This is a genomic window from Achromobacter sp. ACM04 (assembly GCF_014851465.1).
GTDB classification, from domain to species: Bacteria; Pseudomonadota; Gammaproteobacteria; order Burkholderiales; family Burkholderiaceae_B; genus Achromobacter; species Achromobacter aegrifaciens.
Window position 1 is genome coordinate 54565 of sequence record NZ_JACUZS010000004.1, and the last position, 55316, is coordinate 109880.

53 protein-coding genes, 2 tRNA genes and 1 pseudogene (1 of these 56 running past the window's edge) are annotated in these 55316 nt (G+C 65.8%); 23 read left to right on the plus strand and 33 right to left on the minus strand.

What is annotated here, in order from left to right; all coding sequences use genetic code 11:
• Positions 1-96 precede the first annotated feature (96 nt).
• From IB259_RS22165 to IB259_RS22185, 5 genes are all read left to right on the plus strand, one after another.
• Positions 97-594 (plus strand): GNAT family N-acetyltransferase, encoded by a 498-nt coding sequence (locus IB259_RS22165; RefSeq protein WP_175213178.1) that lies wholly within the window; start codon positions 97-99, stop codon positions 592-594.
• A 185-nt stretch (positions 595-779) separates the two neighbouring features.
• Positions 780-1988, plus strand: coding sequence for a sodium/glutamate symporter (gene gltS, locus IB259_RS22170; protein WP_054458457.1), 1209 nt, complete (start codon positions 780-782; stop codon positions 1986-1988).
• Positions 1985-3490 carry a TAXI family TRAP transporter solute-binding subunit gene (locus IB259_RS22175; RefSeq protein ID WP_192330122.1) on the plus strand — a complete coding sequence of 502 codons (1506 nt, stop codon included), beginning with the start codon at positions 1985-1987 and terminating at the stop codon, positions 3488-3490. Before gltS ends, IB259_RS22175 begins: the two co-directional genes overlap by 4 nt.
• Before the next feature lie 42 nt (positions 3491-3532).
• Entirely contained in the window at positions 3533-3799 is a 267-nt protein-coding gene (locus IB259_RS22180; RefSeq protein ID WP_054458453.1) for a hypothetical protein, read from the plus strand.
• Between the two features lie 4 nt (positions 3800-3803).
• Positions 3804-4268: a YaiI/YqxD family protein gene (locus IB259_RS22185; protein WP_054458451.1), complete on the plus strand. Its 465-nt coding sequence runs from the start codon at positions 3804-3806 to the stop codon at positions 4266-4268.
• 24 nt (positions 4269-4292) lie between these two features.
• Here IB259_RS22185 and IB259_RS22190 read toward each other — a convergent pair whose 3' ends face one another.
• Positions 4293-4460 (minus strand): hypothetical protein, encoded by a 168-nt coding sequence (locus IB259_RS22190; protein WP_042796365.1) that lies wholly within the window; start codon positions 4458-4460, stop codon positions 4293-4295.
• Positions 4461-4562: 102 nt separating this feature from the next.
• Between IB259_RS22190 and IB259_RS22195 the strand changes: the two genes are divergently transcribed.
• On the plus strand, positions 4563-4724 hold the full coding sequence (locus IB259_RS22195; RefSeq protein WP_156337472.1) for a hypothetical protein: 162 nt from the start codon (positions 4563-4565) through the stop codon (positions 4722-4724).
• 55 nt (positions 4725-4779) lie between these two features.
• On the opposite strand, the gene IB259_RS22200 is transcribed toward IB259_RS22195, so the two are convergent.
• From IB259_RS22200 to IB259_RS22225, 6 genes are all read right to left on the minus strand, one after another.
• Positions 4780-4854, minus strand: a tRNA-Val gene (locus IB259_RS22200).
• A gap of 60 nt (positions 4855-4914) precedes the next feature.
• Positions 4915-5637 carry a DNA polymerase III subunit epsilon gene (gene dnaQ, locus IB259_RS22205; protein WP_054458449.1) on the minus strand — a complete coding sequence of 241 codons (723 nt, stop codon included), beginning with the start codon at positions 5635-5637 and terminating at the stop codon, positions 4915-4917.
• 3 nt (positions 5638-5640) lie between these two features.
• Positions 5641-8757, minus strand: coding sequence for an efflux RND transporter permease subunit (locus tag IB259_RS22210; RefSeq protein ID WP_119450688.1), 3117 nt, complete (start codon positions 8755-8757; stop codon positions 5641-5643).
• A 33-nt stretch (positions 8758-8790) separates the two neighbouring features.
• A complete protein-coding gene (locus IB259_RS22215; protein WP_054458445.1) occupies positions 8791-9879 on the minus strand; it encodes an efflux RND transporter periplasmic adaptor subunit in 1089 nt (362 codons plus the stop codon).
• Positions 9880-10059: 180 nt separating this feature from the next.
• Positions 10060-10521 (minus strand): ribonuclease HI, encoded by a 462-nt coding sequence (gene rnhA / locus IB259_RS22220; RefSeq protein WP_054458443.1) that lies wholly within the window; start codon positions 10519-10521, stop codon positions 10060-10062.
• A 67-nt stretch (positions 10522-10588) separates the two neighbouring features.
• Positions 10589-11362 (minus strand): methyltransferase domain-containing protein, encoded by a 774-nt coding sequence (locus tag IB259_RS22225; RefSeq protein ID WP_192330124.1) that lies wholly within the window; start codon positions 11360-11362, stop codon positions 10589-10591.
• A gap of 20 nt (positions 11363-11382) precedes the next feature.
• Between IB259_RS22225 and gloB the strand changes: the two genes are divergently transcribed.
• A complete protein-coding gene (gene gloB, locus IB259_RS22230) occupies positions 11383-12204 on the plus strand; it encodes a hydroxyacylglutathione hydrolase (protein ID WP_192330126.1) in 822 nt (273 codons plus the stop codon).
• A gap of 7 nt (positions 12205-12211) precedes the next feature.
• The gene (locus tag IB259_RS22235) at positions 12212-13630 is read left to right on the plus strand and encodes a transglycosylase SLT domain-containing protein (RefSeq protein ID WP_054458438.1); all 1419 of its coding nucleotides are present in this window, start codon (positions 12212-12214) and stop codon (positions 13628-13630) included.
• Between the two features lie 65 nt (positions 13631-13695).
• Here IB259_RS22235 and IB259_RS22240 read toward each other — a convergent pair whose 3' ends face one another.
• Together IB259_RS22240 and IB259_RS22245 are read right to left on the minus strand one after the other, a co-directional pair.
• Complete coding sequence (locus IB259_RS22240; RefSeq protein WP_175181739.1) at positions 13696-14628, minus strand: pyridoxal-phosphate dependent enzyme; 933 nt, start codon at positions 14626-14628, stop codon at positions 13696-13698.
• A gap of 25 nt (positions 14629-14653) precedes the next feature.
• Positions 14654-15727, minus strand: a complete 1074-nt coding sequence (locus IB259_RS22245; RefSeq protein WP_192330128.1) for a succinylglutamate desuccinylase/aspartoacylase family protein — start codon at positions 15725-15727, stop codon at positions 14654-14656.
• A gap of 106 nt (positions 15728-15833) precedes the next feature.
• Between IB259_RS22245 and IB259_RS22250 the strand changes: the two genes are divergently transcribed.
• Both IB259_RS22250 and fabI read left to right on the plus strand, forming a co-directional pair.
• Positions 15834-16718 carry a LysR family transcriptional regulator gene (locus IB259_RS22250; RefSeq protein ID WP_175181741.1) on the plus strand — a complete coding sequence of 295 codons (885 nt, stop codon included), beginning with the start codon at positions 15834-15836 and terminating at the stop codon, positions 16716-16718.
• A 117-nt stretch (positions 16719-16835) separates the two neighbouring features.
• Positions 16836-17621, plus strand: coding sequence for an enoyl-ACP reductase FabI (gene fabI, locus IB259_RS22255; protein ID WP_013391441.1), 786 nt, complete (start codon positions 16836-16838; stop codon positions 17619-17621).
• A gap of 48 nt (positions 17622-17669) precedes the next feature.
• Here fabI and IB259_RS22260 read toward each other — a convergent pair whose 3' ends face one another.
• Positions 17670-18068 carry an OsmC family protein gene (locus IB259_RS22260; RefSeq protein ID WP_054458431.1) on the minus strand — a complete coding sequence of 133 codons (399 nt, stop codon included), beginning with the start codon at positions 18066-18068 and terminating at the stop codon, positions 17670-17672.
• Positions 18069-18258: 190 nt separating this feature from the next.
• Between IB259_RS22260 and IB259_RS22265 the strand changes: the two genes are divergently transcribed.
• Positions 18259-18942: a tellurite resistance TerB family protein gene (locus IB259_RS22265; RefSeq protein ID WP_054458430.1), complete on the plus strand. Its 684-nt coding sequence runs from the start codon at positions 18259-18261 to the stop codon at positions 18940-18942.
• A 22-nt stretch (positions 18943-18964) separates the two neighbouring features.
• On the opposite strand, the gene IB259_RS22270 is transcribed toward IB259_RS22265, so the two are convergent.
• A complete protein-coding gene (locus tag IB259_RS22270) occupies positions 18965-19951 on the minus strand; it encodes a tripartite tricarboxylate transporter substrate binding protein (protein WP_054458428.1) in 987 nt (328 codons plus the stop codon).
• A gap of 76 nt (positions 19952-20027) precedes the next feature.
• Entirely contained in the window at positions 20028-20912 is an 885-nt protein-coding gene (nadC, locus tag IB259_RS22275) for a carboxylating nicotinate-nucleotide diphosphorylase (protein WP_119450693.1), read from the minus strand.
• A gap of 236 nt (positions 20913-21148) precedes the next feature.
• On the opposite strand from nadC, the pseudogene IB259_RS22280 reads away from it, so the two are divergent.
• Positions 21149-21295: pseudogene (locus tag IB259_RS22280) on the plus strand (type II toxin-antitoxin system RelE/ParE family toxin); the annotation flags it as partial.
• Between the two features lie 44 nt (positions 21296-21339).
• Here IB259_RS22280 and IB259_RS22285 read toward each other — a convergent pair.
• On the minus strand, positions 21340-22269 hold the full coding sequence (locus IB259_RS22285) for a hypothetical protein (RefSeq protein ID WP_054458550.1): 930 nt from the start codon (positions 22267-22269) through the stop codon (positions 21340-21342).
• Between the two features lie 199 nt (positions 22270-22468).
• Between IB259_RS22285 and IB259_RS22290 the strand changes: the two genes are divergently transcribed.
• A complete protein-coding gene (locus IB259_RS22290; RefSeq protein ID WP_054458424.1) occupies positions 22469-22696 on the plus strand; it encodes a hypothetical protein in 228 nt (75 codons plus the stop codon).
• Between the two features lie 52 nt (positions 22697-22748).
• On the opposite strand, the gene IB259_RS22295 is transcribed toward IB259_RS22290, so the two are convergent.
• Entirely contained in the window at positions 22749-23654 is a 906-nt protein-coding gene (locus tag IB259_RS22295) for a LysR substrate-binding domain-containing protein (protein ID WP_175161259.1), read from the minus strand.
• Between the two features lie 140 nt (positions 23655-23794).
• Here IB259_RS22295 and IB259_RS22300 point away from each other — a divergent pair, with 140 nt between their 5' ends.
• From IB259_RS22300 to IB259_RS22310, 3 genes are all read left to right on the plus strand, one after another.
• On the plus strand, positions 23795-24784 hold the full coding sequence (locus IB259_RS22300) for a tripartite tricarboxylate transporter substrate binding protein (RefSeq protein ID WP_175181744.1): 990 nt from the start codon (positions 23795-23797) through the stop codon (positions 24782-24784).
• Between the two features lie 63 nt (positions 24785-24847).
• Entirely contained in the window at positions 24848-26128 is a 1281-nt protein-coding gene (locus IB259_RS22305; protein ID WP_192330130.1) for a hypothetical protein, read from the plus strand.
• Between the two features lie 182 nt (positions 26129-26310).
• Complete coding sequence (locus IB259_RS22310; RefSeq protein WP_192330132.1) at positions 26311-28182, plus strand: PhoX family phosphatase; 1872 nt, start codon at positions 26311-26313, stop codon at positions 28180-28182.
• Between the two features lie 130 nt (positions 28183-28312).
• Here the strand turns inward: IB259_RS22310 and IB259_RS22315 are convergent.
• The 5 genes from IB259_RS22315 to IB259_RS22335 form a co-directional block, all read right to left on the minus strand.
• Positions 28313-28403: transfer RNA gene (locus IB259_RS22315), tRNA-Ser, on the minus strand.
• Positions 28404-28534: 131 nt separating this feature from the next.
• On the minus strand, positions 28535-30091 hold the full coding sequence (locus IB259_RS22320; protein WP_082401331.1) for a SpoVR family protein: 1557 nt from the start codon (positions 30089-30091) through the stop codon (positions 28535-28537).
• Positions 30088-31347, minus strand: coding sequence for a YeaH/YhbH family protein (locus tag IB259_RS22325; protein ID WP_054458415.1), 1260 nt, complete (start codon positions 31345-31347; stop codon positions 30088-30090). The genes IB259_RS22320 and IB259_RS22325 overlap by 4 nt, the downstream gene beginning before the upstream one ends.
• A 12-nt stretch (positions 31348-31359) precedes the next feature.
• Positions 31360-33276, minus strand: coding sequence for a PrkA family serine protein kinase (locus IB259_RS22330; RefSeq protein WP_370127010.1), 1917 nt, complete (start codon positions 33274-33276; stop codon positions 31360-31362).
• A gap of 533 nt (positions 33277-33809) precedes the next feature.
• On the minus strand, positions 33810-33962 hold the full coding sequence (locus IB259_RS22335; protein ID WP_156337471.1) for a hypothetical protein: 153 nt from the start codon (positions 33960-33962) through the stop codon (positions 33810-33812).
• A gap of 232 nt (positions 33963-34194) precedes the next feature.
• Between IB259_RS22335 and IB259_RS22340 the strand changes: the two genes are divergently transcribed.
• Both IB259_RS22340 and IB259_RS22345 read left to right on the plus strand, forming a co-directional pair.
• Positions 34195-35355, plus strand: a complete 1161-nt coding sequence (locus IB259_RS22340) for a DUF3142 domain-containing protein (RefSeq protein ID WP_225596919.1) — start codon at positions 34195-34197, stop codon at positions 35353-35355.
• A complete protein-coding gene (locus tag IB259_RS22345) occupies positions 35342-37822 on the plus strand; it encodes a hypothetical protein (RefSeq protein ID WP_192330136.1) in 2481 nt (826 codons plus the stop codon). The genes IB259_RS22340 and IB259_RS22345 overlap by 14 nt, the downstream gene beginning before the upstream one ends.
• Here IB259_RS22345 and ribD read toward each other — a convergent pair.
• Positions 37819-38970: a bifunctional diaminohydroxyphosphoribosylaminopyrimidine deaminase/5-amino-6-(5-phosphoribosylamino)uracil reductase RibD gene (ribD, locus tag IB259_RS22350; RefSeq protein WP_370528712.1), complete on the minus strand. Its 1152-nt coding sequence runs from the start codon at positions 38968-38970 to the stop codon at positions 37819-37821. The two genes, IB259_RS22345 and ribD, sit on opposite strands and share 4 nt — an antisense overlap.
• 179 nt (positions 38971-39149) lie before the next feature.
• On the opposite strand from ribD, the gene IB259_RS22355 reads away from it, so the two are divergent.
• Both IB259_RS22355 and IB259_RS22360 read left to right on the plus strand, forming a co-directional pair.
• Positions 39150-39713 (plus strand): cysteine hydrolase family protein, encoded by a 564-nt coding sequence (locus IB259_RS22355; protein WP_054458405.1) that lies wholly within the window; start codon positions 39150-39152, stop codon positions 39711-39713.
• Between the two features lie 17 nt (positions 39714-39730).
• The gene (locus IB259_RS22360; protein WP_119450702.1) at positions 39731-40696 is read left to right on the plus strand and encodes a GlxA family transcriptional regulator; all 966 of its coding nucleotides are present in this window, start codon (positions 39731-39733) and stop codon (positions 40694-40696) included.
• Positions 40697-40769: 73 nt separating this feature from the next.
• On the opposite strand, the gene nrdR is transcribed toward IB259_RS22360, so the two are convergent.
• Entirely contained in the window at positions 40770-41249 is a 480-nt protein-coding gene (gene nrdR / locus IB259_RS22365) for a transcriptional regulator NrdR (protein WP_013391422.1), read from the minus strand.
• 205 nt (positions 41250-41454) lie between these two features.
• Positions 41455-42705 (minus strand): serine hydroxymethyltransferase, encoded by a 1251-nt coding sequence (glyA, locus tag IB259_RS22370; protein WP_054458401.1) that lies wholly within the window; start codon positions 42703-42705, stop codon positions 41455-41457.
• 205 nt (positions 42706-42910) lie between these two features.
• Here glyA and IB259_RS22375 point away from each other — a divergent pair, with 205 nt between their 5' ends.
• A complete protein-coding gene (locus tag IB259_RS22375) occupies positions 42911-43546 on the plus strand; it encodes a LysE family translocator (protein WP_054458399.1) in 636 nt (211 codons plus the stop codon).
• A gap of 63 nt (positions 43547-43609) precedes the next feature.
• On the opposite strand, the gene IB259_RS22380 is transcribed toward IB259_RS22375, so the two are convergent.
• Together IB259_RS22380 and tyrS are read right to left on the minus strand one after the other, a co-directional pair.
• Positions 43610-44263 carry a YbhB/YbcL family Raf kinase inhibitor-like protein gene (locus IB259_RS22380; RefSeq protein WP_054458397.1) on the minus strand — a complete coding sequence of 218 codons (654 nt, stop codon included), beginning with the start codon at positions 44261-44263 and terminating at the stop codon, positions 43610-43612.
• Positions 44264-44335: 72 nt separating this feature from the next.
• Positions 44336-45565, minus strand: coding sequence for a tyrosine--tRNA ligase (tyrS, locus tag IB259_RS22385; protein ID WP_192330138.1), 1230 nt, complete (start codon positions 45563-45565; stop codon positions 44336-44338).
• 255 nt (positions 45566-45820) lie between these two features.
• Here tyrS and IB259_RS22390 point away from each other — a divergent pair, with 255 nt between their 5' ends.
• The gene (locus IB259_RS22390) at positions 45821-47230 is read left to right on the plus strand and encodes a M23 family metallopeptidase (RefSeq protein ID WP_054458392.1); all 1410 of its coding nucleotides are present in this window, start codon (positions 45821-45823) and stop codon (positions 47228-47230) included.
• 76 nt (positions 47231-47306) lie between these two features.
• Complete coding sequence (locus IB259_RS22395; protein ID WP_302478837.1) at positions 47307-48428, plus strand: anhydro-N-acetylmuramic acid kinase; 1122 nt, start codon at positions 47307-47309, stop codon at positions 48426-48428.
• 67 nt (positions 48429-48495) lie between these two features.
• Here IB259_RS22395 and erpA read toward each other — a convergent pair whose 3' ends face one another.
• From erpA to IB259_RS22440, 9 genes are all read right to left on the minus strand, one after another.
• Positions 48496-48867 carry an iron-sulfur cluster insertion protein ErpA gene (gene erpA, locus IB259_RS22400; protein ID WP_013391415.1) on the minus strand — a complete coding sequence of 124 codons (372 nt, stop codon included), beginning with the start codon at positions 48865-48867 and terminating at the stop codon, positions 48496-48498.
• A gap of 86 nt (positions 48868-48953) precedes the next feature.
• Positions 48954-49700, minus strand: coding sequence for a DUF6776 family protein (locus IB259_RS22405; protein WP_054458387.1), 747 nt, complete (start codon positions 49698-49700; stop codon positions 48954-48956).
• A gap of 44 nt (positions 49701-49744) precedes the next feature.
• Entirely contained in the window at positions 49745-50809 is a 1065-nt protein-coding gene (gene argC, locus IB259_RS22410; RefSeq protein WP_054458385.1) for an N-acetyl-gamma-glutamyl-phosphate reductase, read from the minus strand.
• Positions 50810-51023: 214 nt separating this feature from the next.
• Complete coding sequence (gene rpsI, locus IB259_RS22415) at positions 51024-51416, minus strand: 30S ribosomal protein S9 (RefSeq protein WP_006217310.1); 393 nt, start codon at positions 51414-51416, stop codon at positions 51024-51026.
• A 9-nt stretch (positions 51417-51425) separates the two neighbouring features.
• The gene (gene rplM, locus IB259_RS22420) at positions 51426-51854 is read right to left on the minus strand and encodes a 50S ribosomal protein L13 (RefSeq protein WP_013391412.1); all 429 of its coding nucleotides are present in this window, start codon (positions 51852-51854) and stop codon (positions 51426-51428) included.
• Between the two features lie 298 nt (positions 51855-52152).
• Positions 52153-52863, minus strand: coding sequence for an ABC transporter ATP-binding protein (locus IB259_RS22425; protein WP_054458384.1), 711 nt, complete (start codon positions 52861-52863; stop codon positions 52153-52155).
• Entirely contained in the window at positions 52860-53648 is a 789-nt protein-coding gene (locus IB259_RS22430) for an ABC transporter ATP-binding protein (RefSeq protein WP_054458382.1), read from the minus strand. The genes IB259_RS22425 and IB259_RS22430 overlap by 4 nt, the downstream gene beginning before the upstream one ends.
• Positions 53641-54516, minus strand: a complete 876-nt coding sequence (locus tag IB259_RS22435; protein WP_054458380.1) for a branched-chain amino acid ABC transporter permease — start codon at positions 54514-54516, stop codon at positions 53641-53643. Before IB259_RS22435 ends, IB259_RS22430 begins: the two co-directional genes overlap by 8 nt.
• Before the next feature lie 3 nt (positions 54517-54519).
• A protein-coding gene (locus IB259_RS22440; protein ID WP_054458379.1) for a branched-chain amino acid ABC transporter permease crosses the window boundary here: on the minus strand, positions 54520-55316 show its 3' portion. The gene runs 85 nt beyond the window's last position; the window shows 797 of its 882 coding nt (coding positions 86-882); its start codon lies off the right edge, out of view — the gene reads right to left on this strand; its stop codon occupies positions 54520-54522.

The following is a 55316-nucleotide window of genomic DNA, read 5'->3' on the forward strand; positions in this document are numbered from 1 at the left end:
GTGAAGCCCTGTAAAGCCTGAGGCCGTCCGTGCATCGGTAAAATGCGCCCGAGTTTTTTGTTTTCGCAGGTTGTCATGCAATATCAAGTCCGGCTCATGCGGGCCAGCGACGTGGACGCCATCCTGGCTCTCCAGACCCTGGCCTACCCCGGTTTCCTGCTGGAAAGCGCGGATTTCTTCCAGAATCGCCTGGCGCTCGCCCCCGCGCACTGCTGGGTGGCGCAGCCCGCGGCCAGCTCCGATGCGCTGCTGGGCTACCTGATCTCCTATCCCTGGGATGCGGGACTGCCGCCCGCCCTGGACGTCGCGCTCGCGACGCTGCCGGCCGCGGCCGACCACTGGTTCCTGCACGACTGCGCCGTGGCGCCCTCGGCGCAAGGGCTGGGCGTGGGCCAGGCGCTACTGCGCGCCGCCGCCCGCAGCGCGCATGAGGGCGGCTTGCACCGCGCGAGCCTGGTGTCACTGGAATCCGCCGTGGGTTATTGGCAGCGCCACGGCTACCTGCCGGTCAGCGCAGACAGCGCCGACCTGACCGAAAAACTGGCTGGCTACGGGCCGCGCGCGCAATACATGTCGCGCGCATTTCCGCTCTAGCCGCCCCGGCCGCGGCTGCCTGCGCCGCGGCTTTCCGCCCGCCCGGCTTCGCGCCGCGCGCCGCCTCCCTGCCCCCATGTACACCGCCCGCGCGGCGGACGTAACATAAGCCTCAGTCCGTGAGAGGCGGCAGGGTTCAAACAGCCAGAAAGTTCACCGTGCCCTGACAGGGCGCAAAGGTACCTATGATCTCGCTTACGCCCGTTCAATCACTGCTGGCATGCTGCCTCGTCCTGGTCATCGGACGCGTGCTCACCACCAGGATCGGCTTCCTCGCCCGCTACAGCATTCCGGACCCCATCGTCGGCGGCCTCCTGTTCGCCGTACTGGCCTACCTGCTGGCGACCTGGGGCGGCGTGTCCGTCTCGCTGGAAACCAGCATCAAGCCGACCTTGCTGCTGCTGTTCTTCGGCAGCATCGGCCTGACCGCCAACCTCAAGCTGCTGGCCAAGGGCGGCCCCAGGCTGATTGCCTTCCTGCTGGCCCTGATCCCGTTCCTGGTGCTGCAGAACGCCGTCGGGCTGGGCATGGCCTGGCTGCTGGACATGCATCCGCTGATGGGCCTTTTGGGCGGCACGATCACGCTGGTGGGCGGGCATGGCACGGGCGCGGCCTATGCCACGCGCTTCGCCGACTTCAACAACATCCAGGACGTGATGGCGCTGGCGATGACCGCCGCCACCCTGGGGCTGGTGCTGGGCGGCGTGGTGGGCGGGCCGGTGGCCGAATGGCTGATGCGGCGCCACAAGCTGGCCGGCAGCCTGGACCACGCGCCCGGCGACGGCCACGAGCCTGCGGACCTGACGGAAAACGCACCCGCGTCCTCTGCAGGCTCCTACATCGTGTCCCTGACCGCCGCCCTGGTCTGCCTGGTGGTCGGCGGCTACCTGGCCGCCCTGGTCGAGGACGCCCCGGTCAGCCTGCCGAATTTCCTGTGGTGCCTGGCCACGGGCGTACTGATCCGCAACGGCGGCGAAAAGCTGGGTCTGAAGCTGGACGACCGCGCCACCGAAATCATCGGCACCATCTCGCTGTCGCTGTTCCTGGGCATGACGATGATGACGCTGGACCTGTCCAGCGTGGCGCGCCTGGCCGGCCCGCTGGCCCTGATGCTGGCGGTGCAGACCCTGGTGTGCGCGCTGTATGCCGCCTGGGTCGTGTTCCGCATGCTCAAGCGCGACTACGAAGCAGCCATCATGTCGGCCGCCTTCTGCGGCTTCGCGCTGGGCGCGACCGCCACCGCCATCGCCAATATGCAGGCGCTGACGCGGCGCCACGGCCCGGCGCCGGAAGCGTTCATCGTCGTGCCGGTCACCGGCGCCTTCCTGGTCGACATCCTCAACGTGATCGTGCTGACCTCGCTGATCTCCTTGCCGTTCGTGGGAGGCATGTGACCATGTTCAAACGTCTTGTCATTCTGAGCTTCTGCCTGCTGCTGGCGGCCTGCGGCCGCGCGCCCGACACCGATGCCCTGCGCGCCGACGTGGAACACAGCCTGGCCACCGCCTACGGCGCGGATTTGTTCCGCATCGCCGAGATCAAGCGCATGGGCTCGGCCTCGGACAGCAGCGCCCCGGCGGGCGAAACCCGCCGCGTGGTCTATTACGACGTCGAACTGGACCTGGCGCGCAACATCACCCTGGGCGCCTGGGACCAGCCCGGCGCCGCCGCGCTGGTCACGCTGCTGGGCGCAGGTCCGCGCAGCATCAGCGGCGTGAAATCCGGCGGCAACCAGGCCGGCGACCGCATCGTCGCGCACGCCAGCGCCATCTATCGCCAGGAAGGCGACACCTGGAAGCTGGTGACCCCGGCCGGCTTCAAGGCGGCCGAGGCGCCCAACCTGGACACCGGCGCGCCGCCTCCCGTCACGCGCCAGCTGCTGGACACGCTGGACCAGATCACCCATTCGGTTTCCTACAGCGCCTCCAGCACCGCGCAGCACGTAGTGCAGCAGGAACTGGAACGCTCCGTGGCGCGCATCAATGGCCGGCTGGCCCGCATGCAACAGGGCTATCCGCTGGCCGGCGGTCCGGACCGCGGCGAGTATGTGGCGTTCGCGCGCGCCCTGAGCGACGTCGCTCGCAAGCAGCAGATCCGGGTCTCGCCGCTGATCACGGGCGGCGGCGCCGAGAACATCGCGCTGTTGCGCAGCGGCGACGCGGTGGTGGGGCTGGCCCAGGCCGACACGGCGCGGCTCGCCTATGACGGCAAGGGGCCGTTCGCCGGCCAGGGGCCTTTCACCGGTCTGCGCGCCCTGGGCAGCCTGTATCCGGAACTGGTCCATATCGTGGTCCGCGACGACGCCGCCCTGCGCGGCGTACGCGATCTCAAGGGCAAGACCATCGCCCTCGGACCGGAAGGCTCGGCGGTGCGCGCCACGCTGGAAACCGTGCTGGCCGCGCACGGCCTGCAAGCCGGCCGCGACTACACCGTGGCCGATACGCCCTTCACAGAGTCCCTGCCTGCGCTGAACTCCGGCAAGGTCGACGCCGCCGCCCAGGTCATCGGCGTGCCCGCCACGCCCTTGCGCGATGCGCTGACCCAGGCGCGACTGAAGCTGCTGCCGCTGGACCCTGCCGCCATCAAGACGCTGACCGGGGCCGAGGACAACGCGCTGATGCCGCTGGACATCGCCGCCGGCACCTACCCCAACCAGACGGAGCCTATCCCCACCGTGGGCATGGCGGCTCTGCTGCTCACCACCGCGGACCTGACCCGGGACGAGGCCCTGGTGATCGTGCGCGCGGTCTATGTGACCGGGCAGGACCTGCTGGCCGCGGGCTCGGCCCAGGGCGCTCAGGTGGGCCTGGCGACCGCCCGCCGCGGCCTGACCGTGCCGCTGCACGACGGCGCCCAGGAAGGGCTGGCCAAGCTTGAACAGGCCAAGCCGCAATAAAGCCGGTTGCGCTTATGATTGCGCTCCCTACCAGGAATCTCCATGAATAAATTCGATCTGCAGAAAAACCAGGCCCTGAAGCTGGCCGGCCAGCTCAAGCAAGCCTCCACCCCGGACCGCTTCGGCACCGCCTCTCAAGTGCCCGACCGCCGCGAACAGCGCAAGCTGGACCAGGCCGCCGGCCTGGTACCGTTCCCGCTGAAGCTGTCGCAAGCCCACGCCGACAAGCTGCGCGCCCTGGCGGCCGAACGCGGCGTGTCCACCAACGACATCGTGGCCGAAGTGCTGCAAAACGCGCTGGACAAGTAAGCGCATGCACATCTGGGTCGATGCGGACGCCTGCCCCGCAGTCATCAAGGACATCCTGTTCCGCGCCGCCCAGCGCTGGCAGCTGCCGCTGACGCTGGTGGCCAACCAGATGCTCTACACCCCGCCCTCGCCGCTGATCCGCGCGGTGCAGGTGCCGCGCGGCTTCGACGTCGCCGACGCCCACATCGCCGAGCGCGCATCCGAGGGCGACCTGGTGATCACCGGCGACATCCCGCTGGCCGCGCAAGTCCTGGAAAAAGGCGCAATGGCCCTGAACCCGCGCGGCGAACGCTATACGCCGGAAACGATCCGGGAGCGGCTGGCGCTGCGGGACATGATGGAAGAGTTGCGGGCCAGCGGCGTGGATACCGGCGGCCCGGCCGCATTCAGCCAGGCCGACCGCAAGGCCTTCGCAAACCAGCTGGACACGCTGCTGGCGCGCGCGGCGCGCAAGACGCAGCAGGGCTGAAGTCCGGCCGGCCGCGGCTAGCGGTCAATAGAAGGTGATGTAGGCCTTGTAGATGATCGTGCCCAGGGCCGTGATCAGGCCTATGCCCATCAGCCCCATGCCGAGATTGCGGTCGCGCAGCCCGAAGCCGATCAGCATGAGCGCCACCCCGGCGCCGATAATGATCAACATGGTAGTGGTGTGCTCGGACATGACCTTCTCCTGTTCGCCTACGCCTGGCCCCACGGGCCAAAGCCTTTGTTATCCATGATAGTCAGGCTTGCATGCGACGCGGCTCAATCGATGAGAGTCCGCTTGCGTCAAATCAAGCTAAGCGTAATGAAAGGGACGGTTCAGCGCAATGGCTTGCTCGCAATGGGCAAGGCGTCCGGGCTTGAAGGCGGAATCATGTTCGATGCGCACAAAACAAAAAAGCCAACCTCGCGGTTGGCTTTCTTTGCTTTGCGTCTTTTTTAACCTTGGTACGCCGACAACGATAAGCCTGGGGCTTACGTCATCTTCCAAGGGTCTTTGGTGGGTAGTACTGGGTTCGAACCAGTGACCCCTGCCGTGTGAAGGCAGTGCTCTACCACTGAGCTAACCACCCCGAAAGAGGCGAAATATTAGCACGTTTTTTTGGACGTGTGCAAGTCGCCTCGAAAAAACTTTATGCGGCCGCCACCGGCGCGTCGATCTTGCGCCAGGTGCACTCCCCGCCCACGGACTTGTCCAGGGCCGCGAGATAGTTTTCGTGTTCGGCCAGTTCCGCCTCGCTGGCCTTGATCACGGGCAGGCCCGAAGCGTCGAAGCGGGCCAGCTCGATGCCATTGCCGCCGCCGCTGGCGCTGTCGTCCACGTCGATCAGCAGCGCGTCCTGGCCGCGGGTCATGGCCAGCCAGACTTCCGCCAGCAACTGCGCGTCCAGCAATGCGCCGTGCAGGGTGCGGTGGGCGTTGGAGATGCCGAAGCGGTCGCACAGCGCGTCCAGCGAATTGCGCTTGCCCGGGAACAGCGAACGCGCATGCAACAGCGAATCCGTGACCGTCTCGCAGTACTCGGTGACCGCGCCGCGCCCGGTCTTGGCGAGTTCGGCGTTGAAGAACTTGACGTCGAACGCGGCGTTGTGCGCGATCAGCTCGGCGCCCTGGATGAACTTGACGAATTCGTCCGCGACATCGGCGAAGCGTGGCTTGTCCGACAGAAACTCCGTGGTCAGGCCGTGCACGGCCAAGGCCTCGGGGTCGCTGTCGCGGTCCGGGTTCAGGTAGATGTGCAGGTTGTTGCCGGTGGCCATCCGGTTGACCATTTCCACGCAGCCGATCTCGACGATGCGATGGCCCTGGGCAGGGTCCAGTCCGGTGGTTTCACTGTCAAAGATGATCTGGCGCATAACTTATTCCGACGCTTGGGCAGGCGCGGCGGGCTGCGCGTGCGGCGCCGGAGCGGGGTCCGGGTGATGCGCTGCGCTGCCGGCCTGGCCGGGTTTCTTGCGTGCGGTGGCGATCAAGGTATAGGCCACCGGCACGACGAACAAGGTCAGTAGTGTACCCAGCATCAGCCCGCCCACCAGGACCCAGCCGATCTGCTGGCGCGATTCCGCCCCCGCGCCCGTGGACAAGGCCAGCGGCACGGTGCCCAGCACCATGGCGCCGGTGGTCATCAGGATGGGGCGCAGGCGCAGCACGCTGGCTTCGACCACGGCCTCGAACAACTCCTTGCCCTCGTCGCGCAGCTGGTTGGTGAATTCGACGATCAGGATGCCGTGCTTGGTGATCAGCCCCACCAACGTGATCAGGCCGATCTGGCTGTAGATGGACAAGGTGCCGCCGGTCAGCCACAGCGCCAGCAGCGCGCCGGTCATGGACAGCGGGACCGACAGCATGATGATGAAGGGATTGCGCCAGCTTTCGAACTGCGCGGCCAGCACCAGGTAGATGAAGGCCAGCGCCATGGCGAAGACCAGATAGATGCTGCCGGAGGAATCGCGGAACTCGCGCGATTGGCCATCCAGGTCGGTCACGATGGTGTTGGGCAGCACGTCGCGCGCCACCTGGTGCATGTGCGTCAGGACTTCGCCCAGCGCGTAGCCGGGCGCCACCGCGCCGTCGATCTTCACGGCGCGCAGGCGGTTGAAGTGGTTCAGCGATTGCGGCGACACGCCCTCGTGCACGCCCAGCAGATTGTCCAGCTGCACCATGCTGCCGTCGCGCGCCCGCACGTAGATGCCCGAGATATCGGTGGGATTGGCGCGGTCGCGCGGCGTCACCTGCACGATCACGTCGTACTGTTCGCCTTCGTCCTTGTAGCGCGTGACCTGGCGGCCGCCCAGCATGGATTCCAGGGTGCGGCCCACGGTATCCACATTGGCGCCCACGTCGGCCATCTTGTCGCGGTCCACGCGCACCCGCAGCTCGGGCGTATTCAGGCGCAGGTCGGTATCCAGGTTGATCAGGCCGGGATACTTGCGCAGCTCGGCCAGGAACACCTCGGTCAGGCGCGACAGCTCGGCGTAGGACGCCTGGCTCATGATGATGAACTCAACCGGCTTGGAACGCGCCGACTGGCCCAGCGACGGCGGATTGGTCGGGAACGCACGCACCCCGGGCAGCGAGGCGAATTGCGGCTGCAGCTGCTGCGTGATGGCCTGCTGCTTGCGGCTGCGCTCTTCCCAGGGTTTCAGGCGCAGGATGGCGGTGCCGTCCGTCACGGTGGGGAAGCCCACGGTCACCTGGCTGCCGCTGGCCTCCGGAATGTCGGAGTAGAACTTTTCGATGCCCAGCATGCTTTCCAGCGTGTAGTTCAGCGTCGCTCCTTCAGGCGAGCTGACGATGCCAAACACCACGCCGCGATCCTCGATGGGCGCCAGCTCGCTCTTGACGACCTTGAACAGCACGCCGCTCGCGGCCGCGACCGCCAGGCCGATGGCCACTACCACCCAGCGGTGGCGCAGGGCCAGCGCCAGCGCGCGCCGGTAGCCGTTGCTCATGCCGTTGAGCCAGCCTTCGATCAGGTTGTACCAGCGGCTGTGGCTGCTCTGGTGGCGCAGCAGCACCGAACACATCATGGGCGTAAGCGTCAGCGCCACGAAACCGGACACCAGCACGGCGCCGGCCAGCGCCAGCGCGAATTCGATGAACAGCCGCCCGGTGCGGCCCGTGGCGAAAGCCAGCGGCGCGTACACGGTGACCAGCGTCATGGTCATGGCGACCACCGCGAAGCCGATCTCGCGCGAACCGCGCAGCGCGGCCTCCTTGCGCGGCATGCCCTCTTCGATGTGGCGGAAGATGTTCTCCAGCACCACGATCGCGTCGTCCACCACCAGGCCGATGGCCAGCACCATGGCCAGCAGCGTCAGCGTGTTGATGGAAAAACCGAACAGGTACATCAGCGCACAGGCGCCCACCAGCGACACCGGAATGGTGACGATGGGGATGATGCTTGCTCGCAGGTTGCGCAGGAAGAAGAAGATCACCAGCACCACCAGGACGATGGCTTCGCCGATGGTGTGGAACACGGAGTCGATGGAGCGTTCGATGAACACCGACGAGTCATACGCGATGTTCAGCTTCATGCCGGCCGGCAGGTTCTCGTTCAGGCGCGCCACTTCCTCGCGCGCCGCCTTGGACAGTTCCAGCGGGTTGGCGGTGGACTGGCGCGTCACGCCGATGTTGATGGCGGGCTTGCCATTGAAGCGCGACAGCACGCGGTCGCTGGCGGCGGCGATCTCCACATTGGCCACGTCGCGCATGCGGACCGGATAGCCTTTGACGTTGGCGACGATCACGTTCTCGAACTGGGCCGGCGTCTGCAGGTCGGTGGAAGACACCACCGAGAACTCGCGGGCGCGCGACTCGATGCGGCCGGCCGGAATCTCGACGTTCTGGCTGCGCAGCGCGGCCTCCACGTCCTGCACGGTCAGGCCGTAGGCGGCGAGCTTGTCGCGGTCCACGTAGATGCGCATGGACGGCAGGCGTTCGCCGAAGACGCGCACCTCGGCCGCGCCGGGCAGCACCGACAGGCGGGTCTTGATGTAGCGGTTGATGTAGTCCGAGGTCTGGATCGCGGAGTACGAACCGGACTCGACCGCGATGTAGATGATGGGTTGGGAATCGGCCTCGACCTTGCCGATGATGGGCTCGTCGATCTCGTCGGGCAGGAAGCGGCGGGCGCGCGAAACCTTGTCGCGGACTTCCGCGGCCGCGGCGTCCGGATTGCGGGACAGGTTGAACTTGATGTTGATGAGGCTGCGTTCCGAGCGGCTGCGCGAGGTCATCACGTCCACGCCCTCGATGCCGGCCAGCTGGTCTTCCAGCGGCTTGGTCACCTGCGATTCGATCACCTCAGGCGAGGCGCCCTTGTAGGTGGTGTCCACCGACACGATGGGCTCGTCGATCTTCGGATACTCGCGCACGGTCAGGCGCGAATACGAAATCAGGCCGATCAGCACGATGATCAGCGACAGGACCGATGCGAACACCGGCCGCTTGATGCAGGTTTCCGAGATACGCATTGCGCTACCGCCACATAGGGAAAAAAGCCGGCGTCACGCGCCGTTGGCCAGGACGGTCACCGCGGCGCCGTCTGTCACACGCTGCAGGCCCGACACCACCAGCCGGTCGCCCGCCGCCACGCCGGTCAGGATTTCGACGCGGCCCTCGCGGCGCTCGCCGATGGTGACCTCGCGCCGCTCGGCCACGCCATCCTTGACGCGGTAGACGTATTGCGTCGCGCCCGAGGGCGACAGCGCGGCTTCCGGCGCGACCAGCGCCTTGTCCTGGTTGAACTGCAGCTGCACGCGGGCGAACATGCCCGGACGCAGCACCGCATCCTTGTTGGGGACCGTGGCGCGCAGCAGGATGGAGCGTCCGCCCGCGTCGACCAGCGGGCTGACCGCGTAGACCACGCCCTGGCGCTCCTGGCCGGGCAGCGCGTCCATGCGCAGCGTCAATTGCTGGCCCACGCCCACCTTGCTCAAATACATTTCAGGGACGCGGAAATCCACCTTGAGCGGATCGATCGCCTCCAGCGGGGCCAGGTCCTGGCCCTGGTTGACGTAGTCGCCCACCGACACGCTGCGCAGGCCCGCGATGCCGCCAAACGGCGCCGAGATCGTCATCTTGTCCAGCCGCGCCTGCGCCAGCGCCACGGCGGCTTCCTGCACCTTCAGGGTGCTGGCGGATTCGTCGCGCGCCTGCTGGCTGACGAAGCCCTTGCCCTGCAGTTCCACCGAGCGACGGTAGTGGCTTTGCGCCAGCGTCAGGTTGGCGCGCGCCTGGGCCAGCTCGGCGCGCGGCACGGAATCGTCCAGCCGGATCAGCACGTCGCCGCGCTTGACCGGCTGGCCTTCCTTGAAATCGATGGATTGGATGCGACCCGCGACCTCTGGTCGCAGCACCACGGACTCGTCGGAGCGCAGGCTGCCCACGGCCGAGATGCCGCGCGCGAAAGGAATCTCTTCAACGGCGGCCACTTCGACCCGAACGGGCGCAACGCGCGTCACGAGGGGCGCCTCGACGGCGCCGGGTTGTGGACTGACGGTTCCGAAGGCGAGCCAGCGCGGCACAAAAACGCCGAGCGCGGCCCCCGCGGCCAACCCTGCCGCTACGGCGGCGAGCAGTACTGCTTTTTTCATGCGCGAATGTGGCGGTATTGCGGCGCGGGCCTGGCATGCCCCCACGCGGACTGCGCCGCAGGAACTGGAATGAGGGTTGGCACTTTAGCACCCGGATTTACATACTGGAACAATCCTGAAGCCGGATGAAAGAACTAAATCCGCCCCAGAGGGCGGATTTGAGGGTATATCCCGATGCCCTCAGCCCCGGCGGGCCGATTCCACGCCCATGTTGGCCAACTGGTCTGCCCGTTCGTTGCCGGGATCGCCGGCGTGGCCGCGGACCCAGCGCCAGGACACGGTATGGCGCTGCACCTGTTCGTCCAGCAGCTGCCACAGCTCGGCGTTCTTGACCGGCTTCTTGTCGGCCGTCATCCAGCCGCGCCGCTTCCAGTTGGCGAGCCACTCGGTCATGCCCTTCATTACATATTGGGAGTCCGTATGGATGATGACCGTGCACGGGCGCTTGAGCGCGCGCAGGCCCTGGATGACTGCCAGCAGTTCCATCCGGTTGTTGGTGGTCTGGAGTTCGCCGCCATGCAGGGTCTTTTCATGGCTGCCGGCGCGCATCAGCACGCCCCAGCCGCCCGGACCGGGGTTGCCCTTGCAGGCGCCGTCGGTCCACATTTCCACTTTCTGCTCGTTCGCTTTGTCGTCCTGCATGGTGCTGCTTGGTATTCCTTGCTAAAAAAAGTCCCAAAAATTGGCCCCGCGGCGCGGAACTGGGGCCTCAGGAGCCGTCGTCCGCGTGGCGGTTGACCACCACGGACGCGGCGCGGGCGCGTTTGGGCTTGGCCTTCTTCCAGGCCGGGCCAATGATACGCATGCCGGCCACCCGCTTGACGGCCGACACCAGATAGACCGCGCCGCCCACGCTCCACCAGCGGGCGCCCGCCGACTCCAGGAAGGACCAGCGCTGCAGCCACTTTTCGCTGCGGCAGGCCGGGGCGTAGCAGCCGAAGTGGCTGGCCTCGACCTCGAGCGACAGCAGCTTGAACCAGTCCTTCAGGCGCGGCAAGGACACCTGGGATGACGGCGGCTGCGGCAGCCAGGGTTCCATGCCGGGCATGCGCGTGCGCATGCCCCACATGCTCCAGGGATTGAAGCCCGAGATCACGACCCGCCCTTCGGGCACCAGCACGCGTTCGACCTCGCGCAGCACGTTGTGGGGATCGTCCGCGCACTCGAAGGCATGCGGCAGGATCAGCAGGTCCACGCTCTGGGATTCGAACGGCAGGGCCTCGGGCTCGGCCAGCACCACCCGCGACTGCCAGGCCGCCGCGCTTTCCGCGGACGGGGTCTCCGCGCCCACGTAGCCCTTGAAGGGCATGCGGTTGGCGCGCAGCAGATTCATCTCCGCCAGGCCCACCTGCCAGGCGTAATATCCGAACACGTCCGCGACAGCCGCATCGAACTGCGCCCGCTCCCAGGCCAGTACGTACTGTCCCGGCGGCGTCTGGAACCATTCGGCCAGTTCTACAATCGGCGGAGTATCTTCTGCCACGTTCTATTCCTTCGAATCCCATGCAAGCCTTGACCGCCCCCACAGGCGGCCGCGATCGCAACGCCGCGGTCTTGCCTCTACCCGCCTTCAACGACAACTACATCTGGGCCATCGTCCGCGGCGATGAAGCCGCCGTGGTCGATCCCGGCGACGCCGGCCCGGTGCTGCAATGGCTGGCCCAGAACGGCTTGAGACTGCGCGCCATTCTACTCACGCACCATCATGGCGACCATGTGGGCGGCGTACCGGAATTGTCCCGCATCGAGGGCATTACCGTATACGGCCCCGCGCATGAACAGCTGCCGCGCTGCGACGTGCGCCTGGCGCAGGGCGACCGCGTGGCGATCCCGGAACTGGACCTGGATCTGGCGGTGCTGGACGTGCCCGGGCACACCGCCGGCCATATCGCCTACTACGGCCGGGCGGCCGGCCAGGAGCCGGTTCTGTTCTGTGGCGACACCCTGTTTGCGGGGGGCTGCGGCCGTCTTTTCGAAGGCACTCCGGCGCAAATTCATGATTCTTTAGGGAAATTTGCTGTTTTACCGCCAGATACACAGGTTTTTTGCGCACACGAGTACACTCTAGCGAACTTGCGCTGGGCCTTGGCAGTCGATCCGGCCAACCGCAGCCTGCAACAGTGGCACCAGCAGGCCCAGCAATTACGAGCAGAAGGTCTTCCCACGCTTCCGTCCACCATCGGGCAGGAACGCGCGGCCAATCCGTTTTTGCGCACGCAAGAAGTTGAGGTCGTCCACGCCGCAGAGCGCTGGGCCGGCCGCAGCCACGCTACGCCGGTAGAGGTTTTTGCCTCCCTTCGTGAATGGAAGAACGATTTCAAGTGACAACCCGATGAATCTATCCCGACTCCTTCTGCCGCTCATGCTGGCAGTCCTCGCCGGTTGCGCAGGAACCAAAGCCCCCGATAGCAAGAACCTCACCACCAATTCGCAAGGGCGATACATCGCCCGCGACACGTCCCGGACGGTTGACCTGACCAACCCGCCCGCCGACGCCTGGGACCGCATCCGCCGCGGTTTCGCCATCCCCAACCTGAACACCGATCTCTCGCAGCAGTGGACCGAGTACTACGCGTCCCACCCCGAGTCGGTGCAGCGCATGGCGGAACGCGCAGGCAAATACCTGTACTTCATCGTCGACGAGATCAACCGCCGCGGCCTGCCGACAGAGCTGGCGCTGCTGCCCTTCGTCGAAAGCGCCTACAACCCGACCGCGCTGTCGCGCGCCCAGGCGTCCGGCCTGTGGCAGTTCGTGCCGGCCACGGGCCAGCACTTCAACCTGAAGCAGGACTGGTGGCGCGACGAGCGCCGCGACCCCATCGCCTCGACCAACGCGGCGCTGGATTACCTGGAAAAGCTGTTTGAAATGCAGGGCGACTGGTACCTGGCGCTGGCCTCGTACAACTGGGGCGAAGGCTCGGTGCAGCGCGCCATGGCCAAGAACGAGGCGGCCGGCCAGGGTACGGACTACCTGTCCCTGAACATGCCCGATGAAACCCGCAACTACGTGCCCAAGTTGCAGGCCATCAAGAACATCATCGCCGATCCGCAACGTTACGCGGTGGCCCTGCCCCCGGTGGGCAACACGCCCTACTTCGTGACGGTCCAGAAGAACAGCGACATCGACCTGGAAATCGCCGCCAAGCTGGCCGAAATGCCGCTGGACGAATTCAAGGCGCTGAACCCCTCGTTCAACCGTCCCGTGATCCGCGGCGACCACGGCCCCACCCTGCTGCTGCCGGCCGACCGCGTCGAGATCTTCAACGCCAACCTGACCAACTACAAGGGCGACCTCAGCGCCTGGAAGATCTACCATACGCGCCGCGGTGAATCCTACGCCTCGATCGCCAAGCGTTTCGGCGTGAGCGAAGCCACGCTGCGCCAGACCAACGACATCGGTTCGCGCCAGAAATCCGCCTCCGGCCAATCCCTGCTGGTGCCGGGCGAACCCGGCACGGGCGGCGTGCAGCTGGCCTCGCTGGCCACGCCGGTGGGCGCGCTGGACTCGACACCGTCGGACAACAAGGCCGCCGCCCCGCGCGGCCGCACCACCCAGGCGCCAGCCGCCCGCGTAGCCAGCGCCCGCCCCAATGTCCGCACCCACAAGGTGCGCCAGGGCGACACGCTGTTCTCGCTGGCCAAGCAGTACGGCACCTCGGTCGACGCGCTGCGCGCGCTCAACAACATCAAGGGCAGCGCCCTGAAGGTCGGCTCGCAACTGCGCGTGCCGGGCACCAACGCCCGCGGCTGATCGGCGCTTGCATGAAAAAGGCGCGTCCCGCGGGACGCGCCTTTTTCATGTCCATCCGCCACCCGCTACCGCGGCTGCGCCGCGAACTGCGTACTCCATTGCGCCAGCTGGCCCGCCGTTACGCCCACGCCGCCGCACAGGATCACCGCCACCGATCGTGCGTTCTTCAGGAGATCCGAACCGCCGTCCAGCGCCGCAATCGAGGCGCCGCAGGCGGGCTCGACCAGAATGCGGTGCTCCAGCAGCACGTCCTCGCAGGCTGCCACCGCGGCGGCATCCGATACCACCACGCTCTCGATGGGATGCTCCTTCGCCAGCTCTAGCGCGCGGTCGCAGACCTGCCGCGCGCCCAATGAGGTCGCAATGGACCGGATCTCGGGCAACAGCACCGGCGCCCCCGCGCCCAGGGCCTGGGCATAGGAGTCGGCGCCGGCCGTCTCGGCCGCAATCACCGGCACTTCCGCCCAGCCATTGCGCCGCAGGCCTTCGACCACGCCGCATAGCAGCCCGCCGCCGCCGACCGAGCAGATGACCGCATCCGGCCGCCCGCCCTGCCGGGCCAGCTCGTCGATCATGGTCGCGTGCCCCTCCCACAGCAAAGGGTCGTCGAAGGGATGCAGGAACGCATCCGCCTCGGTCATGAGTTCCAGCGCGCGGGCATTGGCCTCCATCCAGGAGGCGCCATGCACCATGACCTCCGCCCCTTCGGAGCGGATCAGGCTCTTGGCGCGCTCCGAGGTCGTGGCGGGCACCACCACCGTCACCGGCGTGGCCAGCATGCGGCCGGCGTAGGCCACCGCATAACCGGCGTTGCCGCCGGACGAAGAGATGAAGCGTCGGGCCCCGCGGGATTTGTAGATCTGGCAGGCGTGGCCTATGCCGCGGGCCTTGAACGAGCCGCTGGGCTGCAGCGCCTCCATCTTCAGGCGCACGTCCTTGCCGCTGCGCAGGGAGAAGGCGCGGGATGCGAGCGCCGGGGTTTCGATATGGATTGCCATGTTCCGTTCTTCAAAAATGGGTGAATCAGGCCGCGCTGGCCACGACGCAGCAGACGTTGCCGGGCACGACGATGCCGGGATGGCGCTTGGCGAAGATGACGCCACTGGTCCCGTAAACCAGCTCGACCGGCGCGCGGCGCGGATCGAATGTCTGGTGGATGCGGCCCGCGGGCTGGCCGGCCTCGACGGCTTCGCCATGCCGATGGTAAGCCTCGAACACACCGCGTTCGGAGGCGATGACGTAGGACTTCGCGCCGCTGACCTTGCACAGGGGCGCTGGCTGCGCCGCCAGCGGCTGGGCGCAAGCCTGGTCCAGCACGCCCCAATGCGCCAGCACGCGCAGCGCGCCGGCGCGGCACAGCGCGAGCGCACTGTCCGTCACCGTGCCGCGTCCCGCCATCTCGGTGCTGACACAGGTAAGCCCCGCCGCCACGGCCGTGGCGACGCTGGTGCGGGTATCGCCCAGCGTGTCCAGCATCACGTTGAACGGCGCGCCGAAGGCCATTACGGCATCGATGTTGCGCTGGGTCTGCCCGGCATCTTGCGACGGCTGGACCAGCGCGCTGGGAATGATGTCCAGCGACGAACCGCCGGAATGCAGGCTCAGGAACGCGTCGCCGCGCGAGAACAGCTCGTCGCTGACGTAGGCGGCGATCTGTTCCGTGATGCTGCCCGCATGGTCGCCGGGAAACGTGCGGTTCAGGTTCTTGCCGTCCAGCGGCGAGGTACGCAGGCCGGCTTCCGCTGCCGGCGCGTTGAGCGCGGGCATGACGATCAGGCGCCCCCGAATGCGGTCCAGCGGCAGGTCGCGGATGAGTTCGCCCAGCACGATCTGGCCTTCGTACTCGTCGCCGTGGTTGCCGGCTTCCAGGATGACGGTGGGGCCGTCGCCATTGGCCAGCACCGCCATGGGTATGCGTACCGTGCCCCAGGCGTCTTCGTGCGGCGACTGCGGGATGTGCAGGAAGCCCGCCTGGCGTCCAGGCGCGTCGAGATCGATGTCGGTGAAGGCCGTCGCGCAGTGCGGGTTGCGTGCCGGCAGGTGCGCGACCCGCCGGTCACGCAATAACGGCGACTCGCGGAATGTCGGTTTCGTCATAGACCTTTTGGGTATACGTTATGGGGTTAAATCCGAAAATATAGGTATTTGACTGATCAGCAACAAATACTTTTGATGCTTGCTACATATGCCCGGGAGGCATGGCATGGAATTGAGACAGTTGCGCTACTTCGCGGCGGTGTGCGCAGCCGGCAGCGTGGCCGGCGCGGCGAAGGCGTTGCATATCGCCCAGCCCGCCCTGTCGCGCCAGATGATGGCGCTGGAAGAGGAATTCGGCGCGCAACTGCTGGTCCGGTTGCCGCGCGGCGTGGCGCTCACGCGCGCCGGCGAAGCGCTGCTCGCCCACGCGAAACTGATGCTGGCGGGTTCCGAAACCCTGCGGGCGCAGGTGGCGCTGGCGGCCAATGGCAAGGCAGGCTCGCTGAAGATCGGCATCATGCCCGGCTACAGCTGGCTGCCCGGCCTGGGACAGGCGATCGCGGCCCTGTCGCGCGCCTCGCCCGATACCGATGTACAGCTGGAATCCGGCCTGTCGGCCTGGCAGCTCGATGCGATCAAACGCCACGAGCTGGACGCGGGCGTCGTCGCCTGGCGCTCTCCGCTCGATGGCGAAGTGGAGGGAATGAAGATCTATGAAGACCGCATGCTGCTCGCCATGCCCGCGGCGGTGGCGCGCAACGTCGGCAAGATCCGCACGCTCAAGGACCTGGCGGGCCAGAAGTTCATCCTGTTCCCGCGCGCCGGATCGCCCTCGCACTATGACGCGCTGGTGCGCATCCTGAAGGCCGCCGGCATTCCGTTGACGCGCCCGGCCGCCGTGGCGACCGATCTTCCCACCATCCTCGGCCTGGTGTCGGCCGGCCTGGGCTGCGCCATCATTCCCGCCTCGTTCCGGCTGCATGGTCCGGCCGGCGTGGTCTTCAAGGAAATCGGCGGCATAGACCTGACGTTCGATCTGGAGTTGGTCTGGCGCGCCGACCAGCGCGATCCCTTGCTCGCCAGTTTCGTGCGCCTGTTTCCGCCGCTCTGAAAACCGTCCTAAAGGCTCATGCCGGTCGGATCCGTCCCAGGGATTTTCATATCGCGAAACCGCGCAAACTCCTTAAAATAGGCGGATTCCAGAGGGAAAAAATCAAAGGATAGAAATATGGGCTTTCTCGCCGGCAAGCGCATCCTGGTCACCGGGGTGCTTTCCAACCGATCCATCGCCTACGGCATCGCGCGCGCCTGTCACCAGCAAGGCGCCGAACTGGCGTTCACCTACGTGGGCGACCGCTTCAAGGACCGCGTAGGCGAATTCGCGGCTGAATTCGGCAGCAAGATCGTGCTGCCCTGCGATGTGGCCGAAGACAGCCAGATCGAAGGCGCCTTCGCCGAACTCGGCCAACACTGGGACGGCCTGGACGGCCTGGTGCACTCCATCGGTTTCGCCCCGCGCGAAGCCATCGCCGGCAACTTCCTCGACGGCCTGTCGCGTGAAGGTTTCCGCATCGCGCATGACATCTCGGCCTACAGCTTCGCCGCCATGGCCAAAGCCGCGCTGCCGCTGATGGAAGGCCGCAACGGCTCGGTGCTGACGCTGACCTACCTGGGCGCCGAACGCGTGGTTCCGAACTACAACACCATGGGCCTGGCCAAGGCCTCGCTGGAAGCCAGCGTGCGCTACCTCGCCACGGCGCTGGGCCCGCGCGGCATCCGCGCCAACGGCATTTCCGCCGGCCCCATCAAGACGCTGGCCGCCAGCGGCATCAAGGACTTCTCGGCCATCCTGAAGTTCGTGGAAGCCCAGGCTCCCCTGCGTCGCAACGTCACCATCGAAGACGTGGGCAACGTCGCCGCCTTCATGCTGTCGGACTTGGCCGCCGGCGTGACGGGCGAGATCACCCACGTGGATGCCGGTTTCTCGACCATCGTCCCGGGCATGGAAGACTGAATCCGCCCGCGGCGGGGCCGCCGGCCCCTGCCGCCGCAACCGGCCCCGTCAGGCCGGCTGCACCACCACGGTGGACACCTGCACATCCACCGCCGTCATCAGCTTGTGCACCGGGCACTTCTCGGCCACCGCCAGCAGTTCGTCGATCTGCGCGTCGGACAGCTCGCCGTTCAGCGTCAGCTTGGCCGTCAGGCGGTAGATCCCCTTGCGCTCCTCGCTGGCGTCGCGCACCACTTCCACGCCCACCGATTCCAGCGGCAGGCCCTTGCGCTGCGCGTAGACCATCAAGGTCATGGCCTTGCAGCCACCCAGGGCGGTGTCGAAGTAGTCGTGGGGGTCGGGGCCGGCGCCGGCAGGCTGGGGCATGTCCAGCGGCAGATCGTGGCCTTCGGCCGTGGCGGTGAATTGCAGCGTGTTGGGCGCATTCTGGCTCACGCGGATGCTCATGGGTCCTGTCTCCTGGTAACGGGGTCCTGACGGGCAGCCGCCGCGGCCGCCCCAGACCACGTTGTATCACCTGGCGGGCGCTCCAAGGATGTCGCCCGCGCAAGCAACTGACTGTAAGCTGAACTTCTGCCTCCCGCTCCGGTCGGATATCTCTATCCGCAATACCTGAGCAAACTTTAAAGGGGGCCGCATGAGCGCCAGACAACTTCTCGATCAACTGCTGCAGTCCGGGCAAGGGCTGCTGTCGGACACCACCAATCGCGTGCAGAACGCCACGGGCGGCAAGGGTTCGTCCTTCCTGACCGGCCTGGGCGGCGGCGCGTTGGGCGCGGGCGCGCTCGGACTGCTGCTGGGCAGCAAGAAGGCCCGCAAGATCGGCGGCAAGGTTGCCATGTACGGCGGCATGGCGGCGCTGGGCGCCCTGGCCTATCGCGCCTATGGCGACTGGCAACGCAGCCAGGCTGGCGCGCCGGCCGCTCCCCCGCAGACGCTGGACCGCCTGCCCGCGCCCCAGGCCGAGCAGCACAGCACGGCGGTGCTGACCGCCATGATCGGCGCGGCCAAGGCCGATGGCCACATCGGCCCGGAAGAACGCGCGCTGCTCGAAACTGAACTATCCAAGCTGTCGTCGGACGCGCAAGACCGCCGCTGGCTTGAAGCCGAACTGTCGCGCCCCCTGGATCCGTCCGTGATCGCGCAAGCCGCGCAAACGCCGGAAATGGCGGCCGAGATGTACCTGGCCAGCCTGCTGGTGGTGGATGAGGAAAGCTACATGGAACGCGCCTATCTGGACGAACTGGCGCGCCAGCTCAAGTTGCAGCCGGGCCTGAAGGAACAGCTGGAACAGCACGCCCGGGCCGCCGCCGCGGCCTGAGTCCGGCCGGCCTGCGCCCGGCTCAGTCGGCGCGCAAGCCGATCGCCTGCGTCAAGGCGGTGTAGCGGTCGATATCCGCGTCGATCATGGCCTGGAATTCACGCGGGGTGCTGCTGGCGGGCGTAAAGCCCTGTTCGCGCAGCGCCGCCTGCACCTCGGGGCGCTGGACGATCTTCGCCACTGCCGCATTCAACTTGGCCACAACCGCGGGCGGCGTGGCCGCCGGCGCCAGCAGGCCATGCCACTGGTCCAGCGCGTAGCCGGGCACGCCCTGCTCGGCCACCGTCGGCACCGACGGCAACAGCGGCGAGCGCGCCGGCGAGGTCACGGCCAGCGCCCGCAACTTGCCGGCCGCAATCAAAGGCGCGGCGCTGGACGCGGTGACCACGCCCATTCCAACCTGGCCGGCGGTCACGTCGGTAAGCGCCGGTCCGCAACCCTTGTAAGGCACGTGCTGCAAAGGTGCGCCGGTGGCGCGCGACAGCATCTCGCCGGCCAGGTGTTGCGGCGTGCCGTTGCCGCAGGACGCGAACGGCAGCGGGCGGTCCGGCGTGGCGGCGGCCAGCGCATCGTCCAGGCTGCGCCAGGGCGAAACCGCCGGCACCACATACACCGACGGCACGAAGGCCACGTTGATGACCGCTGCAAAATCCTGCTTGGGCGAGAAGCCCAGATTGCTGTAGACCCCCGGATTGATCGCGAAGGAACTATTGACCATCAGCAGCGTATGGCCGTCGGCTGGCGCTTCGGCCACGGCGCGCGCGCCGATGTTGCCGCTGGCCCCAGGACGGTTTTCCACCACCACCGCCATGCCGAACTGCTCCTGCAGGCTGGCGCCGATGCGGCGCGCCAGCAGGTCGGTGCCGCCACCCGGCGGAAACGTCACCACGATGGTGATGGGGTGCGAAGGATACGCGGCGTCCTTGGGCGCTTCGCCCGAGGGTGAATTGCCGCAGGCGGCCAGGGGCAAAACCAGGAATGCGAGAACAGAGCTAAGCAGGCGATTCATGATGCGGGCTTGCAAGCGTCCCCGCGCGGCATGCGCGCGGGGGCATGGGCAATGCCGGCCGGCGGCCGGCGGAAGGTCAGGCGTCCAGGCCGATGTCGAGCACCTTGGCGCTATGGGTGATCCAGCCCACCGCGATCTGGTCCACCCCGGTGGCCGCCACCGCCGCGGCGGTTTCGGGCGTGATGCGCCCCGAAGCCTCGGTGATGGCCCGGCCGCGCGCCATGGCCACGGCGCGGCGCAGATCGTCCAAGCTCATGTTGTCCAGCAGCACCACATCCACGCCCAGGGACAGCGCCGTTTCCAACTGCTCCAGCGTGTCCACTTCCAGTTCGATCTTGACCATGTGGCCGATGCCGGCGCGCGCCCGCTCGACCGCCGTCGCGACCCCGCCCGCCAGCGCGATGTGGTTGTCCTTGATCAGTACCGCGTCGTCCAGGCCGTGGCGGTGATTGCTGCCACCGCCGACACGCACCGCGTACTTCTGCACGGCGCGCAGGCCCGGCATGGTCTTGCGGGTGCAGGTAACGCGGGCGCCGTACCCTTCGATGGCGCGGGCGATGGACGCAGTGGCGCTGGCCACGCCGCTCAGATGGCACAGGAAGTTCAGCGCCACGCGCTCAGCCGTCAGCATGGCGCGGGCGTTACCGCTGATGCGGGCGATTTCCGCGCCTGGCTGCAATTCGCTGCCGTCGCGCAGCGCAACGTCGAACTTGATGCCCGGGTCCATGGCGCGAAACGCCAGGCGGGCCAGGTCCAGCCCGGCCAGCACGCCTTCCTGGCGCGCGACCAGACGGGTCTGCGCCGTGGCGTCGGCGGGCACGATGGCGTCGGTGGTCAGGTCCCCGGCGCGTCCCAGGTCCTCGAGCAAGGCCGCGCGCACCAGCGGCTCCAGCATGACTTCCGGCAGAGGGGGAACGGGCAGTCGGGCGATGGTCATAGGCGCTTCGGCTTTAATGCTCATTTTGAGTATTTACCAGTTAAAAAAAGGCGCGCGGAGATTGCGCACCACTTATGCTAGAGACGAGCATAAGGCTTGTCAAGCGTCAGCCATTTTCCGTCCAGTTTGAAATAGCTTGTGTGATCGATTAAATTTTAATCACTATGATTATTTCGAGATCATTAGCGTGTCATCGAGTCCGAAATCCGCCTCGCGCTGATCACGGCGTCGCCAGGAGCAGGGCAAGATCAAGTTCTTAGACCAACCCGCGTATTGGCGAACAACTGTTCCACTTCGAACCACGAGAGGTGAGAAGAATCCTGGTTGGAGAGTACGAGATTCGCTACGAAAACCAGGATGCGGTTGTCCACGTGCTGCGGCTGTGGCACACCCGCGAGAACCGCTAAAACTCTTGGGTGACTTGGACTCTCAAGCGTGATGCATCTCAACGTCACATCGCCCGAGACAACGGCAATTTGCTCCCCGCAATAGCGCGCTCCAGCAGCACGTCACGACGAAAACGGAACAGCTTGGCCGGCCTGCCGGCCGTGCCCGTGGCCATTTCGCCCGTCTCTTCGACCAGCGCCTGCTGCTCGATGAGGCGGCGGAAATTCTGCTTGTGCAGGCCGCGCCCGGCCAGCGCCTCCACGGCCAACTGCAATTGCAGCAGGGTGAACTGCGCGGGCATCAACTCGAACACCACGGGGCGGTACTTGATCTTGGCGCGCAGCCGCGCGATGCCGGTGGCCAGGATGCGACGGTGGTCGTGGCGCATGGGTTCGCCCGGCACCACGGCGCCCTTGCCCCCGCGCCGCGCCGCTTCGGGCACCAGCCCCGCTTCGAACAGCAGCTCGTAGCGCTGCAGCACCATGTCCTCGTTCCAGGGCGAGCCGTCCAGTCCGAAGGTGATGGCGGCGCGTTGGCGGCGGCGCATGCGCACGGCCGCATCGCTACTGTCTTCGCACCAGGCGGCCAGACGCGGGACGATTATTTCCTCCACCAGCGCGGGCGTGCCCGTGCGCTGGTCTTCCCAGGGGAAGTAGCGGTACCAATCCTGCCAGCCGACTTGCGCCACGCCGGTCTCGCCCGCCTCGCGCGTCAGGCCCAGGTAGCTGACCGACATCACGCGCGCGCCCGATTCATCGGAGCGGTCGCCGTCGGCGAAGGTGTAGAGCTGCTCCACGTAACCCAGCGGGTGATGGGTCTGCTCCTCCACCCAGGCGCGCAGCCCGGCCTGCAGCGAACGGTGCGACAGCTTGAAGGGACCGGCCGGCAAGGCGCGCGCATCGTCGGTCGTCAGCACCCGCGGCTCGCCGTTGGTGACGGCGACCAGCACGGCAACGAGTTCAGCATGGACGGAGCGTTCGACGGATTCAGTCAAGGTAGGCGTATGGAAAGTGAGAAACCGGGCGGCTTGCGGCAAGCCGAGAGGCGTCGGAAATTATAAGGGTCGGGCTCCTGCAACAGCCCCTTGCAAACGTGACAGGCATTCCTGCTCCCAGCCGGCCGCACGGCCCTAAGATGGAAGTGGCAACCAGGCGCGTCGCCATCCCGGGACGCCCGCAAGCGGAGCAGACATCATGTTGAAAACCGCCCCCGATCCGCAGGCGGCCAAGGCCGCTGAAACGGAACAACCCGTCGCCGTCGACCCGCGCAAAGGCACCGAAATCCTGCCGATGGCGGACCACAGCAAAGAGGTCGCCGGCATGCCAAGGCGCGGACGCGCCATGGCGGAACCTGGCGAACCTGGCATCATCACCCCGGAAGATGACGTGCTGGATACGTCTTACGAAAACCGCAAGAGCTGAGGCGACGCGATGGCCAGATGATACGCGAGCCCGGGCGCGGCCCCTGCCGCGCTCAGGTCGCGTCCGGCTGCGCCTGGAAACCGCGCGCCAGGATCTCCACGAAGGCCTCGGTCACCGACGACGGCGCGGTCTGCGTGGGGTAAGCCATGCTGACGCGCACCGGCAGGCGCGGCGTGAACGGCCGTATCGCCAAACGGTCCGCGAACACCGCGGCGATGTAGGGATTGACCACGCCCAGGCCGCTGCCGGCGGCAGCCAGCGCGCAGATGGTGGATGAATAGGTGGTCTCGATTTCCGAGGCGGGCTGCGCCTGATGTTCCTGCATCGCGCCGCGCAGCTGCAGATAGACGTCGTCATCCGCGTTCAGCACCAGCAGACGGCGCCCGTCCAGGTCCATGATGTCGACGGACGGCTGCGCGGCCAGCGGATGGTCGGGCCGCATCACGCAAACCGCCGCGCTTTCGTGCAAGGCCTGCATTTCCAGCTGTGCGCCGTCCATGGGCGCCGTAGTCACCACCAGGTCGTAGGTGCCGTGCAGCAACCCTTCCCGCAGATACTGGCTGCCCACGGTCTGCATGTTGATGTGTACCTCGGGATAGCGCTGCGCGAAGGTCTCGATCGCGCCGGGCAGCACGCCCAGGCCCAGCGCCGGGGTGCAGGCCAGCCGCAGCACGCCGCTGCCGCTGCGCCGCATCGCGGCAACGCGGTCCTCGATGCGCTCCAGCCCCACGAAGTGCCGCTGCACGGTATCGAACAGATCCTTGGCCTCGCGCGTGGGCCGCAAGCGGCCGCGCTCCATGTCGAACAGCTTCAGGCCGCTGGCCTGCTGCACCTGCGCCAGCAGCCGGCTGACCGAGGGCTGGGTGGTGCGCAGCATCTGCGCCGCGCCGGTAGTGGTGCCGGCCAGCATGACCGCATGGAAGGCTTCGATCTGGCGGAAATTCAGGGGTCGGCTCATGGCGGGCAATGTATAGCAAACTTGCATAGCCTATGTTGAAAAAAGAATTTTTTCAAATACATGAGGACTCCTACACTGGTTTTCCCAAGGGCGCCGCCAGATGCGCCCCCCGCACTACCCAACCTTCCAGGGGAAACCACATGAACCTCCGCCGCTCCTGGCGCCAACTCCTGCAAACGCTGTGCCTGGGCCTGACGGCAGCCGCCCTGCCGCTGGCCGCGCACGCGCAAGCCAACTATCCCGACCGCCCGGTGCGCATCATCGTGCCCTTCACCGCGGGCGGCAGCTCCGATATCCAGGGACGGCTGTTGGCCGAACACCTGGGCAAGCTCTACGGCCAGTCGGTAGTGGTGGAAAACCGCCCCGGCGCGGGCGGGCACATCGGCGGCAAGTTCGTCGCCGACTCGGGGCCGGACGGCTATACGCTGCTGCTGGGCTCCATCGGCCTGCATGCCACCTACGGGGTCTACAAGAACCTCAACTACCAACCCGCCCGCGATCTGAAGCTGATCACCATCGTGGCCGAGATGCCGCACGTGGTGGTGGCCAACCCCGCGCTGGAAGCCAACACCCTGGCCGAACTCACCGCGCTGGCAAAGGCCAAGCCGGAAACGCTGCACTTCGGCTCGGCCGGCGTGGGCTCGTCCGTGCACATGGTGGGCGAGCTCTACAAGATGGCCGCGCAGGCGCCCATCGTGCACATTCCATACCGCGGCAGCTCGGCCGCCACCAACGACCTGCTGGGCGGCCAGATCCAGTTGCTGTTCGAGAACGTGCCCACCACCATCGGCTACATCCAGGCCAAGAAGCTGAAGGCGCTGGCCATCACCGGCGCCACGCGCTCGCCAGCCCTGCCCGACGTCCCCACCGCCGCCGAAGCAGGCCTGCCCGGCCTGACCGTGACGTCCTGGACCACGCTGGCCGCCAGCAAGGACGTACCGGACGCGCTGATCGAAAAGATCAGCGCCGACCTGCGCCGCGTCTACGCCGACCCGGCATTCCGCGAAGGCCTGGAGCGCCTGGGCATGACTCCGGTGGGCAACAGCCCCGCCGACGCGCGCGCCTTCGTCGAACGCGAACGCGCCCGCTGGAACCAGGTCATCGAAACCGAACACATCACTGCGGGCTGAACGCCCGGGGCGGCGCCTGCGCCGCCCTTTTTTCTTTCCGACTTCCTCTTTGCCCTGCCATCCATGAACCGCATGCTCGCCACGCCCATCGCCTGCCGCCGCCTGGGCGCCACGCCACACCATCATTTCTTCGGCTACTACAACAAGACCGTCTGGCATCGCGACGGCCGCTATCTGCTGGCCAACCGCACGCCGTTCAAGGACGCGCGGCTCACGCCCGAGTTGAGCGCCGAGGTGGGTTACTTCGATCTCCAGGACGGCGACCGCTACCACGCCGTGGGCAGCACCACGGCCTGGAACTGGCAGATGGGCTGCCAACTGCAATGGCTGGACGGCGAGTCCGAGCCGCAGATGATCTACAACTGCCGCCGCGACGACGACAGCGGCTTCTATCCGGGCTTCCGCTCCGCGGTCCACAACGTCGCCACCGGCCAGACGCGCCACCTGCCGCTGCCCATCTACGTGGCCGCGCCCGACAGCCGCTACGCGCTCTGCGTGGATTACCGCCGCCTCTACATCACGCACGAGACCATCGGCTACAGCGAACACGCCCCCGGCCCCGTGGACTACGCCCCAGCCGACGACGGCATCCACAGCATGGACCTGGAAAGCGGCGCGCACCGCCTGCTTGTCAGCTACGCCGACCTGCGCAACTTCCATCCGCGCGACTCGATGGAGCGCGCCATCCACTGGGTCAGCCATATCGAGATCAATCCTTCGTCCTCCCGCATCCTGTTCCTGCACCGCTGGACCGAACGCGTCAAGGACGAGACCTGCTTCCTGCACCGGCTGATCACCATGAACGCCGACGGCAGCGACATGCGCCTGCTGGAATGCTCCGACCATCCGCTGCCGCAACTGGCCGACGACTTCGATCCCGGCGCGGTCGGCACGTTCGACTACGAGAAATCCGAATACCAGATCTCGCACCCGCTGTGGCGCGACGACCAGACCATCATCGTGTGGGGCCCGCATGACGGCAGCATCCACTACCACCTCTACCGCGATGCGCCCGGCGGCGCGGTCCAGGTCGTGGGCGACGGCGTGCTGACGGAGAACGGCCACATGACCTACTCTCCCGTGAACACGCGCTGGCTGCTCAGTGACACCTATCCGGACTCGACCACGCACGAGCGCATCCTGTTCCTCTACGACATGCAGACCGGCCTGCGCCATTCGCTGGGCAGCTTCTACGCCGATCCCAATCTGTCCAAGGAAAACCGCTGCGACCTGCATCCGCGCTGGAGCCGCGACGGCACGCAGGTCTGCATCGACTCCGTGCACGAAGGCGAGCGGCAGATGTATGTGCTGGACGTCACGCCCATCGTCGGGCCGCAAGACTGACAATCGCAACGCCGCCGCCTCAACCGGAATTCCGATCACGGACTCGGTCAGGCGGCGGACTACCCACTTAACCATAAGGACTTCACACTATCGTCACCCCGTTGTAACGACCGACCTTTAACCTCGCTTTCGTTTTGCTTACAAACAATTGAGCGACTCGATCGCGACACTATGAGGTTGGAATGTCTTACTTGACTGATAAATTGCGCGCCCCCTATCGCGAAGCCCAAGACGAAGTCACCGTTCCCGGGCAGATGTTCGACGAAATCGTCGCCGCGAATCCCCAGCGCCGCACTTTGCTGAAGAACAGCTTCGGCCTGTCAATGCTGTCCGTGTTCGGCGCATCGACCCTGCTGACCGCCTGTGGCGGCAGCGACGATGACGACGACGACACCTCCGGCAACGAGCCGGGCGAAGGCGGCACCAAGCCGCCCCCCGGCCCCGACTATTCCGTCACGTTCACCCCGCTGGCCGACAAGATCGTCGCCGACACCGTCACGGTTCCCGCAGGTTACGTGGCCGAAGTGCTCTACTCCGCCGGCGACAAGTGCATGATCGGCTCGGCTGGCTACGCCGGCGTGCCGCAGTCCTATCCCGCCACGGAAACCCAATCCGGCGGCCAGCACGATGGCATGCACTTCTATGCCCTGCCCGGCGTGGACCCCAACCAGGGCGGCCTGCTGGTGCTGAACCATGAAGCGCTGGACGACGAGACCCTGGACCAGAGCGTCGAAGGCGTGAAGACCCGCCTGTCCAACGTCGGCGTGTCCGTCATCGAAATCGCGCGCAGCGCCAATGGCGCATGGGCCGTCAAGACCGACTCGCGCTACAACAAGCGCTACACCGGCAACACCGTCTACAACGTCAGCGGCCCGGCCAAGTCCGTCGTGGGCGACACCGTCGTCGGCACGCTGAACAACTGTTCCAGCGGCGACACGCCCTGGGGCACCTACCTGACCTGCGAAGAAACGCTCAACAACTACCACTACAAGACCGGCGACGCCGGCAAGCCGGCCGACGAAGGCTATGGCTGGGTGGTGGAAATCGATCCCCAGAACCCGGATTCGACCGCCGTCAAGCGCACCGCGATGGGCCGCTTCAGCCATGAAAACACGGCCTTCATGCTGGACGAGAACAACCGTGTTGCTTTCTACATGGGCGACGACACCACGCCTGGCTGCATCTACAAGTTCGTGCCGAGCAAGCCGTACGATCCCGCCAACCGCGCCGCCAACATGGGCCTACTGGACGAAGGCACGCTGTACGCCGCGCGCTTCAATGACGATGGCAGCGGCAACTGGGTCGAACTGACCGTGGGCAAGAACAACCTGACCGCCGGCGCCACCGATCCCGGCAATTTCACGCAGGTCGCCAGCGGCACCGTGATCACCGGCAAGCTCGTCAACTTCAATACGCAGGCCGACGTGCTGGTCAACACCGGCGCCGCCGCCCGCGTCGCCGGCGCCACGCTGATGGACCGCCCGGAATGGATCACGGTGGGCGTGGACAAGACCGTGTACTGCACGCTGACCAACAACGGCAGCCGCAAGCGCACCAGCGCCGCCAACCCGCGCGTCAACAACTCGCACGGCCACATCATCCGCTGGCACGAGCGCGGCGACTCGCCCCTGGCCACCACCTTCGAGTGGGACCTGCTGCTGCTGGCCGGCCGCGACAAGGCCGACGGCGTGGCCGCAAACCTGACCGGCAACGTCAACGGCGACACCTTCTCCAGCCCCGACGGCATCCGCGTCGACCCCAAGGGCCGCCTGTGGGTCCAGACCGACGCCGGCACCAGCGCCTCGACCACGGACTTCTTCGGCAACAACTCGATGTACTACATCGACCAGAAGACCGGCGAATCCAAGCGCTTCCTGGTCGGCCCGCTGGGCTGCGAAATCACCGGCATCGCCTACACGCCGGACCTGACCACGTTCTTCATCAACATTCAGCACCCGGATAAGACGTGGAACACGTTGCGCACGGGCGGCGGCGATGCGCGCTCGGCTACGGTGGTGGTGCGGCGCACTGATGGGAAACCGGTGGGCGCGTAAGCGTTCCGGTCCAAGACGCCGCCCGGCAAATTACGCCGGGCGGCGTTTTTTTTATGCCGCGAAAATGAAAAAAACCCGCAAGGCTTGAGCGCTTGCGGGTTTTTTGTGTACTGCTTTGCAGTGCGAATTCTGGCGGACAGAGGGGGATTCGAACCCCCGATACGCTTTTGACGTATACACGCTTTCCAGGCGTGCGCCTTCAACCACTCGGCCACCTGTCCTATCTGCGATTTTCGCTGCGGGCGAGCCGCTGCAGAAAATGCGAATCCGCGATTCTAGCAGATTTCGCACAGCGCCGACAAGCGGACAAAGAAAAGGGGACGCCAACGGCGTCCCCTGCTTTGGCCGACCACTAGGAGGCTGATGCCGGCGGGTCCTGTTCCCGGTAGGAGCTGACGGTGCCGTCCGGCTCGGTCTCTTCCAGCCGCACCCTGAAACCCCACAGTCGGGCCAGGTGCTTCATCACCTGTTCGGCGTCCTCGCCCGCCAGCGGGCGGCCGCGGCTCTTCAGGTGGCGCAGCACCAGCGAGCGGTCGGAGTCGCGGTTGAAGCGGACCACCTGGATGTCCGGCACCATGTTGTCGCGGTTGTGTTGCGCAGCCAGCAGGCGGCGGATGTCGCGGTAGCCTTCGTCGTCGTGGATGGCGGCGACTTCGAGCTTGGGGTTGGCCTGGTGGTCGGAGATCGCGAAGAAACGGAACTCGCGGATCAGGCGGGGCGACAGGTATTGCGAGATGAAGGACTCGTCCTTGAAGTTGCGCATGGCGAAGTCCAGCGTCTTCAGCCAGTCGCCGCCGGCGATGTCGGGGAACCAGCGCCGGTCCTCGGCCGTCGGCGCCTCGCAGATGCGGCGGATGTCGGACATCATGGCAAAGCCCAGCGCATAGGGGTTGATGCCGCCGTAGCCGCGTTCGTCGAAGCCGCGCTGGCTGACCACGTTGGTGTGGCTTTGCAGGAACTCCATCATGAAGCCGTCGTTGACCAAGCCTTTTTCATGCAGCCGGTTCAGGATGGTGTAGTGCCAGAACGTGGCCCAGCCTTCGTTCATGACCTTGGTCTGGGTCTGCGGATAGAAGTATTGCGCGACCTTGCGGACGATGCGCACCAGTTCCTTCTGCCACGGCGCGAGCTTGGGCGAATACTTCTCGATGAAGTACAGCAAGTTCTCTTCGGGCTCCGGCGGAAACACCGAGGCCTCGACGTGGGTGTCCTTGTCGGCCTCCAGGCGCGGCAGGGTACGCCACAGATCGTTGTACTGCAGCCGGGCATGTTCCTGGCGTTCGGCCTGGCGCGCGGCCTCTTCCTTGTAGGAAATGGGCGTGGGGCGCTTGTAGCGGTCCACGCCGTGGTGCGAGAGCGCGTGGCAGGAATCGAGCAAGGATTCCACCGCGTCGATGCCATAGCGGTCCTCGCAGGACATGACGTATTTGCGCGCGAAGACCAGGTAGTCCAGCACACCGTCGGCATCGGTCCATTGCCGGAACAGGTAATTGCCCTTGAAGAACGAGTTGTGGCCGTAACAGGCGTGGGCGATCACCAGCGCCTGCATCGTCATGGAGTTCTCTTCCATGAGATAGGAGATGCAAGGGTTGGAGTTGATGACGATCTCGTACGCCAGCCCCTGCATGCCGCGGCGGTAGAACTGCTCGTTGCGGATGAATTCCTTGCCGTACGACCAGTGCGGATAGCCGATAGGCAGACCGGCCGACGCGTAGGCATCCAGCATCTGTTCCGAGGTGATTACCTCGATCTGGTTCGGGTACGTGTCCAGTCCGTATTCGGCGGCGACCTTGGAGATCGCGTCGTCATAGGACTGGATCAGTTCGAAGGTCCATTCGGAACCCTGGGAGATGGGCCGGGCGCTGCCGGCGGCCTCCGGTTCCACGAGCGCTCCCACGATGGCATTCATGCGGTTTCCTTTTTGAACAGGTCATGGAACACGGGGAAGATCTCGCCGCGTTCGCAGATGCGCCGCATGACGAAATGCGGCTCCAGTTTCTGTTCATATTCCGCCCACAGGCTGCTCTTGCGCGCCTCCTGCGAGTCGGGCACTTCGATGTAGGCAAAGTAGCGCGTGGCCGGCAGCAGATGTTCGGCCAGGAAGCGCGCGCTCTTGCCCGCGTCGGCGCCGAACGAGTCGCCGTCGCTGGCCTGCGCCGCGTACACGTTCCAGGCGGTCGGCGGATAGCGCTTCTCCAGGATCTCGCGCATCAGTTCCAGCGCCGACAGCACGATGGTGCCGCCGCTCTTGGGATCGTAGAAGAAGGTATGTTCGTCGACTTCCTCGGCGTTGTCGGTATGGCGGATGAAAACCAGGTCCACGTGTTCGTACTTGCGCGACAGGAACAGGTAAAGCAGCGAAAAGAAGCGCTTGGCCAGGTCCTTCTTGTTTTCGTCCATGGAGCCCGACACGTCCATCAGGCAGAACATGACGGCGCGCGCCATCGGGATGGCCACCGACACCCGGTTGCGGTAGCGCAGGTCCAGGTCGTCCAGGAAAGGCACGCGGGCCAGGCGTTCGCGGCAACCTTCGACGTCCTGCTCCAGCGCCTTGATCTCGTCGGCGGGAGCGCCCGCTTCCAGCGCCTTGGCCAGGCGCTCCTCGGCATCCTCCAGATCGGCGCGCGCCTTCACGCCGAGCGATACGCGGCGCGCCAGCGAGGACTTGAGCGTGCGGCTGATGCTCAGCATGCTGGGCGAGCCCGTGGTCGTGTAGCCGGCGCGCTGCCATTTCTTCTGGCTGACCTCGCCCAGCTGCGTGCGCGCCATGTGCGGCAGTTCCAGGTCCTCGAAGAACAGGTTCAGGAATTCCGCCCGCGACAGGCTGAAGGTGAACTGGTCGACCGATTCGCCTTCGCCCGGCTCGGAGCCGCCTTCCCCCTGCCCGCCTTGCGGCCGGTCGAACGTGTCTCCCTTGGCAAACTCGCGGTTGCCGGGGTGCACGATCTCGCGGTCGCCGCCCTGGCCGTGATGGAAGGTCGGCTCGGAGATGTCGCGGGCGGGCAGGTTGATCTCGCCGCCCTGATCCATGTCCTGGATGGAGCGGTCGCGGATCATCCCATGTACCGCCTTGCGGATCTGGTTCTTATAACGCCGGAGAAAACGCTCCCGGTTGACGGCGCTTTTATTGCGCCCGTTAAGACGGCGATCGATGAGTGAATTCATGATTCACCTCGCTCAGGAAGACTTCCTCACACGGAGATACCACTCGCACAGCAGTCTCACCTGCTTTTCCGTGTAGCCCTTTTCAACCATGCGATCCACGAAGCTCTGGTGCTTGGACTTGTCCTCGGCCGACGCCTTGGCGTTAAACGAGATCACCGGCAACAGGTCTTCGGTGTTCGAGAACATCTTCTTCTCGATCACTTCGCGCAGCTTTTCATAGCTGGTCCAGGTCGGGTTGCGGCCGTTGTTGTTGGCGCGCGCCCGCAGCACGAAGTTGACGATCTCGTTGCGGAAGTCCTTCGGGTTGGCGATGCCGGCCGGCTTCTCGATCTTTTCCAGTTCGTCGTTGAGCGCGCTGCGGTCGAAGCTTTCGCCGGTTTCCGGGTCGCGGAATTCCTCGTCCTGGATCCAGCAGTCGGCAAAGGTCACGTAGCGGTCGAAGATGTTCTGGCCGTATTCCGAGTAGGACTCGAGGTAGGCGGTCTGGATTTCCTTGCCGATGAATTCCGCGTAGCGCGGCGCCAGGTAGCCCTTGATGAATTCAAGATAGCGCCGGCGGATTTCCTCGGGGTAGTCTTCGCGGCCGATCCGCTGCTCGAGCACGTACATCAGGTGCACCGGGTTGGCGGCGACTTCGGTCTGGTCGTAGTTGAAGACGCTGGACAGGATCTTGTACGCGAAACGCGTCGACACCCCGGTCATGCCTTCATCTGTGCCGGCATAGTCCTTGTATTCCTGCAGGGCCTTGGCCTTGGGATCCACGTCCTTCAGGCTTTCGCCGTCGTAGACGCGCAGCTTCGAATAGATGCTGGAATTTTCGGGTTCCTTCAGGCGCGTCAGGACCGAGAACTGCGCCATCATGTCCAGCGTTCCCGGGGCGCATGGCGCCGCCGACAGCGAACTGTGGTGCAGCAGCTTTTCGTAGATACGGACCTCTTCCGACACCTGCAGGCAGTAAGGCACCTTGACGATGTAGATACGGTCGAGGAACGCCTCGTTGTGCTTGTTGTTGCGGAAGGTCTGCCATTCCGATTCGTTCGAGTGGGCCAGAATGGCGCCGTTGAACGGGATCGCGGAAAAGCCTTCGGTGCCCTTGAAGTTGCCTTCCTGGGTTGCCGTCAGCAAGGGGTGCAGCATCTTGATCGGGGCCTTGAACATCTCGACGAATTCAAGCAGCCCCTGGTTGGCCAGGCACAGCCCGCCAGAGTAGCTGTAGGCATCCGGATCGTCCTGCGAGTGGCGGTCGAGCATGCGGATGTCGACCTTGCCCACCAGCGACGAAATGTCCTGGTTGTTCTCGTCGCCAGGTTCAGTCTTGGCGATGGCGATCTGGCGCAGCACCGACGGGTTCAGGCGCACGACGCGGAACTTCGAGATGTCGCCGTCGAACTCCTTCAGGCGCTTCACGGCCCAGGGGGACATGATGCCGCTCAGGTAGCGCCGCGGGATGCCGTATTCCTTTTCAAGCGTGTCGCCAAAACGTTCCGGGTGGAACAGTCCGAGCGGCGATTCGTTGACCGGCGACCCCTTCAGGGCGTAGATGGGATAGGCCTCCATCAGCGACTTGAGCCGCTCCGCGATGGACGACTTGCCGCCGCCCACCGGGCCCAGCAGATAGAGGATTTGCTTGCGCTCTTCCAGTCCCTGCGCGGCGTGCTTGAAGAACGCGACGATCTGTCCGATCACGTCCTCCATGCCGTAGAACTCCTGGAACGCCGGATAGCGTCGGATGGTCCGGTTGGAAAACAAACGGGAAAGACGTGGGTCGTTGCGCGTATCCACGACTTCGGGTTCGCCTATTGCCGCCAGCATGCGTTCTGCGGGGCTGGCGTACGCCATGGGATCGCTTTTGGCGAGGTTGAGGTACTCCTCGAGAGAGAGTTCCGATTCCTGCTCTCTTGCATACTGCGACTTGAAGCCTTCGACGATGTTTTGCACGGAAACCTCCTACAACACGCGAAAAATCCAATACGTCCCTACCTGCCCCCATTGTGCCTCAGCGCTCGCGCATTACTAGACAATCTCGCGATAAGCACTGTCGGCCGGATGGTATGTTGCTTTCGCCACACATCAACCAAAGGCATGATCAGGCCCTTTCCAGTTAGGCTGCACTCTTCGGATGCAAGTTCCGTCAGGGAATGCAACTTAAGTGAATAAGTTCACTCGTTCGACTTCAGCATATCGCTGTATGTGTGCGTGCATGGTGCATCCGCACATGAAATGCTCAGCAATGATTTGAAGGGAAGAGCGATGTCCCAGGGATTTTTATGATGCGGGCATAAACCCGATGCGCCCGCTGTGCGATGGCAGCGGACGGTCTGAACGGCGCGTAGCGTCTTCGTTCAGCAGCGTGCAGGTCCGGTTGTGAAAAGCACCGATGACGCTGCACGAGGATCCGTGGTGACGAGGGCGCGTGGCATTGCACGGTGTAGTCCATCAGTGCGTGGCGCCAAGTCATGTGCCTATGCTAAAGCCAATTGACGTTTTTGTGGCAATTCATTTAACGCAAGGCCAAAAATAGTCGTGTCGCGCGCTTTCAAATTCATGCAATAGACACGCGCTGCAACCACGCAAACCTGCGCAAACTTGATGGCATATCGATAGCGCTGGCGCATCGCGAATCGCCTGCAAGCCACGGATTACGGAGGTCTGCGCGATTGGCAGCCGCGAACGCAGAGTGCTAATACCCCTTGCGGCGGCGATAGAATCACGCATTCGAAACGCGCCGCGCATTTGGTTCGCTTCCTGTCGTCCGCCCATCGCCATCGCCACATCATAATTTTCCGATTTTTGACCCGCCGCATGAAGGTCCTCGTCAAACGCTGTCGCGCAGTGCTTTGCAGCGTCTTGCTGCTGCTTCTGGCCGCTTGCGGCAAGCAGGCGGATCTGCCGGCCGACGCCTATGTCTGGCAACGCGTCTGGACGCCGCCGGTCAGCCAGGCGCTGGCCGACAGTGCCGACGTGGTGCGGGCATGGCGCGTGCTGATGGCGGAAATGAACCCGGATGGCAGGTGGTTCACTGCTGCGCCCGATCTGGCCGCACTGGCCGCGGCCAAACGTCCCGTCATCATGGTTTTCCGCCTGGACGGTCGCGCCGATGCGCTGCCCGCCGCGGAAGTGCTTGCGCGGATCAACGCCGCGCGCGGCGCATGGGAAAGCGCGGGTATCGGCTTGGCCGGCATCGAAATCGACTACGACTGCCCAACCTCCAAGTTGCCCGCCTATGCGACGTTCCTGGAGGCCTTGAAGCAGGGCCTGGGACCGGATCTGCCTTTGTCGATAACCGCGCTGCCGACATGGCTGGGCGGCGCCGGGCTCGACGCGCTGTTGCGGATTCCCGATGAAGCCGTGTTGCAGGTCCACGCCGTGCTGAGTCCCGAACAGGGGCTGTTCAATGCCAGGCGCGCAAGCGCCTGGCTGGCGGCGTTCGCGGACCGCACCCAGCGGCCATGGCGCGTGGCGTTGGCCACCTATGGCAGCCGCGTAAGCTGGAACGACGACGGCAGCATCGCCGCGGTCGAAAGCGAACGCCCCGCCCTGCTGCCGGGCGGCCGCGCCAGCGAACTGGTGGCCACCCCGGCAGCCATGGCGGCTTTCATCGATGAGATCCACCGCGCCCGTCCGCGCGGACTGGCGGGCATCGTCTGGTTCCGCCTGCCCACCGCGCGCGACGAACGCGCCTGGAGCCTGGCCACCTGGCGCGCCGTACTGACGCGCCAGCCCCTGTCGCCGGCGCTGTCCGTCACGGCGCGCGCAGCAGGCAGCAGCGGCGCGCAAGACCTGATTCTGGCCAACGGCGGCAATGCCGACGCAGCCCTGCCCTTCGCGATCCGCTGGCAAGGCGCTTGCCGCGCGGCCGACGGCATCAATGGCTATACCCTCGAACATGATTCCAGCGGCGCCTTCCTGCGCCGCTCCCAGAATGGCCTGCTGCATGCCGGCGGCCAACGCAACATAGGCTGGATACGCTGTGAAAACGGGCCCACGAGCTTCCATGTACAACCGTAAATCGCTTGCGGCGCTGCTGCTCCTGACGGGAGCCGGTATCGTCATCGCCTGCGGGCCGGAGTTCCCCGCCCAGCTGCTCGACGACCGCGCGGCTACGCTGCGTGCGACGCCGGCCAACGCTTTCAGCTATGAAACCGCGCGCCTCGTGGACGCCAGCGATGCGCTGCGAGCCCGCGAAGCCTATGAATTGCCAGACGGCAGCTATCTGCAAAACGCCCTGCCGGAAGACCGCGATCCCGCGCTCACGCCGGCGCAGCGGACCACGGCTCGCGCCATGCGCGCGCAGGCCGATGGCGACCGGGCCTATGCGCTGGGCGCCGATTTGCCGGAAGCGGTGCGTCTTTACGCCGCGGCCGCGGTCGACACCCATGCCGCCCGCGAAGCGCCGGATACCGACCGCCTGTTGGGGCAGGCGCGCGCCCGCTACCGCGCCATTCTCCAGTTGCCGGCGCAGCAGGCCGCGCCACGCAGCGTCTGGGCCGCCTATATGCTGGCAGAAATCGGGGACGAGACAGAGTTAGCCACTGACGACGCCGAGGCGCAGCGGCAGGCCGCAGCACAAGCCTATGGCCGCGTGCGGCAACTGGCGCGCGACGGTGCGCCGGACCCGCTGGGCCTGGCCGTTGCCAGCTACGGCCAGGAGGCGCGCCTGTTCCTCGCCGGGCCGCAGGGGCAATGCAGCTATATGGAGCTGGTCAATGCCGAGCCCTGCATGGACGCCATTCCCGCGGCCTCGCTAAAGCATGCGTTGCGCCTCTATGCCGAACAGGCCGCGCGCGACTCCGCGAGCGGCAATGCATCGCTGCGCATGCTGGCCGAATGGGCCTTGGAAGATCCGGCGCGCACGCGCCGCCTGATCGACGATCCAGTCGCGCAACGCCTGCTGGTGGCCTACGCGCTGGCCAGGGTCGGCGACATCGTCGATGGCAGGCCGGACAGCGCCAGCGATCCGTACGCCGCCTACGATACGACTGGCCAGGTGGGGTTGGCCGATGCGGCGCAAGGGCATGACGTCACACCCAATCCGGCGCTGCAATCGCTGGTTGCGGCATTGGAAACCCAGGACCTGAAGCAGGTGCCGGACGCCGACCGCGTAGCCGCGCTGGCCTACCGCATCGGCCGCTACGAGCTGGCGCAGACGTTGGCCACGCGGCTGGACACGGCCTTGGCCTGGTGGGTCCGCGCCAAGCTGGCGCTGCGGCAAGGCGATACGCAGGCGGCGGCCCAGGCCTATGCCCAGGCTGCACGCGCGTTTCCGCGCGCCGACGGCAGCCTGGAGGCTGTCGGCGCGGCGCGCCTGCTGGGCGAACAAGGCGTGTTGACGCTGTCGCGCGGCCAGTATGTCGAGGCGCTGGATCAACTACTGCACGCCACCGTGAAGGACGATCCGGCCAATCCGGCCGGAGGCTTCTGGTTATCCACCCCGTACTGGAATGACGCTGCCTACGTCGCTGAGCGCGTGCTGACCACCGCCGAACTCAAGTCCTATGTGGACCGGCATGCGCCCGCCACTCCGGCGCCGGCAAGGTCCGTGCCGCGCGATCCGCAGAATTTCTACGACTGGGTAAGGCAGCATCCCATCACCGCATCCGATCGCCTGCGCCTGCTGCTGGCGCGCCGGATGGTGCGCGAAGGTTCGATCGAGCTGGCGCTGCCCTATTTCCCCGCCGATTCGGACGCCCGCTACGCCACGCTGGAAAGCGTCGACGGCAAGTGGGAAGTGCGTCTGCAGGAAACCCGCCGGCTCGCCGCGGAGTATGGCGCGGCCTTGCGCCGTGCCGGGAGCGCCTGGGGCCGCACATCACGGGCGCAAGCCTGGTACGAAGCTTCGCGGCTGGCGCGGCGCGACGGGATGGAGATCATGGGCTACGAACAGGAGCCGGATTTTGCGGTCTATGGCGGCAACACCAGTTATGGCGCGGGACGCAGCGCGGTCCCAGGCTGGAAGGCAGAGGATGACGATGCCGGAACGCCCGACACGCCGGCCTTGCGTGCCGCCGCCGCGCTGCCGGGCCCGTTTGTCACCGAAGAGGAACGCCGTCGCTATGCCGCCAGCGAAGCGCAGCCCTACACCCGCTTCCACTACCGCGAGATCGCGGCCAATCATGCGCTGCGCGCGTCCGACGAGCTGCCGCGCCGCTCGCAAGCCTACGCCGCCGTGCTGTGCCAGGGCGCCCGCTACATCATCGACGACTCCCCGGAACTGGCCGCCACGATCTACCGCCGCTATATAGAACACGGCGCGCAGGTGCCGTTCAGCGGCTCTTTCGGCCGCGAATGCGCCGCGCCCGATTTCCAGGCGGCTGCCTGGTTCCATTACACGCAGGCCGGAAAATCGTGGGAACGTCTGCGCCGCGACCATCCCGGCCTGCTGCTGGCGGCCGCGTTGTTGGCCCTGGCCGGCGGCGCCGCCACGATCCTGGCCTGGCGCTACACCGCGGCGCGCACGGGCCGGCGCCGCGCCTAAGACAGCTCAGGCAGCTCCACCCGCCGCGTCAGCTGATTCCAGGTGTCGGCCACCCGGGCGCGCACGCGCAGATCTGCGCCCACCGGCGCGGTCTCGATGAATTCATAGCGGCGGGCGCCGTCCAGGTGCTCCAGCATGGGCAGGCGGACCATGCCGGCGGCGTCGCCCAGCAGCACCGGCGCCAGGTACAGCAGCAGTTCATCCACGCAGCCCGCGGCGACCAGCGCGCCGCTCAGGCCCGCGCCGGCTTCGACGTGGACCTCGTTGAACTGTTCCTGCGCCAGCCAGCGCATCATCGCCGGCAGATCGACCCGGCCCGGCGCCTCGCCCGGCAGCAGCACCACGCGGGCGTTCCTGGCCTGCAGGCGCGCGGCCTTGGCGGCATCTTCGCGAGCCGTGAAGATGATGACCTCGGCGCCATCGAACAACCGCGCGTCCTCGGGGATTTCAAAACGGCCGTCCACTACCGCCTTGCGCGGCTGGCGGGGCGTGTCCACGCCTCTGACATTGAGCTGCGGATCGTCTTTCAGCACGGTGCCCATGCCGGTCAGCACCACGCAGGCGCGGGCGCGCCAGCGGTGTCCGTCGGCGCGAGCCTCGGGTCCGGTGATCCATTGCGAGACGCCGTTATGCAGCGCGCTGCGCCCGTCCAGCGAGGCCGCCATCTTCATCCACACCCACGGCAGGCCGCGGCTCATGCGCGAGATGAAACCCGCGTTGATGGCCAGCGCCTCCGCGCGGCAGACGCCAGTGGTCACCGCGATCCCGGCATCGCGCAGACGCGCCAGTCCCTGCCCGTTGACCAGCGGATTGGGGTCGCCGATGGCCACCACCACCCGCGCCGGCCGGGCCGCAAGCACAGCGTCCACGCAGGGCGGCGTGCGGCCGAAATGGCTGCAGGGTTCCAGGGTGACGTAAAGCGTGGCGCCTTCCACGGATTCGCCGCGCGCCTGGACGTCGCGCAAGGCGCAGACTTCCGCGTGCGGGCCGCCCGGCGGCTGCGTGGCGCCTTCGCCCAGCAGCTGTCCGCCGCGCACGATCACGCAGCCGACCCGGGGGTTGGGCGCGGTGGTGTACATGACGGTCTGCGCCAACGCCAGGGCGCGGCGCATCCAGAAAATGTCGTCGTTGTCGCTGGGAATCATCATGTCCAGGATTGTATGTCCGCCGCAGGGCGGGCAGGCGGTCCGGCAGCGGGTCCACCGGGGCAGCGGCGGCCAATGTCCGTTTTAGGCCGATGGCCGTCTTTCGCCGCACTCGCCGCCACGCCGGATTGCAGTAAAAATAGCTGCACACCCCTAAAATTCGCCCTCCAGGAGCGCGATCCATGAAACAAGCACTGATCGTCATCGACGTACAAGACTCTTTCCGGCAACGTCCGTTTTGGGATGAAGCCGAGTACCCTGCGTTCGTGGAACAGATCCAATCCCTGATCGACGCCGCCCAGGCCCGCGACATTCCGGTGCTGCAGGTGTTCCACACCAGCGTGTCGAACGACCCCGCCAACCCCTTCTCGATGGCCTCCGGCCACGTCAAGACGCTCAAGGAACTGCGCATCGAGCCCACCGCCGTGTTCCACAAGACCGTGCATTCCTCGCTCTACGCCAAAGACGCGGACGGCGCCAGCCTGCAGGACTGGCTGGTGAAGCACGGCATCGAAGGAATCATCGTCAGCGGCATCCGCACCGAACAGTGCTGCGAAACCACCTCGCGCCACGCCAGCGACGCCGGCTACAAGGTGGTGTTCCCCACGGACGCCACCCTGACCTTTGCCATGCAGAGCCCGTCCGGCCAGCATTACACGCCGGCCGAGATCCGCGACCGGACCGAGCTGGTGCTGCAAGGGCGTTTTGCCCGCATCGCACGCGCGGCCGACGCGCTGGCGGCCTGACACTGGCGGAGGGCCGCATGGTTCCAGTGTATTTCGTGCTGACGCGGGGCGTCGTGCTGCTGGACGTGGCAGGCCCCGCGGAGGCCTTCCGCGTCGCCAACAAGCTGGTTCCCGGGGCCTTCGAACAGCATTTCTGCGGCCCGTCCCGGGAAGTCGAAAGCGGCCTGCCGGGCCTGCACCTGGCTCATATCCAAGCCTTGCCGGCCAGCCTGCCGCCCGAAGCCCTGGTCATCATTTCCGGCGTGGTGGGCAAGCCCACGCGCCTGGACGACCCCGACTCGCGCGCCATCATCGACTGGCTCGCGGCCCGCCATCCGGTGGACGGCTTCACGCTGATGACGGTGTGCGCAGGCGCCCTGTTCGCCGCCGCCGCCGGCCTGACGCGGCAGCGCGACTGCACCACACACCACACTTGCCTGGAACAGCTGGCCAGCATTGACCCGAGCGCGCGGCTGCATGACAACCGCATCTTCGTCGAAGACGGCAAACTGGTCAGCAGCGCCGGCATCACGGCCGGCATCGATTTGGCTCTGCACATGGTGTCGCGCCATTGCGGCCCGCGCGTGGCCAGCGAAACCGCGCGCGACATGGTGGTCTACCAACGGCGCGCCGGCACGGATTCCACGCTGTCGCCCTGGCTGGACCATCGCAGCCACCTGCATCCAGGCGTGCACCGGGTGCAGGACGCGGTCATCCGCGACCCGGCGGCTCCCTGGTCGGCGCAATCGCTGGCGGACCAGGCACACACCAGCGCGCGCCATCTGACGCGGCTGTTCCGCGAACACGCGGGCTGCACGCCGATGGACTACCTGTATCAGATACGCGTGGCGCTGGCGCGCGACCTGCTGCGCGATACCCGGCTGGACCTGGAACGCGTGGCCGAAAAGTCGGGATTCGGCTCGGCGCAGCACATGCGCCGCGTCTGGCGCAAGTTCCAGCCGCTGACGCCCAGCCTGGCGCGTACGGCTCCCACCATGCAATGACGGCGCCGCAGCGCCGTCATTTTCCAGCTTCCATGCGGCCAGCCGACCGCGGATCGGTTGAACCTGAGCCCTGCTAGTCCTTGCGCAGCTTGCCCGGCAACAGCGGCCCTTGCATCTCGCGGATGGCTTCGACGAATTCGCCGATGTCCTCGAAGCTCTTGTAGACCGAAGCGAAGCGCACGTATGCCACCTTGTCGAGCTTGCGCAGTTCGTTCATCACGAGCTCGCCTATGTGTTCGCTGGGCACTTCACGCAGCCCGCTGGCCAGCAGCTGCTCTTCGATGCGCGCGACCGCGGCGTCCACGTCTTCCGTGCTGACGGGACGCTTGCGCAGCGCCAGGCTCAGGCTGGCGCGCAGCTTGCCGGGGTCGTAGTCGCTGCGGCTGCCATTGCGCTTGACGATGGAGGGCATGGCCAGCTCCACCCGTTCATAGGTGGTGAAACGTTTGTCACAGGACAGGCAGCGACGGCGACGGCGTATGGCGTCGCCTTCTTCGGAGACCCGGCTGTCTACGACCTGCGTTTCGGCATTGCCGCAAAATGGACACCGCATGTGTGATCCCTAAAGGCACTGAGGGGGCAATAGTTGAGCATATTGTAACGAGGCGTCCGGCCGCCAGCGCCAATACGGGCTAATCCGCCCCCGTATTTTTTACCAGGCGGCACCAGCCGCCCGAAAACAAAGGGACGGCGCCTTGCGGGGCCGTCCCTGGTAGACCGCTGCGGCCGGGCCACAGCCCGCCGCAGGGATTGCTCGCTTACTTCTTGCCGTAGACCGGCAGGCGCGAGGTCAGTTCGTTGACCTTTGCACGCACGGCGGCGATGTTGGCTTCGTCGCGCGGGTTGTCCAGCACGTCGGCGATCAGGTTGGCGGTCAGCTCGGCTTCGGCTTCGGTGAAGCCGCGCGTGGTCATGGCCGGCGTGCCCAGGCGGATGCCGCTGGTCACGAAGGGCTTTTCCGGGTCGTTCGGGATGGCGTTCTTGTTGACCGTGATGTGGGCCTGGCCCAGCACGGCTTCCGCTTCCTTGCCCGTGATGCCCTTGGAACGCAGGTCCACCAGCATGACGTGGCTTTCGGTGCGGCCGGAGACGATGCGCAGGCCGCGCTTGACCAGCGTGTCGGCCAGCACCTTGGCGTTCTTGACCACTTGCTGCGCGTAGTCCTTGAAGGCGGGTTCCAGCGCTTCCTTGAAGGCCACGGCCTTGCCGGCGATGACGTGCATCAGCGGACCGCCCTGAATGCCGGGGAAGATCGCCGAGTTGATGATCTTCTCGTGCTCGGCCTTCATCATGATGACGCCGCCGCGCGGGCCGCGCAGCGACTTGTGCGTGGTCGAGGTGACGAAGTCGGCGTGCGGAACCGGGTTGGGATAGGCGCCGCCAGCGACCAGGCCGGCGTAGTGGGCGATGTCGACCATGAACAGCGCGCCGTTTTCACGGGCGATGCGGGCCATGCGCTCGAAGTCGATGTGCAGGGCGTAGGCGGAGGCGCCAGCCACGATCAGCTTGGGCTTGTGCTCCTTGGCCAGTTGCTCGACCTGGTCATAGTTCAGGACTTCGTTTTCGTCCAGGCCGTAGGAGATGAAGTTGTACAGCTTGCCCGAGGCGTTGACCGACGCGCCGTGCGTCAGGTGGCCGCCTTCGGCCAGGCTCATGCCCAGCACGGTGTCGCCCGGCTTCAGGACGGCCATGTACACGCCCTGGTTGGCCTGCGAACCCGAGTTGGGCTGCACGTTGGCGGCTTCGGCGCCGAAGATCTGCTTCAGGCGGTCGATGGCCAGCTGCTCGACCACGTCCACGTATTCGCAACCGCCGTAGTAGCGCTTGCCCGGATAGCCTTCGGCGTACTTGTTGGTGAGCTGCGTGCCCTGGGCTTCCATGACGGCCGGGCTGGCGTAGTTCTCCGAGGCGATCAGCTCGATGTGCTGTTCCTGGCGGACGTCTTCCTTCTGGATGGCGGCCCAAACGTCCGGGTCAGCCTTGGACAAGGTGAGGTTGCGGTCAAACATGACGGGGGGTTCCTGAGGCGGTAAGAGAGGAGAAAACTGCGCCCGGGTGGGTAAACCCGGAGAATGACGGATAGTTTACCCCGTCGGACAGGATCAAATGCTCCCAAAATGCAGGGAACCCGGGCAAAATTCCCGGCATGGGCGCGAAAACCACGCCATCCTCCGCGGCCGGAAAAGCCGTCTCAATCCGACTTGAGAAACTTTCATGCAAAGCGCCACGCTCATAACCTACTCGTTAGTAGCTGCGGTCAGCGTCGTCAGCCCCGGCCCGGCCACCATGCTGGCCATCCGTAACGGCGCGGCGGGTGGATGGCGGGCCGTGCTGCCCTCCACCCTGGGTAATGTCACCGGGCTGTTCCTGCTGTCGGCCGCCGCCATGCTGGGACTGGGCGTGGTGCTGCAATCGTCCGCCATGCTGTTCATGCTGCTCAAGCTGGCCGGCGCGGCGTACCTGCTCTACATCGGCCTGCGGCACCTGCTGGGCCGCTCGAACATTGCGCCGCCCGCAGACGCCGCCGCGCTGGCGCCGCGCAGCGCCGGGCGGCTCTATTCGGAAGCCGCGCTGGTTGCAACGCTGAACCCCAAGCCCATCCTGTTCTTCACGGCGCTGTTTCCTCAGTTCCTGAACGCGGCCGAGCCCTTGCTGCCGCAGTTCTTCATCCTGACGGGCATCTTCACGGGCATGTCGCTGGTGTCGCTGCTGGCCTATGGCGCCTTGGCCCACCGCGCCCGGCGCCTGCTGCGCCAACCCCGCATCGTGACCTGGATCAACCGCCTGGTCGGCGCCATCTTCATCACTTTTGGATTGGCGCTGCTGCGGCTCAAGCGCGCCACGGGCTGAACCTTTTCGGCGATGAAAAAAGGCCGCAGTCGCAAGACTGCGGCCTTTCTGTGGCGCGGCGAATCAGGCCGAGGTGGCGCCGATCTGCTTGGGAGCCAGTTTTGGATTGAGCGTATAGGTGCCGGTCAACGACGCCTGCGCCAACACGTGCTTCTGGATCGCGCGCAGCGCGTCTTCGCCGGTGAACGAACCCTGCAGGTTCAGCGTGGGCACGTCCAGCGCATACAGGGTGAAGACGTAGCGGTGCGGGATGGCGTCGTTCCAGGGCGGGCACGGGCCGTCATAGCCGAAGTAGTCGCCGCTCATGTCGTGATCGTTGGCGAACCATGACGAGTACGAGTTGATGCCCTGGCGCGCATCCATCGGCGCCAGCGGGCCGCCCTTGCCGCGCGGCGTGATGCCGCTGGAGAAGGCGCCTTCCTCGATGTCGCGCAGGTCGGCCGGCAGATCGACCAGCACCCAGTGGAAGAAGTCCACGCGGGGCAGGCTGGCCGGCACCTCGCGGCCTTCCTGGTTGACGTCGTCGGGTTCGGAGGGCACATCGGGATCATGGCAGATCAAGGCGAACGACTGCGTGCCCGCCGGAACTTCGTCCCAGGAGAACTGCGGGTTGAAGTTGTCTGCCAGCGCGACGTGCGATTGCGCATCGATCCTGCCGAAGGCGTAGCGTTCGGGAATCGACTCGTTATCGGAAAAGGACAAACTCGAAAGTTTCATGTCGTGCTCCTTGATGTGCCGCAAAGGCCCCACTGCCCCTGTCTGTACCCTCAGCGTATCAAAACTTCGCAATCATGGGTTCAAGTTAACACGCGCAAATTTGCGCTTGCCCACCTGAACGACGTAAGTCCCCGCCGGCAATTGCAACGATTTGTCTTCCACGCGGTCGCCATTGACGCGCACGCCGCCTTGCTCCACGTTGCGCTGCGCTTCCGAACCGGAGGCCACCAGGCCGGCTTCGCGCAGCAGCTTGAGGATGCCCACCGGCGCGCCGCCGATGTTCACTTCGGGGATGTCGTCGGGGATCGCGCCGTCGCGGAAACGGGCTTCGAACGAGGCCAGCGCCTCATCGGCAGCCTTGGCGGAATGGAAGCGCGCGATGATTTCCTGGGCCAGCATGACCTTGGCGTCGCGCGGGTTGCGGCCGCCATCGATCTCCTGCTTGAGCGCCGCGATCTCTTCCAGAGAGCGGAACGACAGCAGCTCGAAGTAGCGCCACATCAGCGTGTCGGAAATCGACATGAGCTTGCCGAACATCGAATCGGGCGACTCCGAAATGCCGATGTAGTTGCCCTTGGACTTGGACATCTTCTCTACGCCATCTGTCCCGACCAGCAGCGGCATCGTCAAGATGCACTGCGGCTCCTGTCCATACTCTTTTTGCAGCTCGCGCCCGACCAGCAGGTTGAACTTCTGATCGGTGCCCCCCAGCTCCAGATCGGACTTCAGCGCCACCGAGTCATAGCCCTGCATCAGCGGATACAGGAATTCATGGACCGAGATCGGGATGCCGCCCTTGAAGCGCTTGGTGAAGTCCTCGCGCTCCATCATGCGCGCGACCGTGTAGCGCGACGCGAGCTGGATCATGCCGCGCGCGCCCAGCGGATCGCACCACTCGGAGTTGTAGCGGATCTCGGTGCGCGCCGGATCCAGCACCAGGCTGGCCTGGGCGTAATAGGTCTTGGCGTTGGCCTCGATCTGTTCACGCGTGAGCGGCGGGCGCGTGTTGTTGCGGCCGCTGGGATCGCCGATGGTGGAGGTGAAATCGCCGATCAGGAAGATGACGTTGTGGCCCATGTCCTGCAGCTGGCGCATCTTGTTCAGCACCACCGTGTGACCCAGGTGGATGTCCGGCGCGGTCGGATCCAACCCCAATTTGATGCGCAGAGGCACGCCCGTGGCGCGGCTCCTGGCCAGCTTGCGGGCGAATTCGGACTCGACCAGCAACTCATCGCAACCGCGCTTCGCTATACGCAGGTCTGCTTCGACTTCGGGGGTAATCGGGGCTTCTGAGGGTGACATGGCAGGGGGACCAACTCGGCTTCAGCCGATAAAAAGGTGTAAAAAGTGACGAAAACTATCGAAAATTCTAGCCGAATCAGCTAGGATACCGCCCTAATCATACGCAATTGCCATCTATACGCAGTTGTGGTCCGGTTTACACCCCGTTGTTCACAAGATGCGCCCCGCGCCAGCCCTTGCCCCGAAATGTGCGCGCGAGGGCCGTTCGTGTCACGCACCCTGCGAGCTCAAGCCACCTGAGAGGGTATCTTCACGATGAATCGTGGCCTCCACGAAATGGCGAGTAGCATCAAACGCAAAGTTGCTGCCGTGTTTGCGCCCGGCGAGCCCAAGCCCCAGCGCTCGGGACTTTTCCGCCGCACTCTCCTCGTCACCGCAATTGGTCTGTTCGCTGGCGCCGCCGCCCTCGGCATGGTGCAGCAACCCGACCGCACTGAACTCCCCCCTTCGCGCATCATCAGCAGCGTCCTGCCGCTAAGCGCCGAGCAAGTCGAAGTCAGCACTCCCAGTGCCGCTCCCTATATCAGCGAAACCCGGATCCGCGCCGGCGACACGCTGGCCGCGGTGCTGCAACGCCTGGAACTCGACGCGCCCAGCCTGCAGACCTTCCTGACGCACGAAGCCAGCGCCCGCAGCATCTACAAGCTGTACCCGGGCCGCTCGGTGCAGGCCGCGACGGACGAAGCCGGCAACCTGATCTGGCTGCGTTACATCCACACCCCCGGCAACGAGACGGACGGCCAGGTCGTGACGCGCATGCTGCACGTCGCGCCGGCAGGCGACAGCTACAAGGCCGAGGAAATCACCGAAAGCACCGAACGCCAGACCCGCGTCGCCGTGGGCACGATCCGTTCGTCGCTGTTCGGCGCCACCGACGCCGCCGGCATCCCGGACTCGGTCACCATGCAGATGGCCGACATCCTCAGCGCCAAGATCGACTTCTTGCGCGACCTGCGCCAGGGCGACAAATTCCGCGTGGTCTACGAAGTGCGTTCGCACGACGGCCGCTACGCCGGCGCCGGCCGAGTGCTGGCGCTGGAATTCATCAACGGCGACAAGACCTACAACGCCGTCTGGTTCAGCCCCGACGAAAAGAGCGGTTCGTACTACGACTTCGACGGCACCAGCCTGCGCGGCGCGTTCCTGCGCACCGCCCTGAAATTCAGCCGCATCAGCTCCACCTTTGGCATGCGCATGCACCCCATCCACAAGACCTGGACGGGACACAAGGGCGTGGACTACGCGGCGCCTTCCGGCACGCCGATCCACTCTACCGCTGACGGCACGGTGGAATTCTCCGGCTGGCAGAACGGCTACGGCAACGTCGTCATCGTCAAGCACCACGGCAAGTATTCGACGCTGTACGCCCACCAGAGCCGCATCGCCGAAGGCATCACCAAGGGTTCGAAGATCTCGCAAGGCCAGTTGCTGGGCTATGTCGGCGCCACCGGCTGGGCCACCGGCCCGCACCTGCACTATGAATTCCGCGTGGACAACCAGCCGATCGATCCGCTGTCGGTGGACCTGCCGGTCGCCCGCAGCCTGGAACCCGCCGAAGTCCGCGCCTTCAACCAGGCCGTGGCTCCGTACAAGGCGCAGATCCAGCTGCTGACCGAGTTCCAGCAGACCCTGCCCGACGCGCTGACCAACGTGGCCAGCCGCTAAAGCCGGCCTAACGTCCCCGTCAAAGGCGGCCCCGCACTCTCAGTTGCGCGGCCGCTTTTTCTTTTTCGAGGCTCTCGTGAATCCTTCCACAACTAACGCTCAGCTCTATATCGGACTGATGTCAGGCACCAGCGTGGACGGCGTGGACGGCGTGCTGGTGCGCCTGGGCGACGGCGCGGCGCCAGCCGTGCTCGCCAGCGCCAGCCTGCCCATGCCTGCGGACCTGCGGCGCGAACTGCTGGCCCTGAATCAATTCGGCGACGACGAGCTGGCCCGCGCCGCGCTGGCCGCCAACGCCCTCGCCCGCCTGTATGCCCAGGCCGTGGCGGCCCTGTTGCAGCAGGCCGGCGTCGCGGCCGGCGACGTGACCGCCATCGGCGCCCACGGCCAGACGGTCCGGCACCGGCCCGACCTGGGCTACACCGTGCAACTCAATGCCCCCGCCGTGCTGGCGGAACTGGCCGGCATCGACGTGGTGGCGGATTTCCGCAGCCGCGACGTGGCCGCGGGCGGCCAGGGTGCGCCGCTGGTGCCGCCCTTCCACGCTGCCATCTTCGGCGCGCCGCAAGGCCGCGCCGTCCTCAACCTGGGCGGCATCGCCAACGTGACGCTGCTGGAGCCGGGGCATGCGCCCCGCGGCTTCGACACGGGACCCGCCAACGTCCTGCTGGATGGCTGGTGCCAGCGTCACCTGGGTCGGCCTTATGACGCGGATGGCCGCTGGGCCGCGACCGGCCAGGTGCTGGCGCCGCTGCTGGAACAAATGCTGGCCAGCGAACCCTGGTTCGCCCTGCCCCCGCCCAAGTCCACCGGGCGCGACCTGTTCAACATGCAATGGCTGGACGACCGCCTGGCCGCGTTCGACGGCCCCAAGCCTGCGCCGCAAGACGTGCAGGCCACGCTGCAACGCCTGACCGCGCGCACGGTCGCCAATGCCGTCGATGCGGCCGCGGCGGGCACGCAGGAAGTCTTCGTCTGTGGCGGCGGCGCGCGCAATCCGGGCCTGATGCGTGAGCTGGCCTACTGCCTGCAGCGGCCCGTGCACGCCACCGATGCGCTGGGCGTGCCGGCGCAGGAAGTCGAGGCCCTGGCGTTCGCCTGGCTGGCGCAGGCCTTCGTGCAGCGCAGGCCGGCGGGCCTGCCCGCCGTCACCGGCGCGCGTGGCCCGCGCATCCTGGGCGCGCTCTATCCCGCCTGAAAACCGCACGCCCATGCAAAAAGCCCTTCGGCGCGCCGAAGGGCTTTTACTTTTCCTGCCTGGGTGATTACACCGAGAACGAGGAACCGCAGCCGCAGGTGGTGCTGGCGTTGGGATTGCGGATGACGAACTGCGCGCCTTCCAGGTCTTCCTTGTAGTCGATCTCTGCGCCGACCAGGTACTGGAAGCTCATCGGATCCACCAACAGTTGCACGCCAGCCTTGTCCAGCACGGTGTCATCATCGTTCACGACTTCGTCGAAGGTGAAGCCGTACTGGAAACCCGAACAGCCTCCGCCCTGCACGAAAACGCGCAGCTTCAGCTCAGGATTGCCTTCTTCGGCCAACAGATCCTTCACTTTGGCCGCGGCCGAGTCGGTAAACACCAGGGGAGCAGGCGGGGCGGCCTGCAGGTCGACGGTTTCGGTCACTGCATTCATGGTTCACTCCTGGCCGGTTCGGCCATATTTCGGTGAGCGGCAACGGCGCTCGCATAGTGTCACTATAGCGCAGGGCTTGCGCAGACTCAAAGTTCGAGCTTGACGCTTCTTGACGCCCGGACCGTGTCGCCCTCCAGGACGCTGACGGTCACGCTTTCGGGGACAAATCCGTCGGGCAGCGCCAGGATGCCCTGGCTGCGCTGATACTGGTCGAACTGCAGGGCCAGCGGCGAGGTCGGCGTGCTGTCTCCAGGAATGGCGACGGAGCCGGATTCGGCCTTGACCTGCATGGGCGCCAGATCCACCTTCACGGTCTCGCCCTTCAGGATGCCGGTGGCCTGGAAACGCAAAGCGCCCGAAAACGGAGACCCGCCATTGCGGCCGCTGCGCATCAGCAGGACCTTGTAGCGCAGGCCGCCGCCGCTGCGGTCGATCTCGACGCCGCGGATGTCCACCGAACCCTCGGGGCCCGGCGGCAACAGCTGCTCATAGAACGCCAGTTGATCGCGGACCCGGCCGACCTCGGCCTGGACCGTGCGCAGCTGCGTTTCCAGTTCCTGGCGCGCGGCGCGTTCGATGACCAGTTCGCCGTCGGCGGTGTCCAGTTGGCCCTGCGTGTAACGCAGCTGGGTCGACTGCTGACGCATGGCCTCTTCCTGGACCTCGGCCTGCCGGGCGCTGATCACCACGGCATCCTGCGGCCGGTAGAGCTTGCGAGCGTAGAAAAAACTGGCGGAACCGCCCAGCAGCACGCCGATCAGCAGGCCCACGAATACGCGCGCCAATCCGCCGGCGGAGCGAGGCTGGGGCGTGGTAGAGGAATCGGCGGGCATAAAGAGCGGCGGCTTGCGGCCTTACGGCCGCAAGCCTGCGTACATCAAGGCAGGATCGCGACCTGGTCCAGGCCGGTCGATTCAGGGATGCCGAACATCAGGTTCATGTTCTGCACGGCCTGACCAGCGGCGCCCTTGACCAGGTTGTCCTGGATCACCAGGACGATCAGTTGGTCGCCATTGCCGGGGCGGCTGAGCGCGATGCGCAGGTTGTTGGAAGCGCGCACCGAACGGGTTTCCGGCAGGCTGCCGGCGGGCATCACGTCGACGAAGGGTTCGTCGGCGTAGCGCTGTTCGAACAGGGCCTGGAAGTCGGTATCGCGGGCCTCGGGCAGGATGCGCGCGTAGATGGTGGAGAACATGCCGCGGATCATCGGCACCAGATGCGGCACGAAGGTCAGGCCAACCTTGCCGCCAGCGATCTTTTCCAGCTGCGCGACGATTTCCGGGTGATGGCGGTGGCCAGCCACGCCGTAGGCCTTGAAGTTGTCGGAGGCTTCGGAGAAGAGCGAGCCCACTTCCGCCTTGCGGCCAGCGCCCGAGACGCCCGACTTGCAGTCGGCGATCAGGGTTTGCGCATCGATCAGCTTCTTGCCGCCTTCGAGCAGCGGGGCCAGGCCCAGCAGCACGGTGGTGGGATAGCAGCCGGGGTTGCCGATGACGCGGGCCTTGGAGATGGCCTCGCGGTTCAGCTCCACCAGGCCATACTGGGACTCGGCCAGGATGTCCGGGCAGGTATGGGGAATCTTGTACCAGCGTTCGAACGTGGGGATGTCCTGCAGGCGGAAGTCCGCGGCCAGGTCGATGACCTTGGTGCCGGCATTGATGAGTTCCTGGGCCTGGGCCATGGCAACGCCGTGGGGCGTCGCGAAGAACACGACGTCGCAATCCGTCAGCGTGGCCTTTTCCGGCGCGGAGAAAGCGATATTCACGCGGCCGCGCAGGTTCGGATACATGTCAGCCACCGGCAGCCCGTCTTCCTTGCGGGACGTGATGGCGGTCAATTCCACATTGGGATGCTGCGACAGCAAGCGCAGCAGCTCGACGCCGGTGTAACCGGTGCCGCCGACGATACCAACCTTGATGCGGGTGTTCGATGCTTGGGCCATGATGTGTGCTCTTCGTAGAACGAGGATCGATTGTATCGCTCGGGAAAGCGGGTGTTGCGGCTAAGAGCCCGAAATGGCACCGCAGTCCTTTTTTCCGACCGGAGGGAATGCGCGGAGTTCCGCGCGGGACGTACAACGGCCGGACCGCATCCGGCGCTGGAACAAACAGTGCGAAAAAAAGCCCGCCGAAGCGGGCTTTTCTTGCAGCAGCGTATTAACGCTTGCTGAACTGCTTGCGCCGACGTGCCTTGCGGAAGCCGACCTTCTTGCGTTCGACTTCGCGGGCATCGCGGGTGACAAAGCCAGCTTGCGACAGTGCGGGCTTCAGGGTCGCGTCGTAGTCGATCAGGGCACGCGTGATGCCGTGACGGACTGCGCCGGCCTGGCCGGTTTCACCGCCACCGTGCACGTTGACCTTGATGTCGAACGATTCCAGGTGGCCGGTCAGTTCCAGCGGCTGGCGCACGATCATGCGGCCGGTTTCGCGGGCGAAAAAGTCGTCGACGGGCTTGCCGTTGACAACGATCTTACCCGTGCCCTTCTTGATGAAAACGCGAGCCACCGAGGTTTTGCGACGGCCGGTTCCGTAATTCCAGTTACCGATCATGGCGTTTCCTTAGATATCCAGCGTCTTGGGCTGCTGGGCGGTGTGCGGGTGCTCGGCACCGGCGTACACCTTCAGTTTCTTGATCATGGCGTAGCCCAGAGGACCCTTGGGCAGCATGCCCTTGACAGCCTTCTGGATGGCGCGGCCGGGAAAACGCTCTTGCATCTTCTCGAAGTTCGTTTCACGGATACCGCCCGGGTACGTCGTGTGGCGGAAGTACTTCTTGTCCTTCGCCTTGGCGCCCGTAACAACGATATCGGCAGCGTTGACGATGACGATGTAGTCACCGGTATCAACGTGCGGCGTGAATTCAGGTTTGTGCTTGCCACGCAGACGACGTGCGACTTCGCTGGCCACACGACCGAGGACTTTGCCCTTGGCGTCGATCACAAACCAGTCACGTTGGACTTCATGCGGCTTGGCCACAAAGGTCTTCATGATGGTTCCTAAGAATAAAAATTTTCCTGGCTGGACCATCCAGCCAGTTTTTTTCCCCGAACTAGACCGAAATCCCAGAAAGAACCCGTCGGGTTTTCCAAATATTCAGTCGATATCAGCGTCTTGCCTAAGCGTTATTACCCGCCCGTGCATTAGCCAAAATGAGGGAAAGCCTGCGATTCTAACACAGCTGCTCAAAAAGTGGGCAACTTAATCCGCGTTGGAAATACGCCGACGGCGCCCTGAGGCGCCGCCGGCACATCCAAACAATCAGGGACGCACGCCCTGGAGCGCCCGTTCAGGCGCCCAGGTAGGCTTCCAGCACGCGCGGATGGCCCAGCAGTTCGCGGCCGGTGCCGGTCAGCGCCATGGCGCCGTTCTCCAGCACGTAGCCGTGCTGGGCGATCTTCAGCGCCTGGCGCACGTTCTGCTCGACCAGGAACAGGGTCAGGCCGTCGGCGTTGATCGCGCGCAGGGAGCGGAAGATTTCCTGCACCACGATGGGCGCCAGGCCCATCGAGGGTTCGTCCAGCAGCAGCAGGCGCGGCTTGGCCATCAGGGCCCGGCCGATGGCCAGCATCTGCTGTTCGCCGCCGGACAGGTTGCCGGCGATGCCGGTGATCCGTTCCTTCAGGCGCGGGAACAGGTTGAACACGTATTCCAGGTCCGAGTCGACGTTCTTCAGGCCGCGGCGGTAGGCGCCCAGCTCCAGGTTTTCGAGCACGGTCATGGTGGTGAGGATGGCCCGCCCTTCCGGCACCTGGACGATACCGCGCGCCACCAACTGGTGCGGTGGCAGGTTGGTGATGTCCTCGCCTTCGAAAGTGATCTTGCCGCGCGCCTTGGGCAGCAGGCCCGACAGCGCCAGCAGCGTGGTCGACTTGCCGGCGCCGTTGGCGCCGACCAGGGCGGTGATTTCCTTGGCGTTCAGGTCCAGGTCGATGCCGCGGACGGCTTCGATGTGGCCGTAATTGACCTCGAGTCCGCGGACTTCCAGCATGGCGCTCATTTGGCGGCCTCCGCTTGTTCGGTGTCTTCGTCGTCTTCGCGGCCCAGATAGGCTTCGATGACCTGTTCGTTGTTGCGGATCTCGTCGGGTCCGCCGCAAGCGATGATCTTGCCGAAGTTCAGCACCGCGATGCGCTCGCACAAGCCCATGACGAAGCGCATGTCGTGCTCGATCATGAGGATGGTGTAGCCGCGGTCGCGGATCGCCAGGATCTCGCGCATGAGTTCGGCGCGCTCGCCGGTGTTCATGCCGGCGACCGGCTCGTCCAGCAGCAGCAGCTTGGGCTCGGTGGCCAGCGCGCGCGCCAGCTCCAGGCGGCGCTGTTCGCCGTAGGACAGGTTATCCGCCAGGTCGTTGGCCTTGTGGTCCAGGCGCATCCAGGTGAGCAGTTCGTGCGCGCGCTCGCGGGCGCGCTTTTCGTGCTCGCGGTAACCCGGCAGGCCCAGCAGCAGGCTGGGGAAGCCGTAGTTCATGTGGCGATAAGCGCCCACCACCACGTTCTCCAGCAGCGTCATCTCTTTGAAGAGACGGATGTTCTGGAAGGTGCGGGCGATGCCCATGCGCGTGATGCGGTGCGGCTTCTTGTCCAGCACGCTCTGGCCGTTGAACGTGATGGTGCCGCCGCTGGGCGGCAACAGGCCGGTGATGAGGTTGAAGACCGTGGTCTTGCCGGCGCCGTTGGGGCCGATCAGGCCGAAGATGGCGCCTTCGGGAACCGACAGGCTGACGTCATGCAGCACATGCAGGCCGCCGAAGCTCTTGGAGACGGAAGAAAGCTCAAGCATGGCGCTTGCCTCCCTGGCGTCCTTGGCGCATCCAGCGCTTGAAGCGCGCCGGATCCCAGATGCCTTGCGGCAGGAACAACACAATCACCACCAGAATCACTCCATTCGCGACCAGGCGCAGATCGGCAAAACCGCGCAGCATTTCGGGCAGCACGGTAATGATGAAGCTGCCCAGCACGGGACCGGCCAGGCCGCCGATGCCGCCCAGGATCGCCATGGTCAGGATTTCCACGCCACGGTCGAAACCGTATTCGTTGGGGCCGATGAAGAAGGTCAGGTGCGCGTTCAGGGCGCCGGCCAGACCCGCGATCATCGCGCCGGCCACGAAGGCCAGCATCTTGTTGGCGCGCACGTCGATGCCCATCAGGCCGGCCGCGGTTTCGTCGCCGCGGATGGCGTCGAACGAGCGTCCGATCTTGGAGGCGCGCACGCGCCACAGCACGAACAGCACGATGACGACCGACAGCACCACATGCCACCACTGTGTCAGCTGCGGGATGCCGTTAAGGCCCAGCGCGCCGCCGGTGATGGACTCGGTGTTGAGGATGGTCACGCGAACCACTTCGCCAAAGCCCAGCGTGGCCATGGCGAGATAGACCCCGGACAGCCGCAAGGTCGGCAAGCCGATCAGCGCCGCCACCAGCGCGGGCGCGGCCATGCCGCCGGCCAGCGCGACCGAGAACGGCGCGTCGTAGTTCATGGTGAGCAGCGCGGCGGTGTACGCCCCGATACCCATGAAGGCTGCGTTGGCCATGGCCAGCATGCCGCAAGCCAGGGTCAGCCAGATGGAGAGGGCCAGCAAGGCGTTGGTGCCCAGCGTGAGCACCAGGTTGCCGTAAATGGCCCAGAAGTTTTCGAATCCGCTCATTCTTTAAGCCTTGCGTTGAACCACTTTGCCGAACAGACCTTGCGGGCGCACCAGCAGGATCAGGAACAGCAGGCCGAAAGCCACCGCATCGCGCATGGTGGAGCCGATGTAGGCCACCGACAGCACCTCGGCAAAGCCCAGGAACAGGCCGCCCAGCATGGCGCCGCGGATGTCGCCCATGCCGCCCAGGATGATGACCGCGATGCCCTTGTGCAGCATCGGCTGGCCCATCAGGGGGAACAGCGCGTTGGAGTACAGGCCGATCAGCACGCCGGCCACGCCGCCCAGGGCAGCCGCGGCGAACGAGGTGGTGACGAACAGTTTTTCGACGTTGATGCCCAGCAGCCAAGCGGCCTTGGGCGATTCGGCGATGGCGCGCAGGGCGCGGCCGAATTGCGTGCGGCGCATGACGTACATCAGCACGGCCATCAGCGCGAAGGACAGGAAGATGATGCCCAGTTCAATGACGGTCAGGTGCAGGCCGGCGACCTCGATCACTTCCTCGGGCACGGTGCCGTGCGGGAAACGCAGGTTGCTTGCGCCGAAGATGCCCTGGGCGGTGTTGTTCAGGATGATGCCCACGCCGATGGTGGCGATCATGGGGATCAGGTGGGGCGCGTTGCGCTTGCGCAGCGGCTTGAGCACCAGGTAGTCGATGATGACTCCGGTGAAGCCGGCGACGAAGAACGCTGCCATCAGTCCCGCCCAAAGGGGCAGGCTGAATTGCTGCACGACGAACAGTGCCGCGTAGGCGCCAACCATGAAGACGGCGCCATGCGCCAGGTTGATCACCCCGAGCA

Excerpts from the sequence above, each read along its gene's own strand:
- IB259_RS22270 (WP_054458428.1), bottom strand. The coding sequence starts at position 19,951 with ATGAATCGCCTGCTTAGCTCTGTTCTCGCATTCCTGGTTTTGCCCCTG.
- IB259_RS22260 (WP_054458431.1), bottom strand. The coding sequence starts at position 18,068 with ATGAGCATCCGCGTGAGCCAGAATGCGCCCAACACGCTGCAATTCACC.
- IB259_RS22310 (WP_192330132.1), top strand. The coding sequence starts at position 26,311 with ATGTCTTACTTGACTGATAAATTGCGCGCCCCCTATCGCGAAGCCCAA.
- IB259_RS22250 (WP_175181741.1), top strand. The coding sequence starts at position 15,834 with ATGGAATTGAGACAGTTGCGCTACTTCGCGGCGGTGTGCGCAGCCGGC.
- IB259_RS22360 (WP_119450702.1), top strand. The coding sequence starts at position 39,731 with ATGGTTCCAGTGTATTTCGTGCTGACGCGGGGCGTCGTGCTGCTGGAC.
- IB259_RS22305 (WP_192330130.1), top strand. The coding sequence starts at position 24,848 with ATGAACCGCATGCTCGCCACGCCCATCGCCTGCCGCCGCCTGGGCGCC.
- IB259_RS22180 (WP_054458453.1), top strand. The coding sequence starts at position 3,533 with ATGAATAAATTCGATCTGCAGAAAAACCAGGCCCTGAAGCTGGCCGGC.
- dnaQ (WP_054458449.1), bottom strand. The coding sequence starts at position 5,637 with ATGCGCCAGATCATCTTTGACAGTGAAACCACCGGACTGGACCCTGCC.
- gltS (WP_054458457.1), top strand. The coding sequence starts at position 780 with ATGATCTCGCTTACGCCCGTTCAATCACTGCTGGCATGCTGCCTCGTC.
- IB259_RS22295 (WP_175161259.1), bottom strand. The coding sequence starts at position 23,654 with ATGAGCCGACCCCTGAATTTCCGCCAGATCGAAGCCTTCCATGCGGTC.
- IB259_RS22375 (WP_054458399.1), top strand. The coding sequence starts at position 42,911 with ATGCAAAGCGCCACGCTCATAACCTACTCGTTAGTAGCTGCGGTCAGC.
- rplM (WP_013391412.1), bottom strand. The coding sequence starts at position 51,854 with ATGAAGACCTTTGTGGCCAAGCCGCATGAAGTCCAACGTGACTGGTTT.
- IB259_RS22405 (WP_054458387.1), bottom strand. The coding sequence starts at position 49,700 with ATGCCCGCCGATTCCTCTACCACGCCCCAGCCTCGCTCCGCCGGCGGA.
- IB259_RS22355 (WP_054458405.1), top strand. The coding sequence starts at position 39,150 with ATGAAACAAGCACTGATCGTCATCGACGTACAAGACTCTTTCCGGCAA.
- IB259_RS22165 (WP_175213178.1), top strand. The coding sequence starts at position 97 with ATGCGGGCCAGCGACGTGGACGCCATCCTGGCTCTCCAGACCCTGGCC.
- IB259_RS22430 (WP_054458382.1), bottom strand. The coding sequence starts at position 53,648 with ATGCTTGAGCTTTCTTCCGTCTCCAAGAGCTTCGGCGGCCTGCATGTG.
- nrdR (WP_013391422.1), bottom strand. The coding sequence starts at position 41,249 with ATGCGGTGTCCATTTTGCGGCAATGCCGAAACGCAGGTCGTAGACAGC.
- glyA (WP_054458401.1), bottom strand. The coding sequence starts at position 42,705 with ATGTTTGACCGCAACCTCACCTTGTCCAAGGCTGACCCGGACGTTTGG.
- IB259_RS22185 (WP_054458451.1), top strand. The coding sequence starts at position 3,804 with ATGCACATCTGGGTCGATGCGGACGCCTGCCCCGCAGTCATCAAGGAC.
- IB259_RS22245 (WP_192330128.1), bottom strand. The coding sequence starts at position 15,727 with ATGACGAAACCGACATTCCGCGAGTCGCCGTTATTGCGTGACCGGCGG.
- rnhA (WP_054458443.1), bottom strand. The coding sequence starts at position 10,521 with ATGCAGGACGACAAAGCGAACGAGCAGAAAGTGGAAATGTGGACCGAC.
- IB259_RS22425 (WP_054458384.1), bottom strand. The coding sequence starts at position 52,863 with ATGAGCGCCATGCTGGAAGTCCGCGGACTCGAGGTCAATTACGGCCAC.
- erpA (WP_013391415.1), bottom strand. The coding sequence starts at position 48,867 with ATGAATGCAGTGACCGAAACCGTCGACCTGCAGGCCGCCCCGCCTGCT.
- IB259_RS22290 (WP_054458424.1), top strand. The coding sequence starts at position 22,469 with ATGTTGAAAACCGCCCCCGATCCGCAGGCGGCCAAGGCCGCTGAAACG.
- IB259_RS22435 (WP_054458380.1), bottom strand. The coding sequence starts at position 54,516 with ATGAGCGGATTCGAAAACTTCTGGGCCATTTACGGCAACCTGGTGCTC.
- IB259_RS22325 (WP_054458415.1), bottom strand. The coding sequence starts at position 31,347 with ATGAATTCACTCATCGATCGCCGTCTTAACGGGCGCAATAAAAGCGCC.
- IB259_RS22345 (WP_192330136.1), top strand. The coding sequence starts at position 35,342 with ATGTACAACCGTAAATCGCTTGCGGCGCTGCTGCTCCTGACGGGAGCC.
- argC (WP_054458385.1), bottom strand. The coding sequence starts at position 50,809 with ATGGCCCAAGCATCGAACACCCGCATCAAGGTTGGTATCGTCGGCGGC.
- IB259_RS22210 (WP_119450688.1), bottom strand. The coding sequence starts at position 8,757 with ATGCGTATCTCGGAAACCTGCATCAAGCGGCCGGTGTTCGCATCGGTC.
- IB259_RS22265 (WP_054458430.1), top strand. The coding sequence starts at position 18,259 with ATGAGCGCCAGACAACTTCTCGATCAACTGCTGCAGTCCGGGCAAGGG.
- IB259_RS22320 (WP_082401331.1), bottom strand. The coding sequence starts at position 30,091 with ATGAATGCCATCGTGGGAGCGCTCGTGGAACCGGAGGCCGCCGGCAGC.
- rpsI (WP_006217310.1), bottom strand. The coding sequence starts at position 51,416 with ATGATCGGTAACTGGAATTACGGAACCGGCCGTCGCAAAACCTCGGTG.
- tyrS (WP_192330138.1), bottom strand. The coding sequence starts at position 45,565 with ATGTCACCCTCAGAAGCCCCGATTACCCCCGAAGTCGAAGCAGACCTG.
- IB259_RS22240 (WP_175181739.1), bottom strand. The coding sequence starts at position 14,628 with ATGGCAATCCATATCGAAACCCCGGCGCTCGCATCCCGCGCCTTCTCC.
- gloB (WP_192330126.1), top strand. The coding sequence starts at position 11,383 with ATGCAAGCCTTGACCGCCCCCACAGGCGGCCGCGATCGCAACGCCGCG.
- IB259_RS22380 (WP_054458397.1), bottom strand. The coding sequence starts at position 44,263 with ATGAAACTTTCGAGTTTGTCCTTTTCCGATAACGAGTCGATTCCCGAA.
- ribD (WP_370528712.1), bottom strand. The coding sequence starts at position 38,970 with ATGATGATTCCCAGCGACAACGACGACATTTTCTGGATGCGCCGCGCC.
- IB259_RS22390 (WP_054458392.1), top strand. The coding sequence starts at position 45,821 with ATGAATCGTGGCCTCCACGAAATGGCGAGTAGCATCAAACGCAAAGTT.
- nadC (WP_119450693.1), bottom strand. The coding sequence starts at position 20,912 with ATGAGCATTAAAGCCGAAGCGCCTATGACCATCGCCCGACTGCCCGTT.
- IB259_RS22235 (WP_054458438.1), top strand. The coding sequence starts at position 12,212 with ATGAATCTATCCCGACTCCTTCTGCCGCTCATGCTGGCAGTCCTCGCC.
- fabI (WP_013391441.1), top strand. The coding sequence starts at position 16,836 with ATGGGCTTTCTCGCCGGCAAGCGCATCCTGGTCACCGGGGTGCTTTCC.
- IB259_RS22215 (WP_054458445.1), bottom strand. The coding sequence starts at position 9,879 with ATGAAAAAAGCAGTACTGCTCGCCGCCGTAGCGGCAGGGTTGGCCGCG.
- IB259_RS22335 (WP_156337471.1), bottom strand. The coding sequence starts at position 33,962 with ATGCGCCAGCGCTATCGATATGCCATCAAGTTTGCGCAGGTTTGCGTG.
- IB259_RS22190 (WP_042796365.1), bottom strand. The coding sequence starts at position 4,460 with ATGTCCGAGCACACCACTACCATGTTGATCATTATCGGCGCCGGGGTG.
- IB259_RS22300 (WP_175181744.1), top strand. The coding sequence starts at position 23,795 with ATGAACCTCCGCCGCTCCTGGCGCCAACTCCTGCAAACGCTGTGCCTG.